50 protein-coding genes and 5 pseudogenes (1 of these 55 cut by a window edge) are annotated in these 52,313 nt (G+C 70.7%); 38 read left to right on the top strand and 17 right to left on the bottom strand.

The window, feature by feature from the left end; translation table 11 throughout:
- Window positions 1-92 precede the first annotated feature (92 nt).
- The 3 genes from ACFVJQ_RS31205 to ACFVJQ_RS31195 all read right to left on the bottom strand — a co-directional run bounded on the left by ACFVJQ_RS31205 (window position 93) and on the right by ACFVJQ_RS31195 (window position 1,577).
- Window positions 93-362: a hypothetical protein gene (locus ACFVJQ_RS31205; protein ID WP_385514344.1), complete on the bottom strand. Its 270-nt coding sequence runs from the start codon at window positions 360-362 to the stop codon at window positions 93-95.
- Between the two features lie 470 nt (window positions 363-832).
- The gene (locus tag ACFVJQ_RS31200; RefSeq protein WP_385788870.1) at window positions 833-1,036 is read right to left on the bottom strand and encodes a transposase; all 204 of its coding nucleotides are present in this window, start codon (window positions 1,034-1,036) and stop codon (window positions 833-835) included.
- Window positions 1,037-1,340: 304 nt separating this feature from the next.
- Window positions 1,341-1,577: a transposase gene (locus tag ACFVJQ_RS31195; protein ID WP_385788868.1), complete on the bottom strand. Its 237-nt coding sequence runs from the start codon at window positions 1,575-1,577 to the stop codon at window positions 1,341-1,343.
- Between the two features lie 26 nt (window positions 1,578-1,603).
- Between ACFVJQ_RS31195 and ACFVJQ_RS31190 the strand changes: the two are divergent.
- Window positions 1,604-1,759: pseudogene (locus ACFVJQ_RS31190) on the top strand (IS5/IS1182 family transposase); the annotation flags it as partial.
- On the opposite strand, the gene ACFVJQ_RS31185 reads toward ACFVJQ_RS31190, so the two are convergent.
- Together ACFVJQ_RS31185 and ACFVJQ_RS31180 are read right to left on the bottom strand one after the other, a co-directional pair.
- Window positions 1,705-2,187, bottom strand: coding sequence for an amidohydrolase family protein (locus tag ACFVJQ_RS31185; RefSeq protein WP_385788866.1), 483 nt, complete (start codon window positions 2,185-2,187; stop codon window positions 1,705-1,707). The pseudogene ACFVJQ_RS31190 and the gene ACFVJQ_RS31185 overlap by 55 nt on opposite strands.
- Before the next feature lie 137 nt (window positions 2,188-2,324).
- Window positions 2,325-2,954 (bottom strand): TetR/AcrR family transcriptional regulator, encoded by a 630-nt coding sequence (locus ACFVJQ_RS31180; protein ID WP_385788864.1) that lies wholly within the window; start codon window positions 2,952-2,954, stop codon window positions 2,325-2,327.
- Between the two features lie 112 nt (window positions 2,955-3,066).
- Between ACFVJQ_RS31180 and ACFVJQ_RS31175 the strand changes: the two genes are divergently transcribed.
- The 4 genes from ACFVJQ_RS31175 to ACFVJQ_RS31160 all read left to right on the top strand — a co-directional run bounded on the left by ACFVJQ_RS31175 (window position 3,067) and on the right by ACFVJQ_RS31160 (window position 6,874).
- Window positions 3,067-3,618 (top strand): FAD-dependent monooxygenase, encoded by a 552-nt coding sequence (locus ACFVJQ_RS31175; RefSeq protein WP_385788862.1) that lies wholly within the window; start codon window positions 3,067-3,069, stop codon window positions 3,616-3,618.
- A 567-nt stretch (window positions 3,619-4,185) separates the two neighbouring features.
- A complete protein-coding gene (locus ACFVJQ_RS31170; RefSeq protein ID WP_385514349.1) occupies window positions 4,186-4,524 on the top strand; it encodes a tyrosine-type recombinase/integrase in 339 nt (112 codons plus the stop codon).
- A gap of 480 nt (window positions 4,525-5,004) precedes the next feature.
- Window positions 5,005-6,420 carry a DEAD/DEAH box helicase gene (locus ACFVJQ_RS31165; protein ID WP_385514350.1) on the top strand — a complete coding sequence of 472 codons (1,416 nt, stop codon included), beginning with the start codon at window positions 5,005-5,007 and terminating at the stop codon, window positions 6,418-6,420.
- Between the two features lie 211 nt (window positions 6,421-6,631).
- A complete protein-coding gene (locus ACFVJQ_RS31160; RefSeq protein WP_307712219.1) occupies window positions 6,632-6,874 on the top strand; it encodes a DUF5302 domain-containing protein in 243 nt (80 codons plus the stop codon).
- A 540-nt stretch (window positions 6,875-7,414) separates the two neighbouring features.
- Here ACFVJQ_RS31160 and ACFVJQ_RS31155 read toward each other — a convergent pair.
- Window positions 7,415-7,569: pseudogene (locus tag ACFVJQ_RS31155) on the bottom strand (IS5/IS1182 family transposase); the annotation flags it as partial.
- Between ACFVJQ_RS31155 and ACFVJQ_RS31150 the strand changes: the two are divergent.
- The gene (locus ACFVJQ_RS31150; protein ID WP_385788859.1) at window positions 7,513-8,043 is read left to right on the top strand and encodes an ester cyclase; all 531 of its coding nucleotides are present in this window, start codon (window positions 7,513-7,515) and stop codon (window positions 8,041-8,043) included. The pseudogene ACFVJQ_RS31155 and the gene ACFVJQ_RS31150 overlap by 57 nt on opposite strands.
- Before the next feature lie 232 nt (window positions 8,044-8,275).
- Here the strand turns inward: ACFVJQ_RS31150 and ACFVJQ_RS31145 are convergent, their stop codons facing one another.
- Window positions 8,276-9,247 (bottom strand): SMP-30/gluconolactonase/LRE family protein, encoded by a 972-nt coding sequence (locus ACFVJQ_RS31145; RefSeq protein ID WP_385514351.1) that lies wholly within the window; start codon window positions 9,245-9,247, stop codon window positions 8,276-8,278.
- Between the two features lie 342 nt (window positions 9,248-9,589).
- Here ACFVJQ_RS31145 and ACFVJQ_RS31140 point away from each other — a divergent pair, with 342 nt between their 5' ends.
- The 9 genes and pseudogenes from ACFVJQ_RS31140 to ACFVJQ_RS31100 all read left to right on the top strand — a co-directional run bounded on the left by ACFVJQ_RS31140 (window position 9,590) and on the right by ACFVJQ_RS31100 (window position 13,656).
- Window positions 9,590-9,778 carry an alpha/beta fold hydrolase gene (locus ACFVJQ_RS31140; protein WP_385514352.1) on the top strand — a complete coding sequence of 63 codons (189 nt, stop codon included), beginning with the start codon at window positions 9,590-9,592 and terminating at the stop codon, window positions 9,776-9,778.
- A gap of 185 nt (window positions 9,779-9,963) precedes the next feature.
- Window positions 9,964-10,163: pseudogene (locus ACFVJQ_RS31135) on the top strand (thiamine pyrophosphate-binding protein); the annotation flags it as partial.
- A 106-nt stretch (window positions 10,164-10,269) separates the two neighbouring features.
- Window positions 10,270-10,870 (top strand): annotated as a pseudogene (locus ACFVJQ_RS31130) (sulfite oxidase-like oxidoreductase).
- Between the two features lie 42 nt (window positions 10,871-10,912).
- Window positions 10,913-11,026, top strand: a pseudogene (locus ACFVJQ_RS31125) (oxidoreductase); the annotation flags it as partial.
- A 111-nt stretch (window positions 11,027-11,137) separates the two neighbouring features.
- Window positions 11,138-11,614: a Mov34/MPN/PAD-1 family protein gene (locus tag ACFVJQ_RS31120; protein WP_385514354.1), complete on the top strand. Its 477-nt coding sequence runs from the start codon at window positions 11,138-11,140 to the stop codon at window positions 11,612-11,614.
- Entirely contained in the window at window positions 11,526-11,990 is a 465-nt protein-coding gene (locus ACFVJQ_RS31115; protein ID WP_385788856.1) for a transposase family protein, read from the top strand. The genes ACFVJQ_RS31120 and ACFVJQ_RS31115 overlap by 89 nt, the downstream gene beginning before the upstream one ends.
- A 202-nt stretch (window positions 11,991-12,192) precedes the next feature.
- Window positions 12,193-12,612 carry an aspartate 1-decarboxylase gene (panD, locus tag ACFVJQ_RS31110; protein WP_385788854.1) on the top strand — a complete coding sequence of 140 codons (420 nt, stop codon included), beginning with the start codon at window positions 12,193-12,195 and terminating at the stop codon, window positions 12,610-12,612.
- Between the two features lie 23 nt (window positions 12,613-12,635).
- Window positions 12,636-12,983, top strand: coding sequence for a GNAT family N-acetyltransferase (locus ACFVJQ_RS31105; protein WP_385788852.1), 348 nt, complete (start codon window positions 12,636-12,638; stop codon window positions 12,981-12,983).
- Between the two features lie 25 nt (window positions 12,984-13,008).
- A complete protein-coding gene (locus ACFVJQ_RS31100; RefSeq protein WP_385514358.1) occupies window positions 13,009-13,656 on the top strand; it encodes an aspartate/glutamate racemase family protein in 648 nt (215 codons plus the stop codon).
- A gap of 514 nt (window positions 13,657-14,170) precedes the next feature.
- Here ACFVJQ_RS31100 and gndA read toward each other — a convergent pair.
- Window positions 14,171-15,610, bottom strand: coding sequence for an NADP-dependent phosphogluconate dehydrogenase (gndA, locus tag ACFVJQ_RS31095; RefSeq protein WP_385788849.1), 1,440 nt, complete (start codon window positions 15,608-15,610; stop codon window positions 14,171-14,173).
- Window positions 15,611-15,913: 303 nt separating this feature from the next.
- On the opposite strand from gndA, the gene ACFVJQ_RS31090 reads away from it, so the two are divergent.
- Entirely contained in the window at window positions 15,914-17,062 is a 1,149-nt protein-coding gene (locus tag ACFVJQ_RS31090; RefSeq protein WP_385514360.1) for a transglycosylase family protein, read from the top strand.
- Here the strand turns inward: ACFVJQ_RS31090 and ACFVJQ_RS31085 are convergent.
- Window positions 17,052-18,182, bottom strand: coding sequence for a DMT family transporter (locus tag ACFVJQ_RS31085; protein ID WP_385514361.1), 1,131 nt, complete (start codon window positions 18,180-18,182; stop codon window positions 17,052-17,054). The two genes, ACFVJQ_RS31090 and ACFVJQ_RS31085, sit on opposite strands and share 11 nt — an antisense overlap.
- A gap of 211 nt (window positions 18,183-18,393) precedes the next feature.
- On the opposite strand from ACFVJQ_RS31085, the gene ACFVJQ_RS31080 reads away from it, so the two are divergent.
- The 5 genes from ACFVJQ_RS31080 (at window position 18,394) to ACFVJQ_RS31060 (ending at window position 24,834) form a co-directional block, all read left to right on the top strand.
- Window positions 18,394-19,161, top strand: coding sequence for a (2Fe-2S)-binding protein (locus tag ACFVJQ_RS31080; RefSeq protein WP_385514362.1), 768 nt, complete (start codon window positions 18,394-18,396; stop codon window positions 19,159-19,161).
- Window positions 19,162-19,199: 38 nt separating this feature from the next.
- Window positions 19,200-20,351: a glycogen synthase gene (glgA, locus tag ACFVJQ_RS31075; protein ID WP_385514363.1), complete on the top strand. Its 1,152-nt coding sequence runs from the start codon at window positions 19,200-19,202 to the stop codon at window positions 20,349-20,351.
- Window positions 20,352-20,402: 51 nt separating this feature from the next.
- Entirely contained in the window at window positions 20,403-21,623 is a 1,221-nt protein-coding gene (gene glgC / locus ACFVJQ_RS31070; protein ID WP_385514364.1) for a glucose-1-phosphate adenylyltransferase, read from the top strand.
- Between the two features lie 250 nt (window positions 21,624-21,873).
- Window positions 21,874-23,235 carry a wax ester/triacylglycerol synthase family O-acyltransferase gene (locus ACFVJQ_RS31065; RefSeq protein WP_385514365.1) on the top strand — a complete coding sequence of 454 codons (1,362 nt, stop codon included), beginning with the start codon at window positions 21,874-21,876 and terminating at the stop codon, window positions 23,233-23,235.
- 105 nt (window positions 23,236-23,340) lie between these two features.
- The gene (locus ACFVJQ_RS31060) at window positions 23,341-24,834 is read left to right on the top strand and encodes an SDR family NAD(P)-dependent oxidoreductase (RefSeq protein ID WP_385788846.1); all 1,494 of its coding nucleotides are present in this window, start codon (window positions 23,341-23,343) and stop codon (window positions 24,832-24,834) included.
- On the opposite strand, the gene ACFVJQ_RS31055 is transcribed toward ACFVJQ_RS31060, so the two are convergent.
- Window positions 24,813-25,439 carry an HD domain-containing protein gene (locus ACFVJQ_RS31055; protein ID WP_385788844.1) on the bottom strand — a complete coding sequence of 209 codons (627 nt, stop codon included), beginning with the start codon at window positions 25,437-25,439 and terminating at the stop codon, window positions 24,813-24,815. The genes ACFVJQ_RS31060 and ACFVJQ_RS31055 overlap by 22 nt on opposite strands.
- 470 nt (window positions 25,440-25,909) lie before the next feature.
- Between ACFVJQ_RS31055 and ACFVJQ_RS31050 the strand changes: the two genes are divergently transcribed.
- Both ACFVJQ_RS31050 and ACFVJQ_RS31045 read left to right on the top strand, forming a co-directional pair.
- Window positions 25,910-26,083 (top strand): hypothetical protein, encoded by a 174-nt coding sequence (locus tag ACFVJQ_RS31050; RefSeq protein ID WP_224735466.1) that lies wholly within the window; start codon window positions 25,910-25,912, stop codon window positions 26,081-26,083.
- A gap of 54 nt (window positions 26,084-26,137) precedes the next feature.
- Window positions 26,138-26,620: a GNAT family N-acetyltransferase gene (locus ACFVJQ_RS31045; RefSeq protein ID WP_224735465.1), complete on the top strand. Its 483-nt coding sequence runs from the start codon at window positions 26,138-26,140 to the stop codon at window positions 26,618-26,620.
- 10 nt (window positions 26,621-26,630) lie between these two features.
- Here the strand turns inward: ACFVJQ_RS31045 and ACFVJQ_RS31040 are convergent, their stop codons facing one another.
- From ACFVJQ_RS31040 to ACFVJQ_RS31025, 4 genes are all read right to left on the bottom strand, one after another.
- The gene (locus tag ACFVJQ_RS31040; protein WP_385514369.1) at window positions 26,631-27,974 is read right to left on the bottom strand and encodes an amidase; all 1,344 of its coding nucleotides are present in this window, start codon (window positions 27,972-27,974) and stop codon (window positions 26,631-26,633) included.
- Between the two features lie 201 nt (window positions 27,975-28,175).
- Window positions 28,176-29,723 carry an MDR family MFS transporter gene (locus ACFVJQ_RS31035; protein WP_385788875.1) on the bottom strand — a complete coding sequence of 516 codons (1,548 nt, stop codon included), beginning with the start codon at window positions 29,721-29,723 and terminating at the stop codon, window positions 28,176-28,178.
- 181 nt (window positions 29,724-29,904) lie between these two features.
- Complete coding sequence (locus ACFVJQ_RS31030; RefSeq protein WP_385514370.1) at window positions 29,905-30,576, bottom strand: TetR/AcrR family transcriptional regulator; 672 nt, start codon at window positions 30,574-30,576, stop codon at window positions 29,905-29,907.
- A gap of 46 nt (window positions 30,577-30,622) precedes the next feature.
- The gene (locus ACFVJQ_RS31025) at window positions 30,623-31,633 is read right to left on the bottom strand and encodes a LacI family DNA-binding transcriptional regulator (RefSeq protein ID WP_385514434.1); all 1,011 of its coding nucleotides are present in this window, start codon (window positions 31,631-31,633) and stop codon (window positions 30,623-30,625) included.
- A gap of 278 nt (window positions 31,634-31,911) precedes the next feature.
- Here ACFVJQ_RS31025 and ACFVJQ_RS31020 point away from each other — a divergent pair, with 278 nt between their 5' ends.
- The 7 genes from ACFVJQ_RS31020 (at window position 31,912) to ACFVJQ_RS30990 (ending at window position 42,467) form a co-directional block, all read left to right on the top strand.
- On the top strand, window positions 31,912-33,198 hold the full coding sequence (locus ACFVJQ_RS31020) for an ABC transporter substrate-binding protein (protein WP_385788841.1): 1,287 nt from the start codon (window positions 31,912-31,914) through the stop codon (window positions 33,196-33,198).
- 6 nt (window positions 33,199-33,204) lie between these two features.
- A complete protein-coding gene (locus ACFVJQ_RS31015) occupies window positions 33,205-34,098 on the top strand; it encodes a carbohydrate ABC transporter permease (RefSeq protein WP_385514372.1) in 894 nt (297 codons plus the stop codon).
- Complete coding sequence (locus ACFVJQ_RS31010; protein ID WP_385788839.1) at window positions 34,095-35,009, top strand: carbohydrate ABC transporter permease; 915 nt, start codon at window positions 34,095-34,097, stop codon at window positions 35,007-35,009. The genes ACFVJQ_RS31015 and ACFVJQ_RS31010 overlap by 4 nt, the downstream gene beginning before the upstream one ends.
- Before the next feature lie 33 nt (window positions 35,010-35,042).
- On the top strand, window positions 35,043-36,311 hold the full coding sequence (locus ACFVJQ_RS31005) for a glycosyl hydrolase (protein ID WP_385788837.1): 1,269 nt from the start codon (window positions 35,043-35,045) through the stop codon (window positions 36,309-36,311).
- Window positions 36,308-38,317, top strand: a complete 2,010-nt coding sequence (locus ACFVJQ_RS31000) for an endo-beta-N-acetylglucosaminidase (RefSeq protein WP_385788835.1) — start codon at window positions 36,308-36,310, stop codon at window positions 38,315-38,317. Before ACFVJQ_RS31005 ends, ACFVJQ_RS31000 begins: the two co-directional genes overlap by 4 nt.
- 30 nt (window positions 38,318-38,347) lie before the next feature.
- Window positions 38,348-41,368, top strand: coding sequence for an alpha-mannosidase (locus tag ACFVJQ_RS30995; protein WP_385788833.1), 3,021 nt, complete (start codon window positions 38,348-38,350; stop codon window positions 41,366-41,368).
- A gap of 127 nt (window positions 41,369-41,495) precedes the next feature.
- Window positions 41,496-42,467, top strand: coding sequence for a GlxA family transcriptional regulator (locus ACFVJQ_RS30990; RefSeq protein ID WP_385788831.1), 972 nt, complete (start codon window positions 41,496-41,498; stop codon window positions 42,465-42,467).
- A gap of 18 nt (window positions 42,468-42,485) precedes the next feature.
- Here ACFVJQ_RS30990 and ACFVJQ_RS30985 read toward each other — a convergent pair whose 3' ends face one another.
- Complete coding sequence (locus ACFVJQ_RS30985) at window positions 42,486-43,136, bottom strand: HD domain-containing protein (protein WP_385514378.1); 651 nt, start codon at window positions 43,134-43,136, stop codon at window positions 42,486-42,488.
- Between the two features lie 132 nt (window positions 43,137-43,268).
- Window positions 43,269-43,970, bottom strand: a complete 702-nt coding sequence (locus ACFVJQ_RS30980; RefSeq protein ID WP_385514379.1) for a FadR/GntR family transcriptional regulator — start codon at window positions 43,968-43,970, stop codon at window positions 43,269-43,271.
- Window positions 43,971-44,153: 183 nt separating this feature from the next.
- Between ACFVJQ_RS30980 and ACFVJQ_RS30975 the strand changes: the two genes are divergently transcribed.
- Genes ACFVJQ_RS30975 through ACFVJQ_RS30940 form a run of 8 tightly spaced genes read left to right on the top strand, consistent with a single transcriptional unit; the run spans window position 44,154 to window position 52,000 of the window.
- A complete protein-coding gene (locus tag ACFVJQ_RS30975; RefSeq protein WP_385514380.1) occupies window positions 44,154-45,227 on the top strand; it encodes a sugar ABC transporter substrate-binding protein in 1,074 nt (357 codons plus the stop codon).
- Window positions 45,224-46,723 (top strand): sugar ABC transporter ATP-binding protein, encoded by a 1,500-nt coding sequence (locus ACFVJQ_RS30970; protein WP_385514381.1) that lies wholly within the window; start codon window positions 45,224-45,226, stop codon window positions 46,721-46,723. The genes ACFVJQ_RS30975 and ACFVJQ_RS30970 overlap by 4 nt, the downstream gene beginning before the upstream one ends.
- Window positions 46,716-47,741 (top strand): ABC transporter permease, encoded by a 1,026-nt coding sequence (locus tag ACFVJQ_RS30965; protein ID WP_385514382.1) that lies wholly within the window; start codon window positions 46,716-46,718, stop codon window positions 47,739-47,741. Before ACFVJQ_RS30970 ends, ACFVJQ_RS30965 begins: the two co-directional genes overlap by 8 nt.
- Before the next feature lie 36 nt (window positions 47,742-47,777).
- On the top strand, window positions 47,778-49,124 hold the full coding sequence (locus ACFVJQ_RS30960; protein WP_385514383.1) for an L-fuconate dehydratase: 1,347 nt from the start codon (window positions 47,778-47,780) through the stop codon (window positions 49,122-49,124).
- The gene (locus tag ACFVJQ_RS30955; RefSeq protein WP_385788828.1) at window positions 49,121-49,876 is read left to right on the top strand and encodes an SDR family NAD(P)-dependent oxidoreductase; all 756 of its coding nucleotides are present in this window, start codon (window positions 49,121-49,123) and stop codon (window positions 49,874-49,876) included. Before ACFVJQ_RS30960 ends, ACFVJQ_RS30955 begins: the two co-directional genes overlap by 4 nt.
- Window positions 49,873-50,856 carry an aldo/keto reductase gene (locus tag ACFVJQ_RS30950; protein ID WP_385788826.1) on the top strand — a complete coding sequence of 328 codons (984 nt, stop codon included), beginning with the start codon at window positions 49,873-49,875 and terminating at the stop codon, window positions 50,854-50,856. Before ACFVJQ_RS30955 ends, ACFVJQ_RS30950 begins: the two co-directional genes overlap by 4 nt.
- On the top strand, window positions 50,856-51,170 hold the full coding sequence (locus ACFVJQ_RS30945; protein ID WP_385514386.1) for an L-rhamnose mutarotase: 315 nt from the start codon (window positions 50,856-50,858) through the stop codon (window positions 51,168-51,170). The genes ACFVJQ_RS30950 and ACFVJQ_RS30945 overlap by 1 nt, the downstream gene beginning before the upstream one ends.
- Window positions 51,155-52,000, top strand: a complete 846-nt coding sequence (locus ACFVJQ_RS30940; protein ID WP_385788824.1) for an amidohydrolase family protein — start codon at window positions 51,155-51,157, stop codon at window positions 51,998-52,000. The genes ACFVJQ_RS30945 and ACFVJQ_RS30940 overlap by 16 nt, the downstream gene beginning before the upstream one ends.
- Here ACFVJQ_RS30940 and ACFVJQ_RS30935 read toward each other — a convergent pair.
- Window positions 51,988-52,313, bottom strand: the end of a protein-coding gene (locus tag ACFVJQ_RS30935) for a lipase maturation factor family protein (RefSeq protein ID WP_385788822.1). 1,096 nt of this gene lie beyond the right edge of the window; 326 of the gene's 1,422 nt are visible here — the last part of the coding sequence; the start codon falls outside the window, past its right edge; it ends in the stop codon at window positions 51,988-51,990. The two genes, ACFVJQ_RS30940 and ACFVJQ_RS30935, sit on opposite strands and share 13 nt — an antisense overlap.

Genomic DNA, 52,313 nt, shown 5'->3' with positions numbered 1-52,313 from the left:
TGGTCAGCCGAAGGCCGCCTGCACGTACGGCAGTTACCAACCCGAGTGATCAAGTACGAGACGCCGTTCGAGACCCCAGGTTAAAGATCAAGCTAGGGTCTGTTGGGAAAGCGCTGGTCACGCCATTCGTTGAGGACTGCGACCAGCACGGTCGCCTCGTAGCGGACGGCAAGCTTGTCATATCCCGTGGCCACGGCCCGGTGGCGCTTGAGGCGGTTGATCCCGCCCTCGACCGCGTGGCGTTCGCGGTAGTCGGTCTTGTCGAACTTCGGCGGCCGGCCGCCTCGGGAGCTGAGCTTCCGGCGGTTGCGGACCCGGTCCGCGGGAACCGGAGTCGTCGCCTTGATCCCGCGTTTGCGCACCCATGAGGGCTGGGCTTGTCAAGGACAGACGACTGCCTGGCCCGGCGTGCTCACGGGCTGGTGCCGAGCGGGGGAAGTCTGTGCCTCTTCGGCCGGGGATTGTCGGTAGTCCCCAGAGGTAGGTCGGGCGGAGAAGGTCTCACACGCACCCATTCGGCTCCGTGCACCGTTGCCGGGCCGGCGCCATGACCCTGGTCCGGGGACCGGGCTGCTCATTCAGGTAGTCGAGCGCGGCGGGGCCGGCCCACGCGTAGACGCGAGCGCACCCGGGGGTCGGCAACCTCTCGGGGAGGAAGGTGGGTGTCATCGGCTCTCGGCTGCCTCCCGGACCAGGGTGTCCGGGAGGCAGGCTTCGTACTGGACGGCAGATGCCAGGCACGGGTGAGGAGTTTGCGGGCGTTCGCGATCGTGGCGATCTTCTTGCCGCGGCGGTGGGCGATCTGCTGATAGTAGGCGGCAAACTGCAGGGATCATTTGGCGGTTTGGGCCGCTTCGCTCAGGATCCAGCGCAACCAGGGATCGCCCTGTTTGGAGATGTGGCCGTAACGAACGGTGCGGTCCGAGCTCCGGACGGTGGGGGTGAGCCCGGCCCGGGAAGCAAGCTTGCGGGCGGAAGGGAACCGGTGGATGTCCCCGATCTCGGCCAGAAGAACCAGAGCGGTGAGCGGTCCCACCCCCCGGCAGGGTGGTCAGGACCTCCACTCGTGGGTCGGCCCTGGCCGCCGCCGTCAGCTCGCAGTCGAGCCGGTCGATGGGGACCTGCACGGCATCGATCAGCTCCAGCAGATCGGTGACCACGGTGCGGGACGCTGTCGGCAGCGGGAGCTGGTCCAGCCACGCCCGTCCGGGGCCGCTCCAGCAGCTGCGGCTGGTTCCCCGGTCACAGCCGTGATCGGCCAGTACGGCATGGATTCGGTTGCGCAACAGGGTCCGCAGCCGGACCAGTTGGGCCCGGTGTCGCAGCATGGCCCGCTGTTGTCAGACCGGCAGCGGGGCGATCCATGCTTCGGGCAGCAGGTCGGCCCGCAGCAGCTGGGCCAGGGTGGCCGCGTCGACCTTGTCGTTCTTCAGCCGGGCCGAGGCAATGGCCTTGCACTGCAGCGGATGGACGAGGTGCGGCTCGAAGCCGTGTTCCTGGAGCAGTTCCACCAGCCAGCCCCAGCCGAAGGCTGCCTCGAACGCCACCGGGGTGCCTGGGGGCAGATCACCGATCACCCCTTGACTTCGCGGCATTGGGATTCGACCGGGAGACCTACCGCCGACGCAACATCGTCGAGCGCTGCTTCAACCGGCTCAAAGGCTTCCGCGGCATCGCCACCAGATACGACAAGACGGCCACCTCCTACGAAGCAGCGGCCACACTCGCGTCATTCCTGCTCTGGGCAAGATCCGTTTGAAGACGGACCTGGCTCAATTTTCGTTGCCTGCCAGGCGTTCGGTGAGGGGGGAGGATGCGAAGTGCGTTGGTTCCTGCGACGTGGGCGCCGAGGTTGGGGCCGAGCAGGCGCGTCAGGTCGTGTTCGCCGGCTTGCTCGCGGTCGAACACCCCGTCGGAGTAGGGCCAGTCGGTCCCGAAGAGCATCCTGTCTGTGCCGACCGTGTCGACCATGGTGTTCACCTGCACGAGGGAGTCGGCCACGGCCACGTCGTAGTAGACCGACCGCAGGTATTCCGCCATCGGGCGCCGCACCAGCTCGCGGTAGGCGGCGACGACCCGGGGCGCCCCGGCCATGCGGTGGCCGATGTAGGGGACGGTGCCGCCGCCGTGCGACAGGACCCAGTTGATGTTCGGGTAGCGGTCGAGGACCCCGTTGAAGCATCTCAACTTCTCAAGAATGATGGCAAGAAGGTCCTCTCCCCTGGCCGGTCCGCCCTGTTCCCCGGTCCGGCCGGCGCGACGGCCCCCGAGCGCGCGCCATACCCGGCATCACCCCTCCGGCTGCCTTTCGATCCGCTCGACTGTTAGCCGTGCTGCCCCAGCCCGTCGCGCAGCAGGTCGAACGCCCGCTCGGTCGCGCGGACGGCCTCCGGGTAGCGGTCGTCGGCGGACGCGCCGCCCGCCAGACACTCCTGGTTCATGACCGTCAGTTCCCGCTGCACCACGATCACCTGAGCGGCCACGAGACGCGCGGCGAGCGGATCGACGCCCGCTTCCCGCAGCGCCTCGGCCAGCGCGTCGGTCCCGCGTGCCATGTACCGGGTCAGCCGCGTCGCCAGGCCCTCGGTGTCGAGGATCATGCGGAGGAAGGCCATGACCTCGGGGTCGTCGCACAGGCCGGTGTTTGGATCGCGGTGCGCCAGGGCGTCGAGCAGGGCCGCACGCAGCGCCTCCAACGGCGGCTGTCCGGCCGGCCGGGCGCGCACGACCCGGGCCGCCTCACTCTCGTGGTCGGCGAACCGGTGCAGCACGAGGTCTTCCTTCGTCGGGAAGTACGCGAAGAGGGTCCGCCGGGAGACCTCCGCCGCCTGAGCGATCTCGGTGATCGAGACCTGGTCGAAGCCCTTGTCGAGGAAGAGGCGGATCGCCGTCGCCGCGATCGTCTCCCGGGTGCGTTCCTTCTTGCGTTCCCGCAGGCCCATCCGCTGATCCATGCACCCAGTCTACCCGTGATGAGCTGGGTGCAAATTTGCATTAAGTTCCTCTTCTTTGGGAGGTCGTCATGCGGACCGAGGCCATCGTGGTGGGGCGGGCCCGACCGGGCTGATGCCGGCGTACGAGCTGACACTGGCCGGGATACCGGTCGTCGTCCTGGAGAAACAGCGCACCCGCGGCACCCAGTGCCGGGCGGGAGGACTCCAGCCGCGCGCCGCCGAAGTGGTCGATCTGCGCGGCCTGCTGGAACCGCTGCTCTCGCACAGGAACCGTCCGAGAACACCACCGGCGGGCATTTCGCCACCCTGCCGGTCGAGCTGGACTGCCGGCCTGGCGCACCCAGTACCCCCATCCGGTCAGGCTTCCACAGACCGGCTGGAGGCCCACCTCGAACGGATCCTCGGCGAGCGGGGCGTACCCGTGCTCCGCGGCCACGAGGTGACGGCGCTCGCGCAGGACGCGGAGGGGGTCACGATCGAGTGGCACGCGGACGGCGCCCCTGGCGGCGGTGAAGATCCGGGGCCACTACCTCGTCGCGTGCGACGGCGGGCACAGCACGGTCCGCCGGCACCCTTCAGGGAGCGAAGGCCAAGGAGGCCCTCAGCACGCTTGACGCGCTTTGGAACCGCCGACGAATCGCTGCAATCCAGACCCGTGATGTGACGGCTCTCACGAGCATAGTCCGCGTCTGTCGCGTATGGTCCTTTCGATCTCATGGCGGACGCGCCGTCAGGTAAGTCAGCGACTGGTCAACTTCAGTCCTTGATATTGGTCGGCACCCCGTTGGAAAACCGTGTCGAAGTAGAGTGAGAAACGCCCTTGACCTGCAAGAGCAGGCAGGGAGCCAACCCTCTGGGAGTACCAAATGCTGCGCACCATGCTCAAGTCCAAGATCTAGCGTTTGGGTGTTTCCGCAGGTCAGCGCCCTGAGTGTCGCCTCCGGGTCAGCAAATGGTCAGCATCAGGCCGGACGGTGTCCGGGCTTGCTGACCTGCACCCATGGCAGGGCCTGCTGCGCCGCCCGGCGCCCTGCTCGAAAGGCTTGGAGCGTGGCTCGACAGCTCGCCGGTGGGATGGGGCCCCTCTTCAAGGACTGCGACTGCGCCAAGCCGACCCGTTCCCCGCGCCGTTACACGATGCGGTTCAGGAACGCCACTCCACACGCACGGGCCGGCGAAGCTGAAGCATCGCAAGGCGGGGGAGTTCCCGGAGGTTCCTCTGCCGCGCTCGGTGCGGGAGGCGACGGAGCGGTACGAGGAGAAGCACGGCACGACGAAGGACGGTTATCTCCTGCGTGGTCCGAGCGGCTACTGCGCGGAGCCGATGGAACGCCGGCGCGTGCAGAAGCTCTTCAAGACACTCCCTGCGGAGGACGGTGTGGGGATGTACAGCTTCCGGCACTACTTCGCATCGAACGCGTTTGGTAACGGAATACCGATCAGCGACGTGAAGGAATGGATGGGCCACAAGTCCATCGAGGCGACGTATCGCACCTACCGGCATCTGATGCCCGGGAGTATCACGAAGGCGGCACGCATCCTGGACGCCGGCCTCTGGAAAGAAGCCTGATTCCGCCTCCTATGTGCGGTGGCCACCGACCGACACCGGCCCAGTGAGACGGGAACCCGCGCACTGTGCCGTAGAACGACAAGCTGCTCGCCGTGGTGGACTGGACGGGCGCGCTTGCCTTCTGTGGAACCGAGGATCACAACTCCGGCCGTTCGCGATGCAGCCTCAGGCGTCACGATCTCGCCGTGCGCGAGCCCCTTTTGCAGGCAAGTGTGTGGGGCGATCACCCCCGGTGATGCATCGGCGGATCTCGGTGAGCTGGGGGCCCGGACCACGGATGCCGGAAGGCTGTCGGGCTGCGTCGGGTCATCGATGTGGGAGGGGCGATCGGTATCACGGCGCGATGTTATGCCTTGTGTTAGTGTCACGCGTTTGCGTGGTCGTCGCGGTGGGCGCTTCTGCCTGTTCGGTTCCGCTTGTGCGTGGGCTGTTCAATCCTGCCGGGCCTTCCTCGGTACGTCCCCCTGCGGAAGGCTGTTCATGAAGCATCCCGACGACTCCGGCATCGCTCACGGCGGTCCCGCCCAGTCCGAGGCCATGACTCCGGCGCTGCCCCCGGCCGTCTCCTTCGCCGGCCTGGAACTGCCGGTGGAGGTGCTGCGGACACTGAGCGGACTAGGGGTGCGCGAACCCTTTCCGATCCAGGCCGCCACACTGCCCGATGCCCTGGAGGGGCGCGACGTCCTGGGGCGCGGGCGCACCGGATCGGGCAAGACGCTCGCCTTCGGCCTGCCGCTGCTGACACGTACGGCCGGGCGGCGCGCCGAACCGAAGCAGCCCCTCGCTCTGATCCTTGTGCCCACCCGGGAGCTGGCCCAACAGGTCACCCAGGCGCTGGCGCCGTACGCCGAGGCATTGCGGCTGCGGATGGCCACGGTCGTCGGCGGCATGTCGATCGGCCGGCAGGTCGCCGCGCTGCGCCAGGGAGCCGAGGTGGTCGTCGCCACCCCCGGACGCCTGCACGACCTGATCGAGCGCAACGCCTGCCGCCTGGGACGGGTAAGGAGCACCGTGCTGGACGAGGCCGACCAGATGTGCGACTTGGGATTTCTGCCGCAGGTTGCCGACGTGCTCGACCAGGTGCACCCCGACGGTCAGCGGATGCTCTTCTCGGCCACTCTGGATCGCGACGTCGATCAGCTGGTCCGCCGCTACCTCCACGACCCCGTCGTCCACTCGGTCGACCCGTCCGCGGGCACGGTCTCGACGATGGAGCACCACGTTCTGGTCGTCCACGGCCCTGACCGCTACGCCGTCACCACGGAGATCGCCGCCCGGGACGGTCGCGTACTGCTGTTCCTCGACACCAAGCACGCCGTCGACCAGCTCACCCGGCATCTGCGGGCCAGCGGGGTGCACGCCGGGGCCCTGCACAGCGGCAAGTCCCAGCCACAGCGCACACGGACTCTGGCGCAGTTCAAGAACGGCCAGATCACCGTTCTGGTGGCGACCAATGTCGCGGCCCGTGGCCTGCACGTCGACGACCTCGATCTCGTGGTCAACGTCGACCCGCCCACCGACCCCAAGGACTACGTGCACCGGGCCGGCCGCACCGCCCGCGCCGGTGAGTCCGGCAGTGTGGTCACGCTCGTGCTGGCGGGCCAGCGCCGCGAGACGAGCCGCATGATGGCCGGGGCTGGCATCGAGCCGACCGTCACCAAGGTGCGCTCGGGCGAGGCGGAACTGAGCCGGATCACCGGCGCCAAGGCTCCCTCTGGCACCCCGCTCGACGGCGGGCCCGCCGTCCCCCGACCCAAGAACAGCAACGCTTCCTTCCGCGGCCTCGGCACCAGCAAGGACACCTCCCGCGGCGCCGGCGGCAAGTCCCGAAAGGCTGGCGAGGTCCGCAAGCTCGCCGAGGCCCGCAAGGCCGCCCTCGTGCGTCGCAACGGCTGAGAGCCGTTGCCCTGTCAGCGAATCTCCTGGCCACGGGATCGACAACCCTCGGCCCGGCCCGAAGCCCGTCCTGTGCCCCCACTACGAAGCGAACGCCCTCGGCCGCGAGAGGGATACCCGCCGAAACGGAGCAGGATGATGTTGCCGGCGCCCCGCACTGCGCCCGGCATGACAAGCTGTGCTGGCCCACCCCCGAACCCAGGAGGTCACCATGACCGCAGAGCCCGTAACTACGGAAGGTTCGGAGCCGGCTGCCCCCGAGACGTCCCCTCTGGCGCCGGACAGCGACGGCAACTACGACCTCAAGCGCAAGTTCCGTGAAGCCCTGGCGCGCAAGCGCGGTGCGCAGGCGGACGCGGCCGATGTTGCCGCCAACCCGGATGCGTCGAAGGTGCGTGCGGCGCACGGCCCGGCTGCGAGCCAGCGGTCGTTCAGACGTAAGAGCGGCGGCTGAGTCGATCAGTCCCGCGGTCCGGCCGCTTTACCGGCACTCTGCGCGCTGTCCACTCGCGCGCCCGGTGCCGTGGCCCGCAACGTGCGCATGTCCGTGTGCGCGTTGCGGGCGAGGCGTAGCCGGCGGTCTCGCCTGTGGGAGGGCCCAACTGCGGCTGGCGCGGGTCGGTGGCGCCGCCGCACTGGCATTCCCGGCCAGGACGTCCGGCCGCCGACGTTGCACGGTGGCCAGGACGTAGCTGACGGCCCGGTGCGACGCCGGCGCGTCTGGCCATCCCAGCTGGCGTCACCACTGGAGCCGTCCGAATCACTGATCATTCCGGGCTGAGGGCACTGCCTCGTCCGAGGGCACGCGGCCGGTGTCGCGCGCCCGCCGTGCCCGCTGTACCGCTGTGGAGATCGACGACGGTTGTCCGGGCCTGACAGTAGGCAGCCGGCGTGGCAAGGACATTTGCTTCCCCGGTTCTGCTGCGGCTGACCGACGCATGGAGTCTCTGGGAAGCGGCGTGACGGCCGCTGGTGCAGCGGGCTCAACCCGGTCGTTCGTGGAGGAGGACGGGTGGTGCTCGTAGTCGCGGACCAGGCGCCAGTGCACTATCAAGATCCCGTAGGTCTGCTCGACCCTTCACGGCTGGCTCCGTGAGCGGCGACCTGGTTCTTGAAGCCCTGGTCGACCAGTGCCTCGACAGCTCGCCCGTGGGATGGGGTGGTTCTTCAAGAAGTGCGGTTGTTCCAGGCCGACCTGCTGCCCGCACCCGTACACAGACCGACGGCCCGGCCACGCCGAGTGACCTGGACAGGACCGAGGCCAACCGCGCGCTGGTGGCGGAGTTCGCGGAGAAGGTCCTCAAGGGCGCCGACTACTCGGTGCTGACCAACTACATCTCCACCGAGACCTACCACCAGCACAACCCGGAGGCCGCCGACGGCCTGGACGGCTTCGGGGCCGCGGCCGCCAAGTGGGCCGAACAGGGCAAGAACCTGGTCTACAAAACCGTTCACAAGGTGGTCGCCGAGGGCGACTTCGTCCTCCTGCAGTCCGAGGGCGAGTTCGGTGTGCCCGTCGCTTACTGGGACCTGTTCCGCGTCGCCGACGGCAAGATCGTCGAGCACTGGGACGTCATCGCCCCCGTACCGGCCGAACTGCCGTACACCAACGGCCTGTTCTGAGCGAGCGACAGGACCGCACCATCAGTGGGCTGACCTACGCCGGGAAGGCCTTCCGGCCGTCTTCATGATCCCTCCGACAGCCGCGATCTGCTGCAGCCATCCGGGACCCCGACATCGTCGATGCGATGAGGACGCACGGTTCGGGGGCCGGAGCCCAGCGATGGGCTCCGGCTCCCGGCCTGCCCCGCCAGGAAGCTCCAGCCGTGCTCCTGCCGTTCGGCGACTGGGCGGGCTACTTGCCGGGGGTGATCCGGGCGGCGAGCAGGTTGGGGTCGTCGTTGGTGAAGTAGGCGCCGCTGGCGACGTAGGCCCTGGTGCCGCGGACGGCGAGGGAGGTCGGGTTCTGCAGTCCGTCCGCTCCGGTCAGCACCACGCTGTGGCTGCCGTCGGACCGGACGAGGGCTACCTCGTTGTCCGCGTTGATCGCGGCCAGCAGCGTGTTCCCGGAGCCCGTGAAGGCGATGTCGTCGATGTTGACCAGGCCCGTGGCCCGGGTCTCGACGGGACCGGCGGTGCCGCGGCGGGTGACCGGGATGCGCAGCACGGTGCCCTGGTCCAGGTTGGACACCCAGACCGCGCCGTTGTGCATCTTGATGCCGTTGGCTCCCAGGAATCCCGTCGCTTCCAGCCCGGGCGCCGTGGCCCAGCGGGTGGCCGTACCGCCGTGGACGGGCATCTGCCAGACCGTGCCCAGGACCGAGTCGGTGGCGTACAGCAGGCGCTGCCGCCGGTCCAGGGCCAGGCCGTTGGGCAGGCTGTCGGCGGGGAGCGCGGCGATGCGCTCCGGGGCGCCGCCCGGACGCAGGCGCCACAGGCCGGTCAGATCGCTGGTGCCGGTGGCGTACAGGAAGTACAGCGTCCCGTCGTGCGTACGGACGATGCCACCGAGGAAGGGTGAGGTCAGCACAGGTGTGCTCGCACCGGCCGGCGGTGCCGGCAGGGTGGCCAGGACGTGCACCCCGCCAGCGCGGTCGATCCGGGCGACCTGGCGACGGAAGGCGAAGGTGACCACCGCACTGCCGTCGGGTTCCAGGGCGATGTTCTCCGGACGCTGCCCGTCCGCCATGTTCAGATGCGCCACGACGAGTACGTGCGATATCGGGGCGTCGGCGGCGAGCGCCGGCCCTGAGGCCGTCATGGCGAGGGCTGCCGTGATGGCCGTGGCCAGCAGTCCGGTTCGCTTGCCAAGAGAGGTTCCTGACATGTGTGCTCCGTATTCGTGAATCGTCATGTGATAGGTGGCCGGCCGGCCGTACCAGGGGCGTGGCACAGCCGGTCGGCCGGACCAAGAGGAGCGGCCTGGCGTCAGGCGGTGAAGGTGGGTGTACCGGAGGCCCCTCGTCGCCACACGATCGGTGGCCGGGCCGTCGGTGGTCCGCGGACGTAGCTTCCCCGGCTTCGGCTGGAGCAGCGGCATGCCTTCCTCCGTCGCCGTGGGGATTTCCGCACCGAATCATTGAGGAGATCCGCCGGTGGGCCTTGTCGGTGGCTGTATGGGGTCTGTTCCGTCAGCGCACCGATCCGCGACCGGCTCATCGACTGCCCGGTGCTGACCCTGTGGGGTGAGGACTTCAGTGCCATCGGGCAGGCCTACGGCGTCCTGGAGGTTTGGAAGGGTCTGGCCCGTCAGGTCCGCGGGGTGCCCATTCCCCAGTGCGGACACCTCTGCCAGGAGGAACGCCCCGACGTCGTCAACGCCGAACTCCTGGACTTCCTCACCGACTGGACGGGCTGACCCTGCCGCCCTGCCGCCGGTGTTCGCCGCATTCGCATGCCTGGGTGCGCTGTCGGACCAGTGCCGGTGCGCTCCAGGTCAACCAGGGCTTCGCGCACGTCCATAACCTCATCGCGGCGGGCTGCCGGACCCGTGTCGAGTCACGGCCGGGGCCCGTCACGATGTCCGGAATCCGAGGAGTGGCCATGGCCGAGCAGATCGTCGCGGAACAGTACGACGACCTCACGGCCTGTGCCGGGTCCGGCGGATCTACGGCGTGGTGGGTGACAGTCTCGATCCTGTCGTCGACGCGGTCGGACGGCACGACTCCGTCGAGTGGATCCAGGTCCGCCACGAGGAGGTCGCGGCGTTCGCCGCCGGCGCGGAGGCCCAGCTCACGGGCCGGCATCTGAGCGACGTCGCGCGGCCTCGGACAGATCGGAAACGCACCTGATGCCGATGACAGCGGAGGCGACCGGCACGACCACAGACACGCCCTTGGAGACGACGCCGTGAACTCCTTCTCACCCGGTTTCAAAGGCCGCGGCCGACATCTGGCGGACCGACTGCCGCCAGGCCAGTACGCAACGGAGCAGTTCCCCATGCTGTCGGCCGGGCCCACCCCCAACATCTCCACCGCGACCTGGGCCTTCACCGTGACCACGGAACTCGGCGAGATCCACAGCTGGACCTGGGAGAGCATGCTCGCCCTGCCGCAGCAGGAGACCGTGCAGGATATCCACTGCGTGACCCGCTGGTCGAAGTTCGACACCCGGTGGCGCGGCGTGCCCCTCGACGCGTTCTTCGAGGACGTCGAGACGGCGGCAGACTTCGTCGTCGTCAGCAGCTACGGCGGCTACACCACCAATCTCCCGTTGGAGGACCTCCTCGACGGCAGGGCCTGGCTCGCCCACACCTACGACGGCGAGCCGCTGTCCCCCCGAACACGGCGGCCCCGCCCGGCTCCTGGTACCGCACCTGTACTTCTGGAAGTCCGCCAAGTGGGTGCGCGGGCTGCGACTCACCCACGAGGACGAGCCGGGATTCTGGGAGAGCGTCGGCTACCACAGTTACGGCGACCCGTGGCGCGAGCAGCGCAACTGGGGCGACTGACCATGGCGTCGGGTACCGGCCCGGTTCGTCGAGCGTTGGCCCCTGACGGCCACCGCCCGCACCCTGGTATTCCGGGCGCCGGGCTGGCCCGGCCACCTGCCCGGGCAGCACGTCGACGTACGGCTCACCGCCGACGACGGCTATCAGGCTGCTCGGCTTGCGCCGTCAACCCGACTGGGCCCCACCCTTCGACCTCGATCGCACGGTCGAACTGCGCTGGCTCGACGCCACCCCGCCCCGAACCGGTTGCTCCACCTGCGAAGCACCATGACCCAGCTACCGGTCGCCGCCGTTCACCTCACCGCGCCAGCTGCCCACGTCATCACCACCGAACTGCGCACGGCCGACCACACCACAGAAACCGGAGGCATCCTGCTGGGACACCACACTGAAGACACCGTCACCATCCACCACGCCGGGACGCCCGGACCCGCTGCCGTACGCACCCCCACCTACTTCCTCCGCGACCTGCGACACGCCCAAGCCCTCGCCGACCAAGCGTTCGCGGCCGACGGCAGTGTCTGGGTAGGCGAATGGCACACCCACCCCACCAGCCGGCCGATCCCCAGCACTCAAGACACCGCCACCTACCAGCAACTCCTCGACGACCCGGAACTGGGATTCCACAGCGTCATTGCGGTCATCCTCGCCCGTCATGAACACCACTGGGTCGGCACGGCCTGGGCCGCTCGGCACGACCGGATCACGCCGGTGGACCTGCGACTCGACGGCGCCGTGCTATAACGCCAGGAACGACGCCTCGCACCCCCTCGACCGAGCCGCGTCGTATGGCAGGAAGACCCCGGCCCTCGTGATGACCGAGGCCCTCGTCATGGCCGCGGCCCGTCCGGTGCCCGGCACGACCGCGGACGCGAAGGTTTGGCGGGACTCCGACCTGGTCGAGCACTGCCGAGGCGTGACCGTGCTTGGCGATGGCGCCGACATCAATACTGGTCTGGTCGTCCCGCACTGCAGACGCTCCGGACTACCGCTACTGAAGGGCGAGGAGCAGGACAGCGCCGCTCACCGGAAGGTCCGTGCGCGAGTCGAGCACGTCTTCTCCCAGATGAAGAACTACAGGATCCTCCGCGCTTGCCGGCGATCCAGACCCGTGATGTGACGGCTCTCACGAGCCTAGTCTGCGTCTGTCGCATAGGGTCCTTTCGACCTCATGGCGGACGCGCCGTCAGGTAAGTCAGCGACTGGTCAGCTTCAGTCCTTGATATTGGTCGGCACGCCGTTGGAAAACCGTGTCGATGTAGAGTGAAAAACGCCCTTGACCTGCAAGAGCAGGCAGGGAGCCAACCCTCTGGGAGTACTACATGCTGCGCACCATGCTCAAGTCCAAGATCCACCGAGCCACCGTCACCCAGGCCGACCTGCACTACGTGGGATCGGTGACCATCGACGCCGAGCTGCTGGATGCCGCCGATCTGCTGCCCGGCGAGCTTGTGCACATCGTCGACATCACCAACGGCGCCCGGCTGGAGACTTACGTCATCGAGGGTGAGCGCGGCTCGGGCGTCGTCGGTATCAACGGTGCCGCGGCCCATCTGGTCCATCCCGGCGATCTGGTGATCATCATCAGTTACGCTCAGGTCACCGACGCCGAGGCGCGGGCACTGAAGCCGCGGGTCGTGCACGTGGACCGCGACAACAGGATCGTGGCCCTGGGTGCCGACCCGTCCGCACCGGTGCCGGGCTCGGACCAGGAGCGCAGCCCGCAGGCCGTGTCGGCCTGACCTTTCCGACCAGGAGCGTGCCCATGAGCGACATCGAGATCCGCGACGACCGGGCGGCCGGCCGCCTCGAGGCCCTCGGGGACGGCGGCGAAGTCGTCGGCCACATCGAGTACTTCGTCCTGGAAGCCCCGGGGCGCGCCCTGGTCCCCGTGCACACCATCGTGGAACCGGCCCACGAGGGGAAGGGCATCGCGGGCTCGCTGGCGCGCGAGCTGTACGCCATCGCGAAGCGTGAGGGCATCGTCGTGGCCCCGCTGTGCCCGTACGTCGTGAAGTGGGCGGAGCGCCACCCCGAGGAGGCTCCGGCGGCCGACCCGGAGCTGCTGCGGGCGGCGAAGCAGTGGCTGTTGGCGCACCCGGGCCGGTTCTGAAGGCCTGAAGGAAGGAGCCCTCTCCATGCTCGCTCTCCTGCACACCTCACCCGTCCACGTCCCCGTCTTCGACGCCCTGCGCGACGAGGACCACCAGGGCCTGGAACTACAGCACTTCGTCGACGAGGGACTGTTGGACCGGGCCCGTGCCAAGGGCCCCGAAGCGGTGGCGGACGACCTGCGTGCGGTTCTGGAGCGGGCGGTCGCCGACGGCGCGCGGGCCGTGCTGTGCACCTGCTCGACACTCGGCGGCGTCGCCGAGACGGCCGGCGCCGACGTCGGCGTGCCGGTGCTGCGCGGCGACCGTCCGATGGCGGCTGCCGCGGTGGCCGCGGGGTCCCGGGTCGTCGTCCTCGGGACGCTGGAGAGCACGTTCGGGCCGACCGTGTCGCTGATCGAGGAGGAGGCCCGCCGCGCCGGACGTTCCGTCGAGGTACGCCCCCGATTGGTGGAGGGCGCGTGGCAGCGGTTCGAGGCGGGCGACACGGAGAGTTACGCACGTCTCGTCGCCGCCGCGGCCGACGAGGTCACCGACGCCGACGCAATCGTCCTTGCCCAGCCCTCCATGGCCCCGGCCCAGCATCTGACGACGACATCGGTCCCGGTGCTGTCCAGCCCGCGTCCGGGGCTGGCGGCGGGGGCGCGGGCGGCGCGGACCGGGCTGTCGCGCTGACGTCGTCCGGATAGATCCCAGGGGTCCACCTGGGCCACGCGGTGACTCCGGCGAGTGACTGGCGGCACTGGGCCCCGGGTAGACGGGGAGTAGTCCACAGCCGACGTTCACCGACTGGCGGAGGACATCATGACCAATCCGTACCCCGATCCGGTCCCGCCGGGTCCCACTCCCGGACCGGATCCCCATCACCCCGAGCCGCACCCCGACCCGGTGCCGACTCCGGAACCGCCCCCGGGCCCCGGGCCGACCCCTCCGCCTCCGGCTCCCGAGCCGCCGCCGGGGCCCCGCCCCGTCCCGGAACCCAACCCCTCACCGATCCCCCCGGGCCCGGAGCCCGTCCCGAACCCGGAGCCCGGACCGCCGCTCTCCTGAGCGGCCGCACCACGAAGGGCGGTGAGCGCCCATGACGCGTGGTGGGCGACCACGAAGGCCGCCCACCACTGCCGTACCGCAGGACCGGCCCTGGCCACGACGCACCCGCACGTGGCGTACCGGACCTCCAGCGGAGCGCTCAGCCCGCCACCTCCGACCGGTCCCCGCCCCACAGCGTGTGGAACGAACCGTCCCGGTCGGTGCGCCGGTAGGTGTGCGCGCCGAAGAAGTCCCGCTGGCCCTGGGTGAGCGCGGCGGGCAGTCGCTCGGCGCGCAGGGCGTCGTAGTAGGCGAGGGCCGCGGCGAAGCCCGGTGTCGGGACGCCCTGCCGGGTGGCGGCGACGAGTACCTCGCGCCAGTCGTCCTGGGCCGCCGCGATCTCCTGGGCGAACGTCTCGTCCGACAGCAGGCTGGGCAGATCGGGCCGGGCGTCGTAGGCGGCGCGGATCCGGTCCAGGAACGCCGCGCGGATGATGCAGCCGCCGCGCCAGATCGAGGCGACCTGGCCGAGGTCGATGTCCCAGTCGTACTGCTCGCTGCCCGCGGCGATCTCGTGGAAGCCCTGGGTGTACGACACGATCTTGGAGGCGTACAGCGCCTGCTCGACCCGGTCGGCGAAGGCACCGGCCTCCGTCTTGTCCAGGGGAGACGCCTTCGGGCCGGCCAGGCCTCGGGACGCCTCACGCAGCGCCGCGTGTCCGGACAGTGAGCGGGCGAACACCGCCTCCGCGATCCCGGAGACCGGAACACCCAGGTCCAGCGCGATCTGCACGGTCCAGCGGCCGGTGCCCTTCTGCTCCGCCCGGTCCTGCACCACGTCCACGAACGGCTTGCCCGTGACCGCGTCCACGTGCGACAGCACCTCGGCCGTGATCTCGATCAGGTAGGAGTCGAGCCGGCCGGTGTTCCAAGTGCGGAAGATCTCCGCGATCTCGGCGGGGGAGTACCCGGCGACATCGCGCAGCAGCTGGTACGCCTCGCCGATGAGCTGCATGTCGGCGTACTCGATGCCGTTGTGCACCATCTTCACGAAGTGCCCGGCGCCGTCCGGACCCACGTGCGTGACGCACGGCGCCCCGTCCGCCGCCTTCGCGGAGATCTTCTCCAGCATCGGGCCCAGCGACTCGTACGACTCCTTCGAACCGCCCGGCATGATGCTCGGCCCGTGCAGCGCGCCCTCCTCGCCGCCGGAGATGCCGGTGCCGACGAAGTGGATGCCCCGCTCGCGCAGCTCGCGCTCCCGGCGCCGGGTGTCCGCGAAGTGGGCGTTGCCGCCGTCGATGATCATGTCGCCGGGCTCCAGGAGCGGAGCGAACTCCTGGATCACGGCATCGGTCGGATCGCCGGCCTTGACCATGATGACCAGGCGGCGGGGCCGTTCCAGGGCGGCCACGAACTCCTTGGCGGTCTCGGCCGCGACGAAGTCGCCCTCGCTTCCGAACTCCTCCACCAGCGCGTGCATCCGGGACGCCGTCCGGTTGTGCACCGCGACCGTGTAGCCGTTGCGCGCGAAGTTGCGGGCGAGGTTGCGGCCCATGACCGCGAGACCCGTGACGCCGATCTGGGCTGAAGTGCTCATTCCGCCTGCTCCTCAAGGGGTCCAGTGGATCCCGTAGATCGTGTTTGCCGGTCGTGCCGGTAGTGCCGTCAGTATCGCCCCCCGGGCCATCCTGACGTGCCGAAACGCCGACCGCACGTCCGACCCTACGGGGCTCAGTACGTACGGGAGGGGTTTGGTGCCTCAGCGGCACGCGCCCGAACCCGTCAACGGGGGTGTCTTCTGCGCCACTTGGCCTGACCGGGCGGCCGATTGCCGTCTTGTCATGGCCTGTTCGGGGCCCTTAGCTTTGGCCCTTCTGACGCTTGTCGAGGGGGCACTTCCATGGCCTTACGCGGCCGGCATCGCCGGTATCAGCCGAACAGGATCAACCGCGCCTCGCTCACCGTCACGGCGGGCGGCGCCGGAATGGCCCTCCCGTTCGTCGGCACCGGTGCCGCACAGGCGGCCGACGTGGACACCTGGGACAAGGTCGCCGCGTGCGAGTCGACCAACGACTGGGACATCAACACCGGCAACGGGTACTACGGCGGACTGCAGTTCAGCCAGTCCACCTGGGAGGCGTACGGCGGTACGGCCTATGCGCCGCGCGCGGATCTGGCCACCAAGGACCAGCAGATCGCCGTCGCGGAGAAGGTGCTCGACGGGCAGGGGCCCGGCGCCTGGCCGGTGTGCTCGGTGCGGGCCGGACTCACCGGCGGTGGCGAGACGCCCGGCATCCAACCGGGCGGGGGCACCTCGACCCGGACCGCCAAGAGCTCCGTGGCGGACGTACGGCCGCACACCACGCCCCAGTCGCGCGCAGGAACCGCCGAGATGTACACCGTCGTCCGCGGCGACACGCTCTCCACCATCGCCGAGGAGCAGCGCGTCCAGGGCGGCTGGCAACGGCTGTACGCCGCCAACCGCAGAACGATCGGGACGGACCCCGACCTGATCCTGCCGGGCCAGCGGCTGAACCTGCGAGCCAAGGCCACGGCTGCCCCGGCTCCCGCGCCGACCACACCGGCGGCACCCGAGTCCCGGCCGAAGACGACCGCTTCGGACGACGCCGACGACCGGCGCGAGGACTCCCTCGTCGCCCCCGTCAGCGGCTCCCTGGGGACCCCGTACCGGGCGGCCGGCTCCAGCTGGTCGAAGGGCTACCACACCGGCGTCGACTTCCCCGCAGCCACCGGCACCTCCGTGAAGGCCGTCGCCGCGGGCCGGGTCGTCACCGCCGGATGGGGCGGCTCCTTCGGCTACCAGGTGGTCATCCGGCACGCCGACGGCCGGTACACCCAGTACGCACACCTGTCGGCGATCTCCGTGAAGGCCGGCCAGCCGGTCGGCGGCGGCCAGCGCATCGGACGTGTCGGGTCCACCGGCAACAGCTCGGGCCCGCATCTGCACTTCGAGGTGCGGACCGGGCCCGGCTTCGGTACGGACGTCGACCCGGTGGCGTACCTCCGGGCCGGCGGGGTCAGGATCTGACCCCGGCGCGCTGCTCCACGCTCGGGAACGGGATGTACGAGGCGCCGTACAGGGAGTAGTAGTAGGGCGCGGTCCCGTCGGCGGGACCGACGGGCGCGTCGTTGCCGTACGTGCTCTCCGTGACCGGGCTCGGCAGGAAGACGCCGCCTTCCCGGTGCGCGGCGGGCTTCTCGGGGAGGACCTCGAGGAACGCGGTGGCGGGCTCGTCGGCGGGCCGCGCCGGGGCGACGATGCCGGACAGCTGCCCGGTGAGGGGCTCGGGCAGCAGCTCCGTGTTGTCGGAGTCGTCGGAATGCCGGATGCGCTCCGTCGTCAGCAGAATCAGACCGCCCGCCGCCACCACCCCGCAGCTCAGAGCGAGCACGGTGCCCGTGGCGCCATAGCGGAAGGTTTCGCCGAACATCGTGATGCCCACCGCGGCCGCTATCACCGGGTTCACCACCGTCAGCGTGGCCAGCGGAGCCGCGAGGCCGGCGCCCCGGTACGAGGCCTGGGACAGCAGCAGACCGGAGACGGCGAACACGCCGATCGCGGCCAGGGACGGCAGATCCGCGCCCGACACCCCGCCGGTCCAGTCGACCGCGACCGTCTTCGTGAAGACCGAGGACATGCCGAACGCGATGCCCGACGCGGTCGCGAGGAGCAGGGCGCGCACCGCCGGACGATGCCGGACCGCCCGTGCCGCGAGCATCAGCGCGGCGACACCAGCGGCGGTCGCCAGGAACACGGACACCTGCTGTGCCCCGTCCAGCGACCGCGAGTCGGACGTGCCGACCAGGGACAGCAGACCCGCGAGGCCGACGGTCGCCATCACAGCGCCCCGCCAGGCCGTCCCACCGGCCCTGCGGCCCACGAACAGCGCCGCCATCGGCAGCGCGAACACGATGGTCAGCGCCCCCAGCGGCTGCACCACGCTCAGCGGACCGTAGGCGAGGGCCGCCACGTGCAGTAGCCCGCCGAGACCGTTGAGCGCCACCGCGGCCCACCAGCCCGGCCGGCGCATCGGCGCGTACTGGCCGCCCGGCAACGACACCGCGACCCGCTCCTGCACGATCGCCCCGCCCGCGTACGCGACAGCGGACACCAGCGACAGGAGCACGGACAACGCGAGGGCGCTCATGAGCTGCTCCTCTGCCTGAGGCTGGGGCGCTCGGCCCGGTGCGACGAACGGTCGGCTTCCATGACCAACACGATGCCCGCTCGCCCTGTTCCCCGTCGTCGTCCCTGAGCACCCAATGAGTCCTACTGCCGATGGAGTACGAACGCCCCCCGGTCATCCCCAGGGTGGGTGAACCGGGACGGAGACCCCCTGATCCCGTCCCCTAGGGGGCTTGGTACTACTGCTCCTCGTGGACCTCGACCCGGACCTTGCCGCCCTGAGCCCGCTCGGCGGATTCTTCGTCCTGCGCACGGTCGTGGACGGGCCGTCAGCCCCTGTGAGGTCGCTGCCGACCCTGGCGCAGGCCTACGGCCCGTCGGCATCGGATGCGGACGCGGACCCCATGCAGGTCCGTGTCCGAAAGGTGGCGGCCGCCCTGGCCGTTCCCGAGGTGCGGATCGCGGCCTCGGTGGCGCACCTCGGGCTCGCGGCCCGGCTGTGGTCGACGGCGCTCGGCTGCGCCGTCCTGTACGGCAGCGTCCCCGATCTCGACCCGCGGCTGCTGCACTGGGACGCCGACGGCAGCGCACCCGACGACCTGTGGCTCGCTCAGGTGCGCCCGCTGCCGGGGGACGCGGCAACCGTCGTGGACGTCGTGCTGCACGGTCACCTGGAACCGCTGGCGGCCGTTCTGCGCACCCGCCACCGGCTCGCGGCGGGGCTGCTGTGGGGCAACGCCGGATCAGCGCTGGCGGGCGCCGTCCGCGAGCTGGACCGGTGGGCGCGGGCGAACGGCCTTACCGAGGCCGCCGTCCGGGCCCGCGCGCTGGCCGGCGAGCTCTTCGCCCACCCCCGCCTCACCGCAACCGGCACACTCACGGGCACTGCCTTCCGGCGCCGCAGCTGCTGCCTGTACTACCGGGTGCCCGGCGGTGGACTGTGCGGCGACTGCTGCTTCACTCGGCCCCCGGGCTCTTCCCCACGCGCCACATCTGGGTGACCATGAGGGAACCAGCCGCCGAGACAGGGGGTTTGCGGGTGCGAGTGGGACTGCTGACCCGGGAGTACCCCCCGGACGTGTACGGCGGTGCGGGCGTCCATGTCGAGTTCCTCGCCCGGGAGTTGAGATCCCTCGTCGACCTCGAGGTGCACTGCTGGGGCGAGGGCCGCGCGGAAGGCGTGCTGCGGCATCGCCCCTGGCCCGCGCTCGACACCGCCAACGACGCGCTGCGCACCTTCTCCGTGGACCTCGCCATGACCGCCGCCCTGGAGGGCCGCGAACTCATCCACTCCCACACCTGGTACGCCAACCTCGCCGGCCACCTCGGCAAGCTCCTGTACGGCATCCCGCATGTGATGACCGCCCACTCCCTGGAGCCGCTGCGCCCCTGGAAAGCCGAGCAACTCGGCGGCGGATACGCCCTGTCGAGCTGGGCCGAGCGCACCGCGATCGAGGCCGCCGACGCGGTGATCGCCGTGTCCGGTGCCATGCGCACGGACATCCTCGACTGCTATCCCGCGCTGGACCCCGCCCGCGTCCACGTCGTGCACAACGGCATCGACACCGACCTCTACCGGCCCGACGCCGCCACCGACGTCCTGACCCGCCTCGGCCTGGACCCGGCCCGCCCGTACATCCTGTTCGTCGGCCGGATCACCCGGCAGAAGGGCGTGCCCCATCTGCTGCGCGCGGCACGGGACATCGACCCCGCGACGCAGGTCGTACTGTGCGCGGGGGCGCCCGACACCCCGGAGATCGACCGGGAGTTCCGCAACCTGTACCAGGAGCTGAGCCGCGTCCGCGACGGCGTGCACTGGATCTCGCGGATGCTGCCGCGCCCGGAGGTGATCCAACTCCTCACGCACGCCGCCGTGTTCGTCTGCCCTTCGGTGTACGAACCGCTGGGCATCGTCAACCTGGAGGCGATGGCCTGCGGCACACCCGTCGTGGCCTCCCAGGTCGGCGGCATCCCCGAGGTCGTCGCGGACGGCAAGACGGGCCTGTTGGTGCCCGTGGACGACGACTTCGAGACGGGCCTCGCCCGCGCCCTGGACGCGCTCCTCGCCGACCCGGAGGGCGCCCGGCGGATGGGGGAGGCGGGACGGGAACGTGCGGTGGGGGAGTTCGGCTGGGACACGGTCGCCCGCCGCACGGCCCGGCTCTACGCGGAGATCCTCGAACAGGCTTAGCCCGCCCGGCTCAAGGGCAATCATGGGTCAACCAGGGTGAGGGGAGCGGCCATGCGTCGTGGTGGACCTTCGGTGCTCGGGATCGTACTGGCGGGCGGGGAGGGCAAGCGCCTGATGCCCCTGACCGCGGACCGCGCGAAACCCGCGGTGACCTTCGGCGGCACGTACAGACTTGTCGACTTCGTCCTCTCCAACCTCGTCAACGGCGACATCCTGCGTATCTGCGTCCTCACGCAGTACAAGTCCCACTCGCTGGACCGGCACATCACCACGACCTGGCGGATGTCCAGCCTGCTCGGCAACTACGTCACGCCCGTCCCCGCCCAGCAGCGGCTCGGCCCGCGCTGGTTCCTGGGCAGTGCGGACGCCATCCTGCAGTCCCTGAACCTGATTTACGACGAACGGCCCGAGTACGTCGCGGTGTTCGGCGCCGACCATGTGTACCGCATGGATCCGCGGCAGATGCTCGCCCAGCACATCGAGTCCGGCGCGGGCGTGACGGTGGCGGGGATACGCGTCCCGCGCACGGAGTCCTCCTCCTTCGGCGTGATCACCCCGGGCTCGGACGGAAGCACCGTCGAGCGGTTCCTGGAGAAGCCCGCGGACCCGCCCGGCCTGCCCGACGACCCCGACTCCGTCCTCGCCTCCATGGGCAACTACATCTTCACCACCAAGGCGCTGATCGAGGCCCTCCAGCGGGACGCCGACGACGCCAACTCCGTGCACGACATGGGCGGTTCGATCCTGCCCCAGCTCACCGAACGCGGCGAGGCCCACCTGTACGACTTCGGCGACAACCACGTCCCCGGCGAGACCAGCCGCGACCAGGGCTACTGGCGTGACGTCGGCACGCTCGACGCGTACTACGAGGCCCACATGGACCTGATCGCCGAGCGGCCCGCCTTCAACCTCTACAACCGCAGCTGGCCCATCTACACCCACTCCAACCAGCTCTCGCCGGCCCGCTTCAACGCCGGCGGCATCGCCGGCGAGTCCATCATCAGCGCCGGCTGCCTGATCCGGGGGCAGGTCACGCGGTCCGTGCTCTCGCCGGGTGTCGTGGTCGACCCGGGGGCGGTGGTGCAGGGGTCGGTGCTGCACGACAACGTCCACATCGGGCGGGGTGCGGTGGTGCGGGGTGCGGTCCTCGACAAGAACGTCGAGGTGCCGCCCGGCGCGACGATCGGCGTCAACCCGGAGCGGGACGCCGAGCTGTACACGGTGTCCAAGGGCGGCGTGATCGCGCTGGGCAAGGGGCAGCGGGTGCCGTAGCCCGGCTACGCCGGGAGGAGCGGCGGCGGCGTCACACGATCGAGCGGACACGCCGGGCCGGGCGTCGGTTCACGCCTTCGTGGGGCACTGACCTGGACACTATGACCTCTCACGCCACATGAGTCCCGCCTCTTTCGTAGGAGGCGGGACTTAATCTGCTGTTAACTGTACGTAGCCTGATCGTACTTGACCGTAATCGCCCCAGGGCGATTGACTGCTGGCCCACCCGTCATCGTCGCGAGGCAAGCCATTGACTCCTGACCTGCTCGCACCACTCGACCTGGCGTTCTGGAACATCGAGTCCGACCTGCATCCCATGCATCTCGGCGCGCTCGGCGTGTTCGCGTCCCACTCGCCCGCCGCCGGTGCCCACGCCGCCGACCTGCTCGCCGCCCGTGCCGCCGCGGTGCCCGGGCTGCGGATGCGGATCCGGGACGTGTGGCGGCCGCTCGATCCGGGGCAGCCGTTCCCCTTCGGACTCCGCCGGCCGCTCGCCTTCGGCGGCGCGGCCAGGGAGCCCGCCCCCGACTTCGACCCGCTCGACCACGTCCGGCTGCATGCCCCCACCGCCGACTTCCAGGGGATGGCGGGCCGGCTCATGGAGCGTCCCCTGGAGCGCGGCCGGCCGCCGTGGGAGGCGCATGTGCTGCCGGGGGAGGACGGCGTCTCGTTCGCCGTGCTCTTCAAGTTCCACCACGCCCTGGCCGACGGCCTGCGCGCGCTGACCCTGGCCGCGGCCGTCCTGGACCCCACGGACATGCCGGCCCCGCGGCCCCGCCCCGCCGAGCCCCCGCGCGGCCTGCTGCCCGACGTGCGCAAGCTGCCCGGGCTGCTGCGCGGCGCCGTGTCCGACATGGGCCGGGCCCTCGACATCGGCGCCTCCGTCGCCCTGTCCACCCTGGGCATGCGTTCGTCGCCCGCGCTGACCTCGGAGCCCTCCGGCACCCGTCGTACCGCCGGAGTGGTCCTCGACATCGATGACGTGCACCGCGTCCGCAAAGCTGTCGGAGGCACCGTCAACGACGTCCTGATCGCCGTCGTCGCGGGCGCCCTGCGCCGCTGGCTCGACGAACGCGGCGACGGCAGCGAGGGTGTCGCGCCGCGCGCGCTGATCCCCGTCTCCAAGCGTCGCCCGCGCACCGCGCACCCGCGGGGCAACCGGCTGTCCGGTTACTTGATACAGCTCCCGGTCGACGACCCCGACCCGCTCGGCCGCCTCGAGGCGGTCCGCACGGCCATGGACCGCAACAAGGACGCCGGCCCCAACCGGGGCGCGGGTGCCGTCGCGCTGCTCGCCGACCATGTGCCGGCGCTCGGCCACCGGCTCGGCGGCCCGCTGGTCAGCCAGGCCGCCCGGCTGTGGTTCGACATCCTGGTCACCAGCGTGCCGCTGCCCGGCCTCGGCCTGAAGCTCGGCGGCAACCCCCTCACGGAGGTGTTCCCCTTCGCCCCGCTGGCCGCCGGCCAGTCCCTCGCCGTCGCCGTCTCGACGTACCGGGGGCGGGTCCACTACGGGCTCGTCGCCGACGCACGGGCCGTACCGGACCTGGACCGGTTCGCCCAGGCGGTGTCCGACGAGGTGGAGACGCTGATCAAGGCCTGCGCTCCTTGATCGCGACGGGTTTGGCGGTGCGGCCCGGCGCTCCGTAAAATCTGCCGTTCGAATGCGGGCGCGACCGGAGCGCCGCGACGGCAGACACAGGGAACGGCAGCGGCGATGACGGTGACAGAGGAAGGCTCGACGACCACGGACGAGGTCGTCTACGGGCCCGGCATCGACCCGGAGCGGCTGGCTGTCTGCCTGAGCGTGCTCGAGGAGCTCGACAAGCTGGAGGTCGACCACCCCGACGCGATCGCCGTGCGCCGGGCCACCGCGGGCATCTACCGCACCGTCAAGCAGCGCCGCCGCCAGGAGCGCCGGGCCGCCAAGACCGCGCACGACAAGGCGGTCACGGAGGCCACGGCGACCGGCTCCGCCCAGCGCATCGACGACGAGACGGAGGGCATCCTCCCGTCGTCGATCACGGAAGAGGGCAAGATCGCGGGGATACTCCAGCGCCCGCGCTCCTGCTACACCTGCAAGACCCGGTACGTGGAAGTCGACTACTTCTACCACCAGCTCTGTCCCGACTGCGCCCGCCTGAACCGCGGCAAGCGCGACGCCCGCGCCGACCTCACCGGCAAGCGTGCGCTGCTCACCGGCGGCCGCGCCAAGATCGGCATGTACATCGCGCTGCGGCTGCTGCGCGACGGCGCGCACACGACGATCACCACGCGGTTCCCGAAGGACGCCATCCGCCGCTTCAAGGCCATGGACGACTCGGCGGACTGGCTGCACCGCCTCGAGGTCGTCGGCATCGACCTGCGTGACCCGGCGCAGGCGGTGGCCCTCGCCGACCAGGTCGCCGAGGCGGGCCCGCTGGACATCCTCATCAACAACGCGACGCAGACCGTACGCCGTCTGCCCTCCGCCTACGCCGCCCTGGTCGAGGGCGAGAGCGCCCCGCTGCCCGCCGGTGAGCTGCCCGCCCACCATGTGATCGGCGCCTTCGGCTCCGGCGCCGTCGACGGCCTGGCCGCGCTGCCCGCCGGGATCTCCGGCTTCGACGCACAGCAGGTCGCCGACCTCGCCCTGGTCGCCGGCAACGCCAGCGTCGCCCGGCACCTCGACGGCACCGCCATCGACGCGGGCGGCCTCGTCCCCGACGTCGTCGACACCAACACCTGGGTGCAGACCATCGAGCAGATCTCCCCGGTGGAGCTCCTCGAGACCCAGCTGTGCAACTACACGGCGCCGTTCATCCTGATCAGCAAGCTCCGCCCGGTCATGGCCGACGCCGCGAAGAAGGCGGCGAGCGGGCGCGCGTACGTCGTCAACGTCTCGGCGATGGAGGGTGTCTTCGGCCGCGGCTACAAGGGCGCGGGCCACCCGAACACCAACGCCGCCAAGGCGGCGATGAACATGGTCACGCGGACCAGCGCCCAGGAGATGTTCCAGACCGACGGCATCCTCATGACCTCGGTCGACACCGGCTGGATCACCGACGAGCGCCCCCACTACGACAAGCTGCGCCTGGCCGAGGAGGGCTTCCACGCCCCGCTCGACCTGGTCGACGGCGCGGCCCGCGTCTACGACCCCGTCGTGCGCGGCGAGGCGGGCGAGGACCTGTACGGCGTCTTCCTGAAGGACTACGCGCCCGGCAAGTGGTGAGACCCGGCGTCGCGCGTCCTCCACGAGGTCGGACCAGGCGGGCGCTGGTCGACGGCCCCGAGTCGCGAGTTGCGGGCCGCCACGAGCTCCAGGACCGTACGCCAGTCCTCCAGGACTCCCGCGTCGAACCCGATGACCTTGCCGGCCTCGTCGGCCTGCCGCAGGGCCACGGCGTCGTCGGCGAGCGGGTCCCGCTCGAACGCTGCTGCCTCCGCGGGACTCATCGGGCCGCCCTGCCTGGTCAGGGTCCGGGCACTCTGCGGCGACAGATCACGCCCCGCAGACACGGCGGCCAGATAGCGCTTCGCGGCCACATGCAGTCGTACGAGACGGGAGACCCGCTCACCGAGCAAGGGCCGGACGGCGTCCGCCGCGAGGTCGGCGTGACCGGCGTCGTCGCCGGGCCGCAGCAGATGCCCGATGTCATGCACCAGGCCCGCGATCTGGAGTTCCTTGTCGGCGGGGCGACTTCGGCGCAGCAGTGCGGCCGTCTGCAGCGCGTGGTCGTGCAGGTCGACCGGGTCGCCGGTGCAGTCCGGAGTGTCCCGGACTCCACGGCAGGCGTTCAGCAGATCCATCAGCTCTTCGACACTGCGCAGCTCCATGCGTCAGTCCTCCCGCCGGACAAGCCGTTGCCGGACGTCAGCAGATCATGGCCGCCTTGCGAATCGGCCAACGGGACTTGAACTGCATGGCCCCTGGCAGCCGCCGGTCGTGGGCGTGTTCGCCCGGGTAGGCCGTCCGGGTGAACCGAAAAGTCCATTGCGTAACAAATAGGGGTAGATTTCCCCTGATTGCACACGGGGTGACGCGCAATAGTTACCCGCTGTTTTCAGCCCTATCGAGCGGACCCTCGCTCATTTGGTTAATCTGGTCCAGACGGACAGCCAGAACGGGTCCCTACCCACACCCACCGTCCGTCCCGGGGCAAGCCGGTGCACAACGGCCTGCTCTCACGCGACCCACCGACGCCACCGCGTCCGCGCAGCAGCACGTCAGACCCAACGGGCGTCGGGCAGCGGACCGCAGACCGCCGACGCGCCCCGAGGGTGACCCGACACATAAGGAGTGCGCGGTGACACCGGAGAAGACGAATCGCGAACAGCGCCCCAAGGAACGCCCGGAGCGTGCGGGCCGCCGCCCCGGCGAGCTCGGCAACCTCGACGTGTGGGCCAGGTCCGCCCCGATCCGCCTGGCGGGCTACGAGGACGACCTCGCCGAGCCGCACATCCTGCCCAGCGTGGACTGACCCGGCAGGCCCCTTCGCGATCGCCGACGGCATGGGCGTGCGAGACTCACGCCCATGCTGATCAGGGAAGCAACGGCCGACGACTGGCCACACATCTGGCCGTTCTGGCACCGCATCGTCGCCGCCGCCGAGACCTACGCCTGGGACCCGGACACCACCGAGGAAGCGGCCCGCGCCCTGTGGATGAGCCCGGCCAAACGCGTCTACGTCGCCGAGGACGAGACCGGAGCCGTCGTCGGCTCCGCCTATCTCACCCCCAACTACGGTGGCCCCGCCGCCCGGATCGCCAATGCCGGCTTCATGGTCGACCCCGACCAGGGCGGCCGCGGCATCGGCCGCGCCCTCGCCGAGCACATCCTGGCCGAGGCCGAGGCCCAGGGCTACCGGGGCATGGTGTTCAACGCGGTCGTCGAGACCAACCCCGCGGTCGAGCTCTGGACTTCTCTCGGCTTCACCATCCTCGGCACCGTGCCGGACGCCTACGACCACCCCCGGCACGGCCCCGTGGGCCTGCACATCATGTACAAGGCGCTGTAGTCAGGGCCGCCTACTCCATCGGCGCCGTCCGCTGCCACGGACGCGCGGCCTCCAACTGGGCCGCCAGCCCCAGCAGTTCCGCCTCCGACCCCGGCCGCCCCACGAGCTGTACGGCGCAGGGGGCGCCGGAGGGGAGGGTGCCCAGCGGCACCGTCATCGCGGGCCAGCCGGTCAGGTTCCACGGCGGTGTCATCGGCGAGTAGGCGGTGTTGGCGGCCACGTTGCGCAGCCAGCCCCGCTCGTGCCAGGGCACGGCTTTGGGGGACCGGCGGGCGAGCGCCGGTGTGAGCAGCACGTCGTACTCGGCGAAGAACGGCTCCAGACGCCGACGCAGGGCGTCCCGGCTGCCGCCGCCGCGCACGGCTCCCACGAACCGCCTCCCGACGGCCGCGTGCACCCGGGTGCGCCGGGCCAGCAGCCGCGGGTCCAGGCCCTGGGCGTCGACGGAGGTGCCCGCCGTCCAGTGGGCGAGCGAGGTGAAGCTCAGCGACAGCGGATACGGCGGATCGGCGCGCCGCACCTGGTGCCCTGCCTTGATCAGCAGCCCCGCCGCCTCCTGGGCGGCGGTCGTATACGGTCTGCTGACAGTGACCCCGGCGAGGGGGCTGCGCAGGGAGACGGCGACGCGGTGGGTGCCGGGCGCGTCACGCCGTACCACCTCGGTGTCCGCGAGGACGGACAGCATCAGCCGCGCGTCCGCCACGGTCGTCGCCAGCGGCCCGTTCTCCGACATGCCGAACCAGTCGCCGTCACCGATGCCCGCAGGAACCACCCCGTGACCCGGCTTGATGGTGACGAGGCCGCAGTTGGCCGCCGGTATGCGCAGGGACCCCATGCCGTCGTTGCCGAGCGCTATCGGCACCAGGCCCGCGGCCACCGCCGCCGCGCTGCCGCCGGACGAGCCGCCCGCCGTGCGCGTCGTGTCCCACGGGTTCCGGGCGATGCCGTGCACGCCCTCAGTGGTACCGAACACGCACAGCTCCGGCACATTGGTCAGCCCCACGACCACCGCACCCGCTGCCCGCAGCCGGGCGACGGTGACATGGTCCTGGTCGGCCGGCGTGTCGGGAGTCGCGGCCGAGCCGATCCGCACGGCCTCGCCGCGCACCGCCAGATTGTCCTTGACGGCCACGGGCACGCCCGCGAGCGGGAGTTCGCCCAGATCACCGCGGGCGCCCACCTCGTCGGCCTCCGCGAGTGCGGCCTGTGCCCGCACCGTGCGAAAGGCGCCGACGCGGCCGTCGATCCGCTCGATCCGCGCGAGGTGCTCGGCCACCACCTCCCGCGGCGTGACCTGCTTCTCACGTACGGCGGCGGCAATCTCGACGGCGGTCCGTCCGACCCAGTGGGTCACGGGCGCTCCTTGGGGCAGAGGGCGGCTGATGCGCACGTACTCGCGAGTACGTAGGCAGAACTGTGCCCGGACACGCCCGTCACGTCGAGAGTGCCGACCATGAATCCGGCTGACATCCGGTGACTTCCTCAACTCCGGCCCTGTCACTGACCGTACGACGAAGGGGCTGCCCCGCGTGCGGCAGGGCAGCCCCCTCCGGGCTCAGCCGACCGGAGCGCCCGCCGACTCCTCGGCGAGGCGTTCCATGCCGCTGGTGGTCTTCAGCGGCTTCTCCTTCAGGAACATCACGGAGATCAGCGCGAGCAGCGCGAACGGCGTCGCGATGAGGAACAGGTCGGCCGTGGCGACGCCGTAGGCGTGCTCCACGATCGACCGCATCGGGGCAGGCAGCGTCGTCATGTCCGGCACGTGCGAGGACTCGCCGCCCGAACCCTGGCCTGCCGCCCCGGTGATGCCGGCCTCCTCCAAGCCCTTGGTCATCTCGGTCGCCACGCGGTTGGCGAGGATCGCGCCGAGGACGCTGGTGCCGATGGTGCCGCCCATGCTGCGGAAGAAGGACAGCACGGAGGTCGCCGCGCCCAGCTCGGTGGCGGGCACGTCGTTCTGGGCGGCCAGCACCAGGTTCTGCATCAGCATGCCGACGCCGATGCCGAGTACCGCCATGTAGATGCTGAGCAGGCCGAAGTGGGTGTCGGCGCCGATCGTGGCGAGCAGTCCGAGTCCGGCGGTCATGATGACGGCGCCCGCCACCAGGTACCGCTTCCACTTGCCGGTCCGGCTGATCATCTGGCCGGCGGCGGTGGACGACACCAGCAGGCCCAGGATCATCGGCAGGCTCATCAGACCCGCGACGGTCGGCGACTTGCCGAGGGACACCTGGAAGTACTGCGACAGGAACACGGTCCCGCCGAACATGGCGACACCGACCAGCAGGCTGGCCACGGTGGTCAGCGTGACCGTGCGGTTGCGGAAGATGCCGAGCGGGATGACCGGCTCGGGGGTGCGGGACTCCACGAACACCGCGGCCACCAGCAGCAGCACGCCACCGCCGGTGAGCGCGGCGGTCTGCCAGGACGCCCAGTCGAACTGGTTGCCGGCCAGCGAGACCCAGATGAGCAGCGCGCAGACACCGGCGACGATCAGGAACGCGCCGAGCCAGTCGATCCGTACCTGCCGCCGGACTGTGGGCAGCCGCAGGGTGCGCTGCAGCAGCGCGATGGCCAGCAGGGCGAACGGCACGCCGATGAAGAAGCACCAGCGCCAGCCCAGCCAGTCGGTGTCGACCAGCACACCGCCGACCAGCGGTCCGGCCACGGTGCCCACGGCGAAGACGGCGCCGAAGATGCCCGCGTACCGGCCCAGTTCGCGCGGCGGGATGACGGCGGCCATGACGACCTGGGCGAGCGCGGTCAGACCACCGGCGCCGATGCCCTGGATGACCCGGCTGAAGATGAGCAGTCCGACGCCCTCGGAGAAGCCCGCGAGCAGCGACCCCACGACGAACATCGACAGGGACAGCTGCAGCAGCAGTTTCTTGTTGTAGAGGTCGGACAGCTTGCCCCACAGGGGCACCGTCGCGGTCATCGCCAGCAGTTCGGAGGTGACGACCCAGGTGTAGGAGGACTGGCTGGCCCCGAGGTCGGCGATGATCCGGGGCAGCGCGTTCGAGACGACGGTGCCCGCCAGGATCGCGACGAACATGCCGGCCATCAGACCGGACATGGCCTGGAGTGTCTGCCGTTGGGTCATGGAGGTGGGCGACGCCTGTTCCGGCGTCTGCGGTGGTGCGGTCACGACAGCTCTTTCGACGGTGGTGATCGGATGATCGCGCGAGAGGGCACGCTCAGGAGGAGGGGAGGAGGTGCTCGGGCGGCGCGCGACGGGAGAGGGGACGCTGACCCGGGGTCGGACCGGGCGGCGGGTGCGATGCTCAGCCGGGCGGCGTCGGCAGTCCGGCGGCGAGGCTCGCGAACGTCTCCTGGAACACGTCCGCGAACTGGCGTTCCTCCGGGTCGGCGCTCCAGTGCTCCACGGCGACCCGGACGGCGGTGCCCGCGACCGCGGCCAGCAGTCGCGGATACAGGTCGAGGCTCCGGCGGGCGTCTTCGTCCGGCGCGGTCGTCTCGGGGACGTCCGTGGGGCCGCCGCGCAGGCGCCGGGCGATGGCCACGGCCAGCCCGGTCTCGTCCGCCATGTGCGCGCCGAGGCTGCGCACCAGCAGATGCGGTGCGGCCCGCAGCACCTCGGCATGGAGTTGCCACAGCTCGTGCTGCTGCTCGGCCTCGGCGAGTTCGGCCGCGATGGCGTCGCGCACGGCGTCGAGCGGGGGGACCTCGGCCGGGGCGCGCAGCACGGTGCTCCGCACCCGGGCGCTGATGTCCGTGTCGATCACCACGAAGGCGTCGTCACGCGCGTCGAAGTAGTTGAAGAACGTCCGTACGGAGACACACGCCGCGGCGCTGATGGCCTCGACGGTGACGTTCTCCACCCCGTGCTCGGCGGCCAGGCGTACCGCCGCCTCCGCGAGCGCGGCCCGGGTGGCCCGCTTCTTCTGCTCACGCAGGCCGCCCCCTGCGGCACTCTTCTCCGGCATAACTTGCATGGTATGCAAAGATGCACGTCCTGCAAAATTGACCCGGGCCCGCGCCTCAGCCGCCCCGCGCCGCTCCCGTGCTCTCCCGCCCGATCAACTGCGGCACCGGCACCTGCACCGTGCGGGCCGGACCGCCGTCGAGCAGGGCGGTCAGCTCCCGGGCCGCCGTACGCCCGAACTCCACCGTGTCCCGGGACAGTGCGGACAGCCAGGGCTTGACCATGCGGCACAGCGCGGAGTCCTCCCACGCCACCACCGACACATCGGCAGGCACGGAGAAACCCAGCCCTGCCGCAGCGGCGACGCCCGCGACGGCCATCACGTCGTTGTCGTAGACCAGGGCCGTCGGGGGAGTGGGCCCGGACAGCACGCGGCGGGTCACGGCGGCGCCCTCCGCGTCCGAGTAGTCGGTCGTCACCGACCGCACCTCGGTGAGACCGCGCCGGTCCGCCTCGGCGCGCAGCGTACGGATCCGGCGCTCGGTGTGCGCGAGTCCCGCGAGGCCGGCGATGTGCACGATCCGCCGGTGCCCGAGGGTGTACAGCTCGTCGACGACCGCGGCCATCGCGCCCGCGTCGTCCGCCCACACCGTGGTCAGCCCGGGGTGCCGTGCGTCGGGCGCGCCGCCGATCACCACGCCGGGCAGGCCCAGTTCGTCGAGCAGGTCCGGGCGCGGGTCGTCGGTGCGCGGGTCGACGACGAGCACGCCGTCCACCCGGTGCTCGGCCCACCAGCGCCGGTACACCGCGCACTCGTCGGCGATGTCCTGCGCAATCTGGAACAGCAGCCCGAGATGACGCTCCGCCAGCACCTCCTGGATGCCGGACACGAGCTGCAGGAAGAACGAGTCCACGCCCAGCGTGTCCGCGGGCCGGGCCAGTACGAAGCCGACTGTCGCCGCGCCCTCGCCGGACAGCGCCCGCGCCGCCGTGCTCGGCCGCCAGCCCAGCTGCTCGGCGACCCTGCGCACCCGGTCCCGGGTCACCTCGGAGACCCCCGGACGCCCGTTGAGCGCGAACGACACCGCGCTCTCGGAGACCCCGGCACGCCGCGCGATGTCCTTCATCGTCGGCCGGCGCGCGGGAGACCGCTTGCCCGTCACATGCTGCTCCCATTCGAAAGGCGCCGCGCACTAATGCGCTTGAGTGCGATCACCCTAAAGCGCATTAGTGATCTAACGCAAGGCCTGGCCCCCACCATCCTGACCTGGCATTTCTCTCAACTGAAGGCTTTAGCTGAGCTGAATCCATTGACTTTGTGCGGAGGGGAAGTGCAAGGTCTGCCCGACGCGCCGGTCCATCCCGGACGTCACCGGACCTCACCGCCGCAAAGGAGCACATCGTCGTGCGTATTTCCCGCCGGACCTTCGCCGCCGTCGCCGTCGTCCTCGTGCCGCTCAGTGCCTGCGGCTCCGGGGGAGACGACGGCGGCTCGGCCGACGCCTCGGGCGAGGTGGAGGGCAACATCACCTTCCAGACCTGGAACCTCCGCGCCAACTTCAAGGACTACTTCGAGGGCCTGATCGCCGACTTCGAGAAGAAGTACCCGGGCACCGAGGTCAAATGGGTCGACCAGCCCGCCGAGGGCTACGCCGACAAGATCAGCGCCGACGCGGCCGGCGGCACCCTGCCCGACGTCGTCAACGTCTCCCCGGACCTGGTCGCCCCGCTCGCCAAGGCCGGCCTCGCGCTCGACCTCGACAAGGCCGCGCCGCAGTACAGGAAGGAGTACCTGGAAGGCGCCTGGGCCAGCCACGAGATACCAGGCATGACCGGCACGTACGCCTTCCCCTGGTACCTCAACACCGGCCCGCTCTTCTACAACAAGTCCCTGTTCAAGAAGGCCGGACTCGACCCCGACCAGCCGCCCAAGACGTACGACGAGGTCTTCTCCGCCGCCCTGCAGATCGCGCAGAAGACCGACGGCGAGGTCGCCACCCTCGCCAACGTGCCCACCATCGAGGACTTCGGCCGCTACGGCGTCCCGCTGATGAACAAGGAGGGCACCGGCTTCACCTTCAACGACGCCAAGGGCGTCGAACTCCTCACCAAGTACAAGGAGTTGTACGACGCCAAGGCCCTGGACCCGCAGGCGCTGACCGCCACGCCCGAGTCGTCCGGCAAGAAGTTCCTCACCGAGGCCGTCGCCATGAACCCGGGCAGCGCCCTCGACCTCGGCAACTTCAAGAAGCAGGCGCCGAACCTGTACAAGAACATCGGCATCACCGACCAGATCACCAGCACCGGCCACGTCAACATGTACGTGATGGGCGTGATGGTCAACGCGCAGACCAAGCAGAAGCCCGCCGCCGTCGCCTTCGCGCACTACGTCACCGACGCCGCGCACCAGATGTCCTTCGCCAAGCAGGTCGCCATCTTCCCGAGCACCGCGGGCTCGCTCGACGACCCGTACTTCACCAAGGAGGACGGCACCGACGAGACCCGGGTGCGGGTGGCCGCCGCCAAGTCGCTGAAGAACGCGGTCAACTACACGCCGGTGCTGTTCAGCGAGCAGATGAAGGTCGAGCTGCGCAATGCCGTCGCCCGCGCGCTCCAGGGCAAGGAGAGCCCGAAGGAAGCTCTTGACAACGCTGTCAAGGCGTGTGACCGGCTGCTCCAGCAGCAGGGCTGAGTCGTCATGGCGAGTCCCGCTGTCTCCCGGGTGCGGCGCCAACTGCCGAGCAGCCCCTGGCTGTTCGCCGCGCCCGGACTCATCGTCATCGGCGCGTTCGTGCTGTACCCGTTCGTCTCCACGCTGGTCAACGCGTTCACCGACCGCCGGACGCTGGTCCCGGGCGAGTTCGTGGGCCTCGCCAACTTCCGCGAGCTGCTCCACGACGACATGTTCTGGATCGGCCTGCGCAACAGCACGCTCTACGTCCTCGGAGTCGTACCGGCCCTGGTGATCCTGCCACTGCTCCTTGCCCTGCTGGTGCACAAGAGCATCCCCGGCATCACCTTCTTCCGCTCCGCCTTCTACACCCCGGTCGTCGCCTCGATCGTCGTGGTCGGCCTGATCTGGGTGTGGCTGCTCGACGAGCGCGGTCTGGTCAACTCGCTGCTGGAGGCGGTCGGCGTCGGCCGGATCGGCTTCCTCAGCGACCAGTGGCTGCTGCTGCTCAGTGCCATGACTGTCACGGTCTGGAAGGGCCTCGGCTACTACATGATCATTTACCTGGCGGCGCTCGGGAACGTACCGCGCGAACTGCACGAGGCCGCCGCGGTCGACGGCGCCGGAGCGGTACGCCGCTTCCTCACCGTCACCGTGCCCGCTGTGCGCTCCACCATGGTCCTGGTCGCCGCGCTCTCCTCGGTCGCCGCCTTCAAGGTGTTCTCGGAGGTGTATCTGATGGCCGGACCCGCCGGCGGACCGGCCGGCGAGGACACCACCCTGGTGATGCTGGTCCAGCGCACCGGCACCGGCCTGACCGGCCGGGTCGGCTACGCCTCCGCGATCTCCGTGGTCGTCTTCGTCGTCACCGTCGTCCTGATGCTGCTCGTGCTGCGCGCCGACCGGAGGGAGGAACGATGAGCGTGATCGAGAAAGTACGTCCCGCCGAAGCGCCGCCCGCCCCGAAGCGTGCACCCCGTCGCCGCCTCACCGACGAGCACGGCCGCCGCATCCCCGGCTGGGAACTCTCCCTGCGCTACCTGCTGCTGCTCGCCGTGCTGGCCCTGACCGTCGGCCCGTTCCTGTGGCAGCTGTCCACCTCGCTCAAGGGACCGACCGAGGACATCTTCAGCTCTCCGCCGAAGTTCCTGCCGAGCGACCCGACCCTGCACAACTACGAGCGCGTCGCAGAGACCATCCCGGTCTGGGACTACGCCCTGAACTCGCTGAAGGTCGCCCTCGCGAACGTGGTGACCAACTGCGTCGGCGCCGCCCTCGCCGGCTACGCCCTGGCCCGGCTGCGCTACCGGGGCCGCCGTGCGGCCACGCTCGCCTTTGTGCTGGCGATGCTCGTGCCGGTGGAGAGCATCATCATCGCCCAGTTCACGTTCATGCGGGACCTCGGCCTCAACAACATGCTCGTCGGCGTGCTGCTGCCCGGCTCCATCGCCTCGCTGAACGTGCTGCTGATGCGCAACGCCTTCCTCAACCTGCCGTACGAGATCGAGGAGGCGGCCTTCGTCGACGGCGCCAACGTCTGGCAGCGGTTCCTGCGGATCGCGCTGCCGTCGGTGAAGGGGACGATCGCTGTTGTCGCGATCTTTGCCTTCATGGGCGCCTGGGACGACTTCCTGTGGCCGCTCATCGTGCTCAGCGACCCCTCCAAGTTCACGTTGACCATCGGCCTGAACTATCTGCACGGCACCTTCGCCAACGACGAACGCCTCGTCGCCGCGGGCACGATCATCGCCGTCGCGCCGCTGATCGTGCTCTTCGCCTGTCTGCAGCGGTACTTCTTCCGCGGCGTCGGCGAGGGCGCCATCAAGGGCTGACCCACCCGTACCTCCGACTGGCAAGGAACCCGCATGCCCCCTGCCGTGCGCTTCGGCGTCAACTACACCCCGAGCGAAGGGTGGTTCCACCACTGGCTCGACTTCGATCCGGACTCCGTACGCGCCGACCTCGACTCGATCGCCGCGCTCGGCCTGGACCACATCCGCGTCTTCCCGCTGTGGCCGTACTTCCAGCCCAACCGCACCATGATCAGGCCGAAGGCCGTCGAGCAGCTGGTCACACTCGTCGACGCCGCCGCCGAACGCGGACTCGACGTCAACGTGGACGGACTGCAAGGGCACTTGAGCAGCTTCGACTTCCTGCCGGCCTGGACCGGGACCTGGCACCGGCGGAACCTCTTCACCGACCCGGACGTCCTCGACGGCCAGGCGACCTACCTGCGCACCCTGGCCGCGGCCCTCGCCGACCGCCCCAACTTCCTCGGCATGACCCTGGGCAACGAGGTCAACCAGTTTGCCGCAGGCCCGCATCCCGACCCCGACCGGGCCACCGAGGCGCAGATCGACGCATGGCTGGAGCGGATGCTGGCGGCCTGCGAGGGGGGCGCGCCCGGCAGACTGCACCTGCACGCCGAGTACGACGCGACCTGGTACCAGGACGACCAGCCGTTCACCCCGGCCCAGGCGGCCCGGCGTGGTGCCGTCACGGCCGTGCACTCCTGGGTGTTCAACGGCACCGCCCAGCGCCACGGCCGTACCTCCGTGCCGAGCGAACACCACGCCGAGTACCTCATCGAGCTCAGCAAGGCCTGGGCCGACGACCCGCACCGGCCCGTCTGGCTCCAGGAGGTCGGCGCACCCGCCCCGCTCGTCCCGGCCGAGCACGCCGCCTCCTTCACCGAGGCCACGGTGCGGCACGCGTTGGACTGCCCGGACCTGTGGGGCATCACCTGGTGGTGCTCCCACGACGTCTCGCGCGACCTCGCCGACTTCCCCGAACTCGAGTACGGCCTCGGCCTGTTGACCAACGACCGGCGGCCCAAGGACTCCGCGCGGGTGCTGGCCCGCGCGGCCCGTGAGCACACCGGCGCCGCGCCCGCCGCCCGGACCACGGCGCTCGTCGTACCCGCGGATCCGTCCCTCCGTTCCCGCTGTGCGCCCGGCGGTCCGGTCTTCGACGCCTTCTTCCGGCTGGTCGCCGACGGCGCCCGGCCCGCCACCGTCCTCGACACCAAGGCGGACGACAAGGACCATCTCGCCGCCCGCGGCATCACCGAGGTCGTCACTCCCGACCAGGTACTTCCCCTCCCACAAGGAACCCAAGGAGGCACCCGCTCGTGAACCCCACCAGACGCACCGTCCTGCTCGCCGGCGCCGCAGCCGCCCTGCTGCCGGGCATGCCCGCCGCTGCCGCCCCCAAGTCCGCGGCAGCGCTCCAGCCGTACGCCTCCTACTGGTATCCGGACTCGCTGCCCTCCGGCACCCCGGGCGCCGGCATCACCTGGCGCAGCCTCAAGGCCTGGCGCGCGGCGAACGACCCCGACCTCGCCTTCAACGCGGCCTCCGTGCCCCTCGCTCCACGCTTCACCCCGACCCCGGCGAACCCCACCGCCCGCACCGACCAGGCCCGCATCCAGTCGCTGGTCTCCTTCGGGCCGACGTCGAGCAACCCGTCCCAGGGCTCGGCCACCGCCGACTACTACGCGCTCACCCACTGGGCCTACATCGACGAACTCGTCTTCTGGGGCGGCTCCTCCGGCGAGGGGCTGATCCTCGCCCCGAACGCGCCCGTCGTGGACGCCGCCCACCGGCACGGCGTGCGGGTCCTCGGCAATGTCTTCCTGCCGCCCGTGGCGTACGGAGGGCAGTTGCAGTGGACGCGCGACCTGGTGCAGAGGGACGCGGCCGGGCGCTACCCACTCGCGGCCCAGCTCGTCGCGGTGGCGGCTGCCTACGGCTTCGACGGGTGGTTCGTGAACGCCGAGACCGGGGGAGGGGACGCGGCTCTCGGCGCGGACATGCAGGGCTTCCTGCGGGAGCTGAAGTCGCTCGCCGCCGCCCGGGGGCAGCGCGTGACCTGGTACGACTCGATGACCGTGAACGGGAACGTCAGCTGGCAGGGGGCGCTCAACGCGCAGAACCAGCCGTTCTTCGAGGCCGCCGACGACATGTTCCTCGACTTCCGGTGGACGGCGGGCAGCCTGGTGTCCTCCGGGCAGCGAGCGGAGCAACTGGGTCGCAGCCGCTACGAGTTGTGGGCGGGCGTCGACGTGGAGGCGAACGGCTGGAATACGTCCGTCAACTGGGACGCCATCGTGCCGACGGGCTCGCCGCACGTCACCTCGCTCGGCTTCTACCGGCCCGAGTGGACGCGCAATCACCTGCCGGCGGACGGGAGGGCGCCGGGGGAGTTCCACGCGGCCGACGACCGCTTCTGGACCGGACGGTCGCTCGATCCGTCACGGCCGGACGCGACGGACCGATGGCGGGCGCCCTCAGTGACGGTGGCCGACCGGTCGACGGTCACGTCGGTTCCGTTCGCGAGTGTGTTCAACACGGGACACGGGCTGCGATGGTACGAGGACGGCGTCGTCACCTCGGACGTGCCGTGGAACCATCTCGGGCTCCAGGACCGGCTGCCGTCGCGGCGGTGGGTCGTGCACACCGAGGGGCGGCGTCCCACCGTGAACTTCGACTTCGCGGACGCATGGCGCGGCGGGAGCAGCGTGCTCGTCGACGGTGAACTGGACCAGCCCGCGACGGTCGATGTGTACGCGACTCGGCTGCCGATCACCGGTGACACGGTGGTCGAGCTGACGCACCGGTGTGACGCGGGTGCGGTGAACGTCGAGCTGGCGGTCGCCACCGCCGAGCCGAGCGCGCCGGGTGCGACACCGCCGTACACGTATCTGCCGGTGAGCTCGGTCAACCAGTGGAGGACCGTGGCCGTCCCACTCACCGGTCTGACCGGAACAGTGCACTCCATTGCCGTCCGGCTCACCCCGGTCGACCCCGGCAGTCCCGTGCGCTGGCGCCTCGGCGCCCTGGCCGTCCGCACCGCGCCGCCCCGGACCCCCGCCGCCCCCACCGCCTTCAGGATCACCGCCGCCTCCGCAGGTGACCTGCGCTTCGGCTGGCAGCCCGCCCCCGACGGCGTCCGCCACCACACCCTCCACCGCCTCCTGCCCGACGGCACCCGGCGCTTCCTCGGCGGCACCTGCCAGCGGGCCTACTTCGTCGGCGGCCTCAAGCCCGAGCAGGGTGAGCAGGCAGCGCGGTTCGAACTGCGCGCCGTAGGGGAGCTCTACACCTCGTCGGACCCCGTGACCGTGAACCACACCTGGTAACCACCGCAACCCAGCTACGGAGCACCCCGCATGCATGACGACCGCAGCCTCGTGGAAGCCCGCCTGAGGCGTGTCCTCGACGAACGCATCCGACCCGCCGTGTATCCCGAGTCCGTGCCGCTCGACGTGGCCGTCTGGCACGCCCCCGACGAACCCGTGCCGGTCGCCGAGGGGCTCGCGGCCGAGCCCGAGCCGATCGAGGTGGGCGCCCGGTGGGGTGCTCCCTGGGGCACCAGCTGGTTCCGGGTCACCGGGACCGTGCCCGAGGCGTGGGCCGGCCGGACCGTCGAGGCGATCCTCGACCTCGGGTTCGACGAGAACATGCCCGGATTCCAGTGCGAGGGCCTGGTCTACCGGCCCGACGGCACGCCGGTGAAGGGGCTCAACCCGCGCAACCAGTGGGTGCGCATCGGCGCCCCGGTCGAGGGCGGCGAGGAGGTACGCCTGCACATCGAGGCCGCCTCCAACCCCGTCATCCTCGACTACCACCCCTTCCGGCCCACGCAGCTCGGCGACAAGGAGACCGCCGGCAGTGAACCGCAGTACACGCTCACGCGCATGGATCTCGCCGTCCTCGACGAGACGGTGTGGCAGCTGGTGATCGACCTGGAGGTGCTCGGCGAGCTGATGGCCGAGCTGCCGGTGGAGTCGGCGCGCCGTTGGGAGATCCTGCGGGCGGTGGAGCGGTCCCTGGACGCGGTCGATCTCCAGGACGTGGGCGGTACGGCGGCCGAGGCCCGTGCCCGGCTCACCGACGTCCTCGCCACCCCGGCGGCCCCGTCCGCGCACCGCATCAGTGCCGTCGGTCACGCGCACATCGATTCGGCGTGGCTGTGGCCGCTGCGCGAGACGGTCCGCAAGGTGGCGCGCACCACCTCCAACATGACCGCGCTCCTGGACGACGAGCCGGACTTCGTGTTCGCCATGTCGCAGGCCCAGCAGTGGGCCTGGGTGAAGGAGCACCGGCCCGAGGTGTGGGCGCGGGTGAAGAAGGCCGTGGCGGACGGGCGGTTCGTGCCGGCCGGCGGGATGTGGGTCGAGTCGGACACCAACATGCCGGGATCCGAGGCGATGGCCCGGCAGTTCGTGCACGGCAAGCGGTTCTTCCTCGACGAGTTCGGCATCGAGAACGACGAGGCCTGGCTGCCCGACACCTTCGGCTTCGCCGCCGGACTGCCGCAGATCATCAAGGCCGCGGGGAGCAAGTACCTGCTGACGCAGAAGATCTCCTGGTCCCGGACCAACAAGTTCCCGCACCACACCTTCACGTGGGAGGGCATCGACGGCACCCGGATCTTCACCCACTTCCCGCCCGTCGACACCTACAACTGCTCCATGAAGGGCAGCGAAATCGCCCACGCGGCCCGTAACTTCAAGGACAAGGGCGTCGCCCGCCACTCCCTCGCCCCCACCGGCTGGGGCGACGGTGGCGGCGGTACCACCCGTGAGATGGTCGCCAAGGCGGCCCGGCTGCGCGACCTCGAAGGCTCGGCGACCGTCGCCTGGGAGACTCCGGCGGACTTCTTCGCCAAGGCGGCGGCCGAGTACCCGAACCCGCCGGTCTGGGTCGGCGAGCTCTACCTCGAACTCCACCGCGCCACCCTCACCAGCCAGGCCAAGACCAAACAGGGCAACCGACGCAGCGAACACCTCCTGCACGAGGCCGAGTTGTGGGCGGCCACGGCGGCCGTGCGCACCGGATTCCCCTATCCCTACGAGGACCTGGACCGCATCTGGAAGACGGTGCTGCTGCACCAGTTCCACGACATCCTGCCCGGCTCCTCCATCGCCTGGGTGCACCGCGAGGCCCGCCGTACCTACGAGCGGATCGCCGAGGAGCTGAACCGGATCATCGACGCCGCCCAGCGCGCCCTGGCCGGCGAGGGCACCACCCTGCTCGTCTTCAACGCGGCCCCCCATGCCCGCGCCGGAGTCCCGGCGGGCGGCGCGGCCACGCCCACCACCAAGGGCCGGACCACGCTCGCCGCCCGTCCGGACGGCGGCCACGTCCTGGACAACGGGCTGCTGCGCATCGAGGTCGATGCCCGGGGCCTGGTCGTGTCGGCGTACGACATCCAGGCCGACCGCGAGACGATCGCCCCCGGCCGGGCCGCGAACCTCCTCCAGCTCCACCCCGATTTCCCGAACATGTGGGACGCCTGGGACGTCGACGAGTTCTACCGCAACACGGTCACCGACCTGACCGACGCCGACGAGGTCATCCCCGGTGAGGACGGGGTGTCGGTGCGGATCGTACGGTCCTTCGGCGCGTCGCGCGTCACGCAGGAGCTGTCGCTCGCGCCGGGGGAGCGGCGGCTGGTGGTGGACACGGAGGTGGACTGGCACGAGACGGAGAAGTTCCTCAAGCTCGCCTTCCCGCTCGACGTGCACGCCGAACGGTACGCGTCGGAGACCCAGTTCGGGCACTTCCACCGGCCCACCCACACCAACACCTCATGGGAGGCGGCAAAGTTCGAGGCCTGCAACCACCGCTTCGTCCACCTGGAGGAGCCCGGCTGGGGTGTGGCGATCGTCAACGACTCGACGTACGGCCACGACGTGACCCGCACGGTCCGCACCGACGGCGACGGAGGTACGACGACCACGGTCCGTGCCTCGCTCCTGCGCGCCCCGCGCTTCCCCGACCCCGAGACCGACCAGGGCGTCCACCGCTTCCGGCACGCCCTCGTCCCGGGCGCGGGCATCGGCGACGCGGTGTGCGAGGGCTGGCGGATCAATCTGCCGGAGCGGCGGATGACCGGTGCCGGAGAGGTCGCCCCGCTGGTCTCGGTCGACCGGGACGCGGTCGTGATCACGGCCGTCAAGCTGGCCGACGACGGCAGCGGCGATGTGGTGGTCCGCCTCCACGAGGCGCACGGCGGTCGCGTCCGCGCCAAGCTCACCGCCGGGTTCGAGGTAGCGGCGGCCGCGGTGACGGATCTGCTGGAGCGCCCGCAGGCCGACGCGCCGCAGCCGCAGCGCGACGGTTCCACCATCACGCTGCGGCTGCGGCCGTTCGAGCTGGTGACGCTGCGGCTGAAGCGGACCTGAGCAGGTAGGGGCGAGCGGATCCGGACGGTCCTACGGCCCCGGTCGTACGGATCAGGCCCGAGTGGTCGTACCACCACTGCCCACCGGCCCGCTTGCCCCGCCGCACCCGGCCCACGAGGATCCACGTATGCGCACGGCACCGCCCCACCAGGTCCTGATGGTCGTCTTCGACGGGGTGCAGATCCTCGACGTCACAGGACCGCTGGAGGTGTACGCCGCGGCGAACGAGCACGGTGGGTCCTACCGGATCACCACGGCGTCCGTGGACGGCGAACCGGTGACCGCGACGGCCGGGGTGCGGCTGGTGCCTGACCTGGCGGTGAAGGACGTCGACTTCCCGGTCGACACACTGATGGTGCCCGGCCGCCCCGACTGGTGGGCGGCGGTCGCCGATACGCCGCTGATCGACGGCGTCACGCACCTGGCGGCCGGTGCCCGCACCGTGGCCGGTATCTGCGCCGGCGCCTTCCCGCTGGCCGCCGCCGGTCTGCTGGACGGGCGGCGGGCGGCCACGCACTGGCGGCTCGCCGCGGACCTCGCCGCCCGCTACCGGGACGTCGAGGTCGACAGCGACCCCATCTTCGTGCGGGACGGGCGCTTCATCACCTCGGCCGGGATCACCGCCGGAATCGACCTTGCGTTGTCGCTGGTGGAGGACGATCTCGGGGCGGACGTGGCGCGGGCGGCGGCCCGGCAGCTGGTGGTGTTCATGGCCCGGCCGGGCGGGCAGTCGCAGTTCTCGGCGCGGCAGAGCGCGAAGTACCCGGCGGACTCCGTGCTGCGCCGCGTGCTGGACGCGGTCACCGCAGACCCGCGCGCCGAGCACACCCTCGCCTCCATGGCCCGTACCGCCGGAGTCAGCGAGCGTCATCTTTCCCGGCTGTTCCGAGCCGAGACCGGGACGACCGCGGCCGAGTTCGTGGAACGGGTAAGGCTGGAGGCGGCGCAGGCGCTGCTGGAGAGCGGCGGCGACACGCTCGACGCGGTCGCCCGGGCCAGTGGCTTCGGCTCGGTCGAGACGATGCGGCGCACCTTCCGGCGGCTGCTCGGCCTCACGCCCGGCGCGTACCGGGAGCGGTTCCGGTCGACCCGACGGTGATCAGGGCTTCCGCCCCGGTCACTCGGGCCAGTCCGACCCGAGGACGATGTCGACGAAGTTCTCCCGACGGTACCCGGGCACGTACCGCTCGAGAACGTCGGCCTTGACGTTGCCGAACGTCGTCTGCGGCCGGTGCGCGATGCCGTCGGTGAACTCCTGGAGGATCCGCCGCTTGAAGTCCGGCCGCGGATGCAGCGCCACGACCTCCGCGAGCGCCTGGTCCCCGATCTCCTTCAGGCCCAGGCCCAGTACGTCCGCCTCGACGCCGGCCGTGACGAGGGCGACCTCGGGGGCCATGTGCCACGGGATCTCCGGAGTGGTGTGCAGCGCGATGCCCTGCCAGGCCAGGTCGGCCCGCGCTTCGGCGACACCGTGCCGGACCAGGAACCGCCGCGCCTCGTCGGCGCCGTCGATCTCGAAGCGCTGGTCGGCGCGCCGGTACCGCTCGGTCAGGCCGAGGTCGTGGAAGAGGGCGCCGACATAGAGCAGTTCGGGGTCGGCGGACAGGCCGCGGGCCCGACCGCGCAGCGAGCCCCAGAAGAAGACGCGCCGGGAGTGGTGGAAGACGGTGTCGGAGGCCTCGTCGCGGACGAGTTCGGTGGCCTCGCGGGCGAGCGCGCTGTCCGGTACGGCGACGCCCGCTGTCTCGGTGGGTCGGGTGGTGGTCATGGCTGCCTCCTGGGGTTGATTGCCGTACTCGAATCAACCCCACTCGGGCCCGCTCACATGACCGTCCTCACGGACACGCGACCCTCGGATCCGGACATCACGTCCAAGGCCGCATCGGCGCCCTCGGACCCGTCACGCCCCCAACTGTGCCCGCAGCCACTCCTCCACCTCGCCCACATGCGCGGCCGCCGCCGCCCGGGCCGCCTCCGGATCCCGGGCGACCAGGGCGCGGTGGATCGCGGCGTGCTCGCGGCGGGTGCGGGCGAAGGCGCCCTCCTCCTGGTAGCCGCGCCAGACGCGGGCGCGGAAGGTGCGGGAGGACAGGCCCTCCAGGATCGCGGCCATGGTCTCGTTGCCGGCGGCCACCGCGATCTCGCGGTGGAAGGCCAGGTCGTGGGCGAGGATCTCCTCCGGGTCGTCCGTGGCGTTCATCGCCGTCAGGTGCTTCTCGACCTCCGCCAGCCGGTCCGGTGTGATGCGCGCCGCCGCCAGGGCCGTCGCCGTCGACTCCAGGATGCGGCGCACCTCCAACAGCTCCACCAGACGTGGACCGCGGGACAGGTCGGCCACCACACCGAACGTCTCCAGCAGGTCGCCGGCCTCCAGTTGCGTGACGTAGATGCCGGAGCCGTGCCGGGCCTCCAGCACCCCCAGCACCGTCAGCGCGCGGATCGCCTCGCGCATCGAGCTGCGGGAGATGCCGAGCTGGGCCGCCAGATCGCGCTCGGTCGGCAGCCGCTGGCCGGGCTCCAGCCGCCCCTCGGCGATCATCGCCTTGATCCGCTCGATGGCGCGCTGCGTCACGGTGCCCTTCTGCGGGGCTGTCTCGTCCACGCCATTCCTCCCGTCGCCCGAGGCGCCTGAGGGCGCCTGGTGAGCGGCAGTGTAATCACCAGATTGGTCGGACCACTACGGCCAAAAACAGCGAGAATCTGCCTCCACAGGGTGTTGTACCGGCAAAGTGGTCTGATAAATATGCGGGCATCTGCTGGAACACGCTCAACGAGGAGCCGCCAGATGCCCGGCACAACAGCGCGGAAGCAGAACAGGTCACGGATGGTCAAGGCGGTGGCCGCGGTCGCCGGCGCCTCACTCGTGCTCGCCGCGTGCGGCAGCACCAAGGACACCGGCGCCTCCAGCGCCGGAGGAGGCGGAGGTACCGGCAAGGTGGGAGTGATCCTGCCCCTGCTGACCTCGCCGTTCTGGCAGTCGTACAACGACTATGTGCCCAAGATGGCCGACTCCGAAGGTGTCGAGGCACTGAAGACGGTCAACTCCAACAGCGACCCCTCACAGCAGATCACCGACATCAACAACCAGCTCAACCAGGGCGTGAAGGGCCTGGTCGTCGCCCCGCTGGACAGCGCCGCCATCGAGGCCGGCCTCGACCAGGCGGAGCGCAAGGGCGTGCCGGTCGTCGCCGTCGACGTGGCGCCGGACAAGGGCAAGGTCGCGATGGTCGTACGCGCCAACAACGTCGCCTACGGCGAGAAGGCCTGCCAATACCTCGGCGAGCAGATCCCCTCCGGCAAGGTCGTGCAGATCATGGGCGACCTCGCCTCCGTCAACGGCCGTGACCGCTCCGAGGCCTTCCGGGCCTGCGTCAAGAAGAACTTCCCCAAACTCAAGGTCCTGGAGATACCGGCCAAGTGGGAGTCCGACACCGCGGCCTCCAAGCTGGACACCCTCCTCAACGCCAACCCCGACATCAAGGGCATCTACATGCAGGCCGGCGGCGTCTACCTCGCGCCGACCCTCCAGACCCTGAAGTCGAAGGGCATGCTGAAGAAGGCCGGGCAGGCCGGTCACATCACGATCGTCTCCAACGACGGCATCCCGCAGGAGTACGACGCCATCCGCAAGGGCGAGATCGACGCGACCGTCTCCCAGCCCGCCGACCTGTACGCCAAGTACGGCATGTACTACATCAAGGCGGCGATGGAGGGTAAGACCTTCGAGCCCGGCCCCACCGACCACGACTCGACCATCGTCAAGCTGCCCAGCGGCATCCTCGAGGACCAGCTGCCCGCCCCGCTGGTCACCAAGGACAACGTCGACGACCCCGAGCTCTGGGGCAACACGGTCAAATGACGACGCCACTCGTTGAAGCGCGGGACATCGTCAAGCGCTACGGCCCCACCACCGCCCTCGCCGACGCCCGGCTCACCGTTCTCCCCGGCGAGTCCCACGCCCTCGTCGGCCGCAACGGCGCCGGCAAGTCGACCCTGGTCAACATCCTCACCGGCCTCCAGGCGGCCGACGAGGGCGAGGTCCGCTTCGACGGTCACCCCGCGCCCCCGCCGGCCGACCGCGACGCCTGGCGCCGCAAGGTCGCCTGCGTGTACCAGAAACCCACGGTCGTCACCGAGTTGACGGTCGCCGAGAACCTCTTCATCAACCGGCAGCCGCTCAACCGTGGCTTCATCAGCTGGCGCAAGCTGCGTGCCGAGGCCGCCCAGCTCCTCGACACCTGGGACGTGCACGTCGACCCCGAGGCCCGCACCGCCGACCTCAAGGTCGAGGACCGCCAAATGGTCGAGATCGCAAGGGCGTTGAGCTTCGGCGCCCGTTTCATCATCCTCGACGAACCCACCGCCCAGCTCGACAACCGCGAGATCGAGCGGCTGTTCACGCGCATGCGGGCGCTCCAGGACTCCGGCGTCACCTTCCTGTTCATCTCGCACCACCTCCAGGAGGTGTACGAGGTCTGCCAGACCGTCACGGTCCTGCGCGACGCCCACTGGATCACGACGGCACCGGTCGCCGAACTCCCGCGCCGGGCCCTGGTCGAGGCCATGGCGGGCGAGTCCGTCGAGACCATCGCCGAGCAGGCCGTGGACCCCAGGGACGTCGACCACGACGCGCCCGTCCTCCTCGAAGCGCGCGGGCTCACCTCACCGTCGTACGAGAACATCGACCTCACCGTCCGCCGCGGCGAGGTCGTCGGACTCGCCGGGATCAGCGGCAGCGGCAAGGTCGAGCTCGCCGAGTCCTTCGGGGGACTGCACACCCCGACGAGCGGGACCGCTCAACTGGACGGCGAGCGGCTCCCGTTCGGTGATGTGCGGGCCGCCCTCGAGGCGGGCGTCGCCTGCGTGCCCCGCGACCGGCACGACCAGGGCCTGGTCGCCGGCATGACCATCGGCGACAACGCGACCATGAGCGTCCTGGAGCGGCTCGGCCGCTTCGGCTTCGTCGGCACCGAACGCAAGCGCGGCTTCGCCACCGCCCTCATCGAACGCCTCGACATCCACACCGAGGGCCCCGACCAGCTCGTCTCCGACCTGTCCGGCGGCAACGCGCAGAAGGTCGTCATGGCCCGCGCCCTCGCCTCCGACCCCCGTCTGCTCGTGCTGATCAACCCCACCGCGGGCGTCGACGTGAAGTCCAAGGAGTCCCTGCTGGCCCGCGTGGACAGCGCCCGGGAGGACGGCATCGCCGTGCTCGTCGTCTCCGACGAACTCGACGACCTGCGCCGCTGCGACCGCGTCCTCGTCCTGTTCCACGGCCGTGTCGTCGCCGAGCACCCGGCGGGCTGGCGCGACCACGAGCTGATCGCCTCCATCGAAGGAGTGGACCATGGCTGACACCAAGGCCCCACCGGTTACGCCCGTCAAGGTCCCCGATCCCCGTGCGGCCAGGACGGTCCTGCTCCGCCGCGCCCGCGAACTCGCCCTCGTGCCAGCCCTGTTGCTCCTCATGGTGCTCGGCGCGCTGGTCAACGACTCGTTCCTGACCGAGCGGAACCTGATCTCGATCCTGGGCGCGTCCGCCGCTCTGGCGATGGTCGTGCTGGCCGAGTCGCTCGTTCTCATCACCGGCAAGTTCGACCTGTCCCTCGAATCGGTCGTCGGCATCGCGCCCGCCGTCGGAGCGCTCCTCGTCCTGCCCGCCGCCCAGTCCGGCTGGGGCACCGAACTCCCCGCCGCCCTCGCCCTGCTGGCGATCCTCGTCGTGGGCGCGGCCGTCGGTGCCTTCAACGGCATCCTGGTCGTGAAGTTCAAGCTCAACGCGTTCATCGTGACGCTCGCGATGCTGATCGTCCTGCGTGGTCTGCTGGTCGGCGCGACCAAGGGCAAGACGCTGTTCGGGATGCCCGACAGCTTCTACTCCCTCGCCACCACGACCTTCATCGGCATCCCGATGTCGGTCTGGCTCGCGGCGGCCGCCTTCGCGATCGCCGGGTTCGTGCTCAAGTACCACCGCATCGGACGAGCCCTGTACGCCATCGGCGGCAACGCGGATGCCGCCCGCGCGGCAGGCATCCGGGTCGAGCGTGTGATGCTCGGCGTGTTCGTCGTCGCAGGCACCCTCGCGGCCGTCGGCGGGATCATCCAGACCGGCTATGTCGGCGCGATCAGCGCCAACCAGGGCAACAACATGATCTTCACCGTGTTCGCGGCCGCGGTGATCGGCGGCATCAGCCTCGACGGCGGCAGGGGCACCATGTTCGGCGCGCTGACCGGCGTACTCCTCCTCGGCGTCGTGCAGAACCTGCTCACCCTCGCCCAGGTGCCGTCGTTCTGGATCCAGGCCATCTACGGCGGAATCATCCTGGTCGCCCTCATGATCGCCCGCGTGACGACGGGCCGCGCGCAGGACTGACCCCGCGCCTGACTGCCACCGACCGAAAGGCCCTCTGTGTCCCCGACCTCCGCCCGCATCATCGCGGTCGACACCTACGACATCCGCTTCCCCACCTCGCGCGAGCTCGACGGCTCCGACGCGATGAACCCGGACCCCGACTACTCGGCCGCGTACGTCGTCCTGCGCACCGACGCCGGGGACGGGCTGGAGGGGCACGGATTCACCTTCACCATCGGGCGGGGCAACGAGGTCCAGGTCGCCGCGATCGAGGCGCTGCGCGGGCATGTCGTCGGCCGGTCCGTCGACGAACTGTGCGCCGACCCGGGGACCCTGAACCGCGACCTGATCGGCGACAGCCAGCTGCGCTGGCTCGGCCCCGAGAAGGGCGTGATGCACATGGCGATCGGCGCGGTCATGAACACCGTGTGGGACCTGGCCGCCAAGCGAGCCGACAAGCCGCTGTGGCGGCTCCTCGCCGACGGCGACCCCGAGTGGATCGTCCGCCAGATCGACTTCCGGTACATCACCGACGCGCTCACGCCCGAGGAGGCGCTGACGATCCTGCGCCGGGGCCGGGAGGGCTCGGAAGAGCGCACAGCCCGGCTCCTGGAGCGCGGATACCCCGCCTACACCACCTCCGCCGGCTGGCTCGGCTACGACGACGACAAACTCACCCGCCTCGCCGCCGAGGCCGTCGCCGACGGCTTCCGGCAGATCAAGCTGAAGGTCGGCGCGGATTTGGAGGACGACGTACGGCGCTGCCGTGTCGCCCGCTCGGTCGTCGGGCCGGACATCCGCATGGCGATCGACGCCAACCAGCGCTGGGACGTCGACGAGGCAATCCGCTGGACCAAGGCCCTCGCCGAGTTCGACCCGTACTGGATCGAGGAGCCCACCAGCCCCGACGACGTCCTCGGCCACGCGGCCGTCCGCGAGGCCGTCGCTCCGGTGAAGGTGGCCACTGGCGAGCACGTGCAGAACCGGGTCGTCTTCAAGCAGCTCCTCCAGGCCGGGGCGATCGACGTCCTCCAGATCGACGCGGCCCGCGTGGGCGGCGTCAACGAGAACCTCGCGATCCTGCTGCTCGCCGCCAAGTTCGGCGTGCCGGTGTGCCCGCACGCGGGCGGCGTCGGGCTGTGCGAACTCGTCCAGCACCTGTCGATGTTCGACTGTGTGGCGGTCACCGGCACTACCGAAGACCGTGTCATCGAGTACGTCGACCATCTGCACGACCACTTCCTCGATCCGGTGGTGATCAGGGAAGGTCACTACACGGCACCCGTCGCACCGGGCTTCTCGGCTGCCATGCGGCCCGAGTCGATCGCGCGGTACACGTTCCCCGGCGGTACCTTCTGGGCCGCCGACCTCGACGAGCGGAAGCAGAAGGGGCAGGCTGCATGAGCGACTTCGAGGGCCTCAAGGCCCTGGTGACGGGCGGCGCCTCCGGCATCGGCCGGGCCACCGCGGAACTCCTGGCCGAGCGCGGCGCCCAGGTCGCCGTGCTCGACCTCGACCCGTCGTCGGTGGAGAAGCCGCTGCTCGCCTTCCGCGCCGACGTCACCGACGACGCCTCCGTACGCGAGGCTGTGGCGGCCGCGGTCGCCGACCTCGCCGGACTGGACGTGGTGATCAACAATGCCGGCATCGGCGCCCAGGGCACCGTCGAGGACAACGACGACGCCGAGTGGCACCGGGTCCTCGACGTCAACGTCGTCGGCATGGTGCGGGTGGCCCGCGCCGCCCTGCCGCACCTGCGCGCGTCGTCGCACGCGGCGATCGTCAACACCTGCTCCATCGCGGCCACCGCCGGGCTCCCGCAGCGGGCGCTGTACAGCGCGACCAAGGGCGCGGTCCACTCGCTCACCCTCGCCATGGCCGCCGACCACGTCCGCGAGGGCATCCGCGTCAACTGCGTCAACCCCGGCACGGTGGACACTCCCTGGGTCGGCCGCCTGCTCGACGCCGCCGACGACCCGGCCGCCGAACGCGCCGCTCTGGAGGCCCGCCAGCCCACGGGCCGCCTCGTCTCGGCCGCCGAAGTCGCGGGCGCCATCGCCTACCTGGCGAGCCCGCTCTCCGGGGCCACGACCGGCACCGCCCTCGCCGTCGACGGCGGAATGCAGGGCCTGCGGCTGCGGCCGGTGGGCCGGTGAAGCGGCTCGGCGGCAGCGCCGTCCAGGTCAGCGAACTGGCCTTCGGCGCCGGGAGCATCGGCAACCTCTACACCGAGGTGGGCGAGCAGCAGGCGTACGAGGCGGTGGACGCCGCCTGGCAGCGCGGCATCCGCTACTTCGACACCGCGCCGCACTACGGCCTCGGCCTGTCCGAACGCCGCCTGGGCGCGGCCCTGCGCGAACGCCCCCGCGCGCAGTACACGATCTCGACAAAGGTGGGCCGCCGCCTGGAGCCCTCGGACGGCACCGGCGACGACCTCGCCAACGGTTTCGCCGTCCCCGCCACGCACCGCCGCGTCTGGGACTTCAGCGAGGACGGCGTACGACGCACCCTGGAGGCCAGCCTGGAACGGCTCGGTCTCGACCGCGTCGACGTCGTCTACCTCCACGACCCCGACGACCACGCCGAGTGGGCCTTCCGGGAGGGCTACCCGGCGCTGGAGAAGCTCCGCTCGGAGGGAGTCGTCGGCGCGATCGGCACCGGCATGAACCAGGCGGAGATGCTCACGCGCTTCGTGCACGACACCGACGTCGACGTGGTGCTGTGCGCCGGCCGTTACACGCTGCTCGACCAGGGGGCGTTCACCGAGCTGCTGCCCGCCGCCCAGGCACGCGGCACCTCCGTCGTGATCGGCGGCGCCTTCAACTCCGGCCTCCTGGCGGACCCGAAGCCGGGTGCGACGTACAACTACGCCACCGCGTCACCCGAGTTGCTGCACCGCGCCCTGCGCCTGAAGTCCGTCGCCGACCGCCACGGCACCACCCTGCGCGCCGCAGCCCTGGCCTTCTGCGCCGCCCACCCGGCGGTCGCGAGCGTCGTCGTCGGCGCCCGCTCGGCGCACGAAGTCGTCGACTGTGCCCACCAGTTCGCGGCCCCCGTGCCCGCCGCCCTCTGGCAGGAGCTGCGCGACACCGGTCTCCTGCCGCCCGACGCCCCCGTCCCCGCCGAGGAGCCGTGATGAGAGTCGCCCTGCACACCAAGGTCCGCGCGGACCGCGTCGCCGAGTACGAGGCCGCCCACCGCGAGGTCCCGAAGGAGCTCACGGACGCCATCCGGGCCGCCGGTGCCTCTTCCTGGACGATCTGGCGCAGCGGCACCGACCTCTTCCACGTCCTGGAGTGCGAGGACTACGGCCGCCTCCTCGCCGAGCTGGAGAAACTGCCGGTGAACGTGGCCTGGCAGGCCCGCATGGCCGAGCTGCTCGACGTGGTGCACGACTACTCCAGCGAGGGCGCGGACGCCGGCCTGCCCGTCGTATGGGAGCTGCCGTGACGGTCGTCGACGCCCATCACCATGTGTGGGACCTCTCCGTCCGGGACCAGGACTGGATCACCGGCCCGGACCTCCAGCCGCTCCGGCGGAACTTCACCATCGCCGACCTGGCCCCCGAGGCACGGCAGGCCGGAGTCGACCGTACGGTCCTCGTCCAGACGATCACTGTGCCCGAGGAGACCCCGGAGTTCCTGGCCCTCGCCGCCGAGCACGACCTGATCGCCGGTGTCGTCGGCTGGACCGACCTCACCCGCCCGGACGTCGCCGAGGAACTGGCCCGGCTGCGGGAGCTGCCCGGAGGGCAGTACCTGAAGGGCATCCGCCACCAGGTGCAGGGCGAGCCCGACCCGGAGTGGCTGCTGCGTGCGGAGGTACGACGCGGACTGGCCGCCGTCGCGGACACGGGGCTGGTCTACGACCTGGTCGTCCTGCCGGACCAGCTGCCGGCCTGCGTCAAGGCGGCCGAGGCGCTGCCGCAGCTCACCTTCGTTCTCGATCACCTGGGCAAGCCGCCCATCGCCTCCGGCGAGCGAGAACCCTGGGAGACCGCCGTCCGCTCTCTGGCCGCCCTCTCCAACACTGTCTGCAAGTTCTCCGGCATGGTCACCGAGGCGGACCTCGCCTCCTGGACGGTCGACGACCTGCGCCCGTACGCCGACGTGGTGCTGGACGCCTTCGGCCCGGACCGGCTGATGTTCGGCTCCGACTGGCCGGTGTGCACTCTGGCGGCGTCGTACGGTCAGGTGCTCGCCACGGCGGAGGAGTTGCTCGGCCCGTTCGATCGCACACGGATCTTCGAAACCACCGCCACCCGCATCTACGACCTCTGAGCCACCTCCGCCAGCCGGGTCGGCGGCAGATACTCCCGCACATACGTCCGCTCCCAGCACGCACCCGTCTCCCGCAGCTCCCGCCAGGTGGTGTAGCGGTAACGGAAGAGACGGGCGCGGACGAACCGCGGGGGCTCGTCGGGCGGGAAGGGCGAGCGGCGCAGCAGCTTCAGCGTGTCCCGGTCGTTCTCCAGCAGCCGCTCCACCAGCGCGCCGAACCACGAGCCGGCGTACGCGGGCGACAGCGCGGCGAACCACATCATCCAGTCCAGCCGCAGATGGTACGGCGCGAACTGGCGCGGCCAGTGCCGGG

Origin of the sequence: Streptomyces sp. NPDC127197, from assembly GCF_042672405.1 — a bacterium.
GTDB classification, from domain to species: Bacteria; Actinomycetota; Actinomycetes; order Streptomycetales; family Streptomycetaceae; genus Streptomyces; species Streptomyces flavusporus.
The sequence above is the reverse complement of the archived record's forward strand: the minus strand, read 5'-3'. Positions and strand labels throughout refer to the sequence as shown.

What these genes read in the sequence shown, in the direction of transcription:
- ACFVJQ_RS31180 (WP_385788864.1), bottom strand. Translation starts at nt 2,954, where the DNA reads ATGGATCAGCGGATGGGCCTGCGGGAACGCAAGAAGGAACGCACCCGG.
- ACFVJQ_RS31175 (WP_385788862.1), top strand. Translation starts at nt 3,067, where the DNA reads ATGCCGGCGTACGAGCTGACACTGGCCGGGATACCGGTCGTCGTCCTG.
- ACFVJQ_RS31165 (WP_385514350.1), top strand. Translation starts at nt 5,005, where the DNA reads ATGAAGCATCCCGACGACTCCGGCATCGCTCACGGCGGTCCCGCCCAG.
- ACFVJQ_RS31160 (WP_307712219.1), top strand. Translation starts at nt 6,632, where the DNA reads ATGACCGCAGAGCCCGTAACTACGGAAGGTTCGGAGCCGGCTGCCCCC.
- ACFVJQ_RS31145 (WP_385514351.1), bottom strand. Translation starts at nt 9,247, where the DNA reads ATGTCAGGAACCTCTCTTGGCAAGCGAACCGGACTGCTGGCCACGGCC.
- ACFVJQ_RS31120 (WP_385514354.1), top strand. Translation starts at nt 11,138, where the DNA reads ATGACCCAGCTACCGGTCGCCGCCGTTCACCTCACCGCGCCAGCTGCC.
- ACFVJQ_RS31115 (WP_385788856.1), top strand. Translation starts at nt 11,526, where the DNA reads ATGAACACCACTGGGTCGGCACGGCCTGGGCCGCTCGGCACGACCGGA.
- panD (WP_385788854.1), top strand. Translation starts at nt 12,193, where the DNA reads ATGCTGCGCACCATGCTCAAGTCCAAGATCCACCGAGCCACCGTCACC.
- ACFVJQ_RS31105 (WP_385788852.1), top strand. Translation starts at nt 12,636, where the DNA reads ATGAGCGACATCGAGATCCGCGACGACCGGGCGGCCGGCCGCCTCGAG.
- ACFVJQ_RS31100 (WP_385514358.1), top strand. Translation starts at nt 13,009, where the DNA reads ATGCTCGCTCTCCTGCACACCTCACCCGTCCACGTCCCCGTCTTCGAC.
- gndA (WP_385788849.1), bottom strand. Translation starts at nt 15,610, where the DNA reads ATGAGCACTTCAGCCCAGATCGGCGTCACGGGTCTCGCGGTCATGGGC.
- ACFVJQ_RS31090 (WP_385514360.1), top strand. Translation starts at nt 15,914, where the DNA reads ATGGCCTTACGCGGCCGGCATCGCCGGTATCAGCCGAACAGGATCAAC.
- ACFVJQ_RS31085 (WP_385514361.1), bottom strand. Translation starts at nt 18,182, where the DNA reads ATGAGCGCCCTCGCGTTGTCCGTGCTCCTGTCGCTGGTGTCCGCTGTC.
- glgC (WP_385514364.1), top strand. Translation starts at nt 20,403, where the DNA reads ATGCGTCGTGGTGGACCTTCGGTGCTCGGGATCGTACTGGCGGGCGGG.
- ACFVJQ_RS31060 (WP_385788846.1), top strand. Translation starts at nt 23,341, where the DNA reads ATGACGGTGACAGAGGAAGGCTCGACGACCACGGACGAGGTCGTCTAC.
- ACFVJQ_RS31055 (WP_385788844.1), bottom strand. Translation starts at nt 25,439, where the DNA reads ATGGAGCTGCGCAGTGTCGAAGAGCTGATGGATCTGCTGAACGCCTGC.
- ACFVJQ_RS31045 (WP_224735465.1), top strand. Translation starts at nt 26,138, where the DNA reads ATGCTGATCAGGGAAGCAACGGCCGACGACTGGCCACACATCTGGCCG.
- ACFVJQ_RS31035 (WP_385788875.1), bottom strand. Translation starts at nt 29,723, where the DNA reads ATGACCCAACGGCAGACACTCCAGGCCATGTCCGGTCTGATGGCCGGC.
- ACFVJQ_RS31030 (WP_385514370.1), bottom strand. Translation starts at nt 30,576, where the DNA reads ATGCAAGTTATGCCGGAGAAGAGTGCCGCAGGGGGCGGCCTGCGTGAG.
- ACFVJQ_RS31025 (WP_385514434.1), bottom strand. Translation starts at nt 31,633, where the DNA reads ATGAAGGACATCGCGCGGCGTGCCGGGGTCTCCGAGAGCGCGGTGTCG.
- ACFVJQ_RS31015 (WP_385514372.1), top strand. Translation starts at nt 33,205, where the DNA reads ATGGCGAGTCCCGCTGTCTCCCGGGTGCGGCGCCAACTGCCGAGCAGC.
- ACFVJQ_RS31010 (WP_385788839.1), top strand. Translation starts at nt 34,095, where the DNA reads ATGAGCGTGATCGAGAAAGTACGTCCCGCCGAAGCGCCGCCCGCCCCG.
- ACFVJQ_RS31005 (WP_385788837.1), top strand. Translation starts at nt 35,043, where the DNA reads ATGCCCCCTGCCGTGCGCTTCGGCGTCAACTACACCCCGAGCGAAGGG.
- ACFVJQ_RS30995 (WP_385788833.1), top strand. Translation starts at nt 38,348, where the DNA reads ATGCATGACGACCGCAGCCTCGTGGAAGCCCGCCTGAGGCGTGTCCTC.
- ACFVJQ_RS30990 (WP_385788831.1), top strand. Translation starts at nt 41,496, where the DNA reads ATGCGCACGGCACCGCCCCACCAGGTCCTGATGGTCGTCTTCGACGGG.
- ACFVJQ_RS30985 (WP_385514378.1), bottom strand. Translation starts at nt 43,136, where the DNA reads ATGACCACCACCCGACCCACCGAGACAGCGGGCGTCGCCGTACCGGAC.
- ACFVJQ_RS30975 (WP_385514380.1), top strand. Translation starts at nt 44,154, where the DNA reads ATGCCCGGCACAACAGCGCGGAAGCAGAACAGGTCACGGATGGTCAAG.
- ACFVJQ_RS30970 (WP_385514381.1), top strand. Translation starts at nt 45,224, where the DNA reads ATGACGACGCCACTCGTTGAAGCGCGGGACATCGTCAAGCGCTACGGC.
- ACFVJQ_RS30965 (WP_385514382.1), top strand. Translation starts at nt 46,716, where the DNA reads ATGGCTGACACCAAGGCCCCACCGGTTACGCCCGTCAAGGTCCCCGAT.
- ACFVJQ_RS30955 (WP_385788828.1), top strand. Translation starts at nt 49,121, where the DNA reads ATGAGCGACTTCGAGGGCCTCAAGGCCCTGGTGACGGGCGGCGCCTCC.
- ACFVJQ_RS30945 (WP_385514386.1), top strand. Translation starts at nt 50,856, where the DNA reads ATGAGAGTCGCCCTGCACACCAAGGTCCGCGCGGACCGCGTCGCCGAG.
- ACFVJQ_RS30940 (WP_385788824.1), top strand. Translation starts at nt 51,155, where the DNA reads ATGGGAGCTGCCGTGACGGTCGTCGACGCCCATCACCATGTGTGGGAC.